The sequence below is a fragment of the Streptomyces sp. NPDC046909 genome, from assembly GCF_040644695.1.
In the GTDB taxonomy this organism is placed as follows: Bacteria; Actinomycetota; Actinomycetes; order Streptomycetales; family Streptomycetaceae; genus Streptomyces.
Genome location: NZ_JBEYXC010000002.1, coordinates 204,062 through 258,888, shown reverse-complemented (window position 1 = coordinate 258,888; position 54,827 = coordinate 204,062). Strand labels below are relative to the sequence as shown.

The window sequence follows — 54,827 nt, the reverse complement described above, 5'->3', positions numbered from 1 at the left end:
GCGCCCGCCACGGACGCCGCGCCCGACACCCTCCTCGGCAAGCGGTACGTCGACGCCGACGGCACCCTCGAACTCCTCTGCACCAGCCCGGGAGTCGGCGAACTCGCCTGCGACGGCGCCCCCATGACCCTCAAGGCGGCCAAACCCCTCCCGGCCTCCGACTGACGACCGACGACTGAAGACCGACGACTGATCCCCGAAGACTGGTCTCCGCAGACTGAAAGGCACGGCAGATGCTCAAGGACGACATGATCCTCATCAGCGTCGACGACCACATCATCGAGCCGCCCGACATGTTCGTGAACCACCTCCCCGAGCGCTACCGCAAGGACGCCCCGCAGCTCGTGCACCGCGAAGACGGCACCGACGTATGGCAGTTCAGGGGCGTCACCATCACCAACTCCGCCCTCAACGCGGTCGCCGGACGCCCCAAGGAGGAGTACGGCGTCGAACCGCAGGGCCTCGACGAGATCCGCCCCGGCTGCTACGACGTCCACGAACGCATCAAGGACATGAACGCGGGCGGCGTCCTCGCCCAGATGAACTTCCCGTCCTTCCCCGGCTTCGCGGCCCGCCTGTTCGCCACCGAGGACGCGGACTTCTCGCTCGCGCTGGTGCGGGCGTACAACGACTGGCACATCGACGAGTGGTGCGGCGCCTACCCGGGCCGGTTCATCCCCATGGCGCTGCCCGCGATCTGGGACGCCGAACTGTGCGCCGCCGAGGTCCGCCGGGTCGCCGCCAAGGGCTGTCACTCCCTGACCTTCACCGAGAACCCGGCCGTGCTCGGCTACCCGAGCTTCCACCACGAGTACTGGAACCCGCTGTGGCGGGCCCTGTCCGACACCAACACCGTGATGTCCGTGCACATCGGGTCGTCGGGCCGCCTCGCCATCCCGGCTCCCGACTCACCGCCGGACGTCATGATCACGCTCCAGCCGATGAACATCGTCTCGGCCGCCGCCGACCTGGTCTGGTCCCGCCCCGTCAAGGACTTCCCCGACCTGAAGATCGCCCTCTCGGAGGGCGGCACGGGCTGGATCCCGTACTTCCTGGAGCGCCTCGACCGCACCTACGAGATGCACTCGACATGGACCCTCCAGGACTTCGGCGGGAAGCTGCCGAGCGAGGTGTTCCGTGACCACTTCCTGACCTGCTTCATCACCGACAAGCTCGGCGTCCGGCTGCGCCACGACATCGGCATCGACAACATCTGCTGGGAGGGCGACTACCCGCACAGCGACTCCCTGTGGCCCGACGCGCCGGAGCAGCTGCACGACGTACTGGAGGCGTGCGACGTCCCGGACTCGGACACGGCGAAGATCACCCACGAGAACGCGATGCGCTGGTACTCCTTCGACCCCTTCGCCCACCTCCCGCGCGAGCAGGCCACGGTCGGCGCGCTGCGCAAGGCGGCCGAGGGGCACGACGTCAGCGTCCGCTCGCGCAGCCACCAGCTGATCGAGCCCGCTGAGAAGCTGGCCGCGTTCCGCTCCAAGGCCAAGGCGGCGGTCGCGGCGGCCGCCCAGTGACCGCACTCTTCGACCTCACGGGGCGCTCGGCGCTGGTGACGGGCGCCGCCGGGGGCATCGGGGCCGCGGTCGCGCACGCCCTCGCCCAGGCGGGCGCGGCCGTCCTCGTCACCGATGTTGACGGGACCGCCGCCGCGGCCGTCGCCGGGAAGATCACGGCCGCGGGCGGTACGGCGGACAGCGCGCCCTTGGACGTACGGGACCGGGGCGCGGCCGAGGCCGCCGTGAGCAGGGCGGCCTCGCCGGCCGACGGCACCCTGCACATCCTGGTCAACAACGCCGGCATCACCGCGCCCGCGATGTTCGCCGACCTCGACGAGGAGACGTTCCGCCGCCTCCTCGACATCCATGTCCTGGGCACCTTCACCTGCTCCCAGGCCGCGCTCCCGTTCCTGCCGCTCGACGGCACCGGACGCATCATCAACGTCACCTCGTCGGCGGGCCTCACCGGCACCCTCGGCCAGGTCAACTACTCCGCCGCCAAGGCTGCGATCATCGGCATGACCAAGTCCCTCGCCCGGGAACTGGCCCGCAAGCAGATCAAGGTCAACGCCCTGGCACCGCTGGCCGCGACCCCCATGACCGAGACCATCCGCACCCACGAGAAGTTCGCCGCCACCATGCTCGCCCGGATCCCGCTGGGCCGCTGGGCCGAGCCCGAGGAGGTCGCCGGCGCCTTCGTGTTCCTCGCCTCGGACGCGGCCTCCTTCGTCACCGGGCAGGTGCTGCCGGTGGACGGCGGACTGGTGATCTGATGCCCATCCCGACAAGCCCGAGCAGTCCGAAAGGCTGGGCCCCGCTGGCGGGCGTCACGGTCGTCGCCCTGGAACAGGCCGTCTCCGCCCCGCTGTGCACCCGGACCCTGTGCGACCTCGGGGCCCGGGTCATCAAGGTGGAGAACCCGGACGGCGGCGACTTCGCCCGCCACTACGACGACGTGGTCCACGGCATGGCCGCGCACTTCGTGTGGGCCAACCGCGGCAAGGAGTCGATCACTCTCGACCTCAAGTCCGAGGCCGGAATGGCGGTCCTGCACAGGCTCCTCGACCGCGCCGACGTCCTCGTCTCCAACCTCACCCCGGGCACCACGGCCAAGCTCGGCATCGCCCCCGAGGACCTCGCCGGCCGCCACCCCGACCTGATCGCGGTCGAGATCGACGGCTACGGCCAGGGCGGACCCCTCTCCCACAAGCGGGCCTACGACCTCCTCGTCCAGGCCGAGTCCGGCGCCTGCGCCATCACAGGGCGGCCCGGCGCCCCCGCGAAACCGGGACCACCCATGGCGGACGCCACGACCGGCCTGTACGCGGCGCTGTCCGTCGTGGCGCTGCTGCACGCGGGGGAGCGGCGCCCGGTCACGGTCAGCCTCTTCGACACCATGACCGAACTCATGGGCTACGCCCTCACCTACACCCTCCACTCGGGCGTCGACCAGGAACCCCGCGGCATGGGCTCCCCGGCCGTGGCACCGTACGGCGCCTACCCCACCGGCGACGACCGGACCGTCGTCCTCGGCACCACCAACGACCGCGAATGGCAGCGCCTGGCGCGGGAGTTGCTCGACCGCCCCGACCTCGCCGACGATGAACGCTTCCGGACCAACCCGGGCCGAGTGGCGCACCGGGAACTCCTCGACGCGGAGATCGGCGCCTGGTGCGCCCGCCACGACCTCGCGCACATCCAGCGGTGCGCGGACGCGGCGGGCATCGGCAACGCCCGCTACAACACACCGAGCGATGTCATCGCCCACCCGCACCTGGCGGCCCGCGACCGCTGGCGCCGGATCGACACCCCGGGCGGCCCGGTCCCGGCACTGCTGCCACCGCCGGTCATCGCCGGATACGACCCGCCGATGGGCGCGGTACCCGCCCTCGGTGAGCACACCGCGCGCATCCTGGCCGAACTCGGCCTCGGCGACGGGGAGTTCACCGAGTGACCGTCCTGCTGTCGAGCGACACCGGAGGCGTACGGACCCTGACCCTGAACCGGCCGCACCGCAAGAACGCCCTCGACCCCGAACTGTGGAGCGCCCTCCGCGACGCGCTCACCCGGGCACCGCACGACGGCGTACGCGCCCTCGTCCTCACCGGCGCCGGAGGAGCCTTCTGCTCGGGCGCCGACCTCAAGGCGGCGGACCCCAGAAGCCCCCTCGACAAACTCCGCGCCCTCAACGAAGTCGCCCTCCTGCTCCACGAGTTGCCGATCCCGACCATCGCCAAGGTCACCGGCGTCGCGGTCGGCGCGGGCTGGAACCTCGCGCTGGGCTGCGACCTGGTGGTGGCGACCCCGGAGTCCCGCTTCTCCCAGATCTTCACCCGCCGCGGCCTCTCCCCGGACTGCGGCGGCACCTGGCTGCTGCCCAAGCTCGCGGGCCTCCAACAGGCCAAACGGCTCGCCCTGTTGGGCGACATGATCGACGCGGAGGAGGCACGCTCGCTGCACCTCGTCACCTGGGTCGTGCCGGGCGAGGAGATCGACGCGTACGTCGCCGACCTCGCCGTCCGCCTGGCGGCCGGACCGCCCGTCGCCCTCGCCCAGACCAAGGCGCTCCTGAACGAGGGCGCCGACCACACCCTGCGCGAGGCGCTCGCCGGAGAGGCCCGCGCCCAGGCGGTCAACTTCGCCACGACCGACGTACCGGAGGCGTACGCCGCGTTCGCCGAGCGACGCGCACCACGCTTCACCGGCCGCTGGTACCGAGATTCGGAGGAACCGTCATGCGCGAAGCAGTGATCGTCGAGGCCGTCCGCACCCCGGTCGGCAAGCGCAACGGCGGCCTCGCGGGAGTACACGCGGCGGACCTCTCCGCCGTGGTCCTGCGGGCGCTGGAGGAGCGCACCGGCATCGACCCGTCCGTCGTGGACGACGTCGTCTGGGGCTGTGTGTCGCAGGTGGGGGACCAGTCCAGCAACATCGGCCGCTACGCGGTCCTGGCCGCAGACTGGCCCGAGTCGATCCCCGGCACGACGGTCAACCGGGCCTGCGGATCGAGTCAGCAGGCGCTCGACTTCGCCGCGCAGGCCGTCATGTCGGGACAGCAGGACGTCGTCGTGGCGGGCGGGGTCGAGGTCATGAGCCGGGTGCCGCTCGGCTCGGCGCGGGCGACGGGGATGCCGTACGGGCCCCAAGTCCTCGCCCGTTACCACGACTTCTCCTTCAACCAGGGGATCTCCGCCGAGAAGATCGCGGAGAAGTGGGGGTTCTCGCGGACCCGGCTGGACGAGTACGCGGTGCTGTCCCATGAACGGGCGGCGGCCGCGCAGGACGCGGGTGCCTTTGACGGGCAGACCGTGCCGGTGGCGGACGTGGTGGCCGACGAGGGCGTACGGCGGGGCAGTACCGTCGATCGGCTGGTGGCGCTGAAGCCCGCCTTCCGCGACGACGGGGTGATCCACGCCGGGAACTCCTCCCAGATCTCCGACGGGGCGGCGGCGCTCCTGGTGACGACACCGGAGAAGGCCCGGGAACTGGGCCTGACCCCGCTCGTCCGCTACCGCGCCGGGGCGGTCGTCGGCGCCGACCCGGTGCTGATGCTCACCGGCCCCATCCCCGCGACCGAGAAGGTGCTGCGCAAGGCCGGTGTCGGCCTCGCCGAGATCGGCGTCTTCGAGGTGAACGAGGCCTTCGCGCCGATCCCGCTCGCCTGGCTGGCCGAGACGGGCGCCGACCCGGCCCTGCTGAACCCGCTCGGCGGTGCCATCGCGCTCGGCCACCCGCTCGGCGCGTCCGGCGCGGTCCTCGCGACCCGCATGATCCACCACATGCGCGCCCACGGCATCCGCTACGGATTGCAGACCATGTGCGAGGGCGGCGGCACGGCCAACGCCACGGTTCTCGAACTCCTGGGGGTGTGATGCGACGCGTTGTCTTCGACGGCGACCACGAGGACTTCCGCACGCTGGTACGGGAGTTCGTGGCCAAGGAGGTGGTCCCGCGGTACACCGAGTGGGAGAAGGACGGCCGCCTTCCGCGATCGCTCTTCGAACAGCTCGGCGCCCTGGGTGTGTTGGGCATGGCGATACCGGAGGAGTACGGGGGAGCGGGCCGCGACGACTACCGCTACAACGTCGTGCTCCAGGAGGAGGCCGCCCGCGCGCTGGTGACCCTCGGCACCGTCCGCACCCAACTCGACGTCATCCTGCCGTACTTCCTCGCCTACGCCGATGACGCACAGCGCGCCCGCTGGTTCCCCGGTCTCGCGGCGGGGAAGCTGCTGACGGCCATCGCCATGACCGAGCCGGGAACGGGTTCGGACCTGGCCGGCATCCGCACGACGGCGGTGCGCGACGGGGAGACGTACGTCCTCAACGGGTCGAAGACCTTCATCACCGGCGGACTCCTCGCCGATCTGGTCATCGTCGTCGCCCGCACCTCCACCGAGCCCGACAACCGCCGGGCGGGCCTGACCCTGCTGGTCGTGGAGGACGGCATGCCCGGCTTCACCCGTGGCCGGGTCCTCGACAAGATGGGCATCAAGGTCCAGGACACCGTCGAGCTCGCCTTCGACGACGTGCGCGTCCCGGTGGCCAACCGGCTCGGGGAGGAGGGCGCGGCCTTCCGCTATCTCGGCCGCAACCTCCCGCAGGAGCGGATGACGGTCGCGGTCGGCTCGGTCGCGCAGGCGCGGGCCGCGCTGGACACGACGGTCGACTACGTCCGGGAGCGGCAGGTCTTCGGGAAGCCTGTCGCCTCTTTCCAGAACACGAAGTTCGAACTCGCCGCCGTCTCCGCTGAGATCGAGGCCGCCCAGGCCGTGCTGGACCGGGCGGTCCTCGAACTCGTCGCCGGGGAGCTGTCCGGAGCGGACGCGGCACGGGTGAAGCTGTTCTGCACCGAGACGCAGGCCCGGGCCGTGGACCGGTGCCTGCAACTCTTCGGCGGCTACGGCTATATGACGGAGTATCCGATCGCCCGGCTGTACGCCGACGCGCGGATCACCCGTATCTACGCCGGCACCAGCGAGGTCATGAAGGTCATCATCGCCAAGTCACTGGGACTGTGACCGTCACTGGGACTGTGACCCGTACGCCGTCGTCTCCGCCAGCTCGGCCGCGCTCTTCATCAGGTCCAGCACCATCGGCCCGAACGCCAGCAACTTCTCGTTGTCGCCCGCCCGTTGGAAGCCCTGTTCCAGGACCACGCCGAGCTTCCACTGGGCGAGGACGTCGTAGTAGTCCATGTCGTCGACCTGGCGGCCGGACACCTCGGAGTAGCGCTCGATGAGGGCTTCCCGGGACGGCATGCCGGTCAGGTCGACGTACAGGGCCGTGGCCGCCTCGGGGGCGCCGGTGTCCTCGGGCCAGCCGCGGAGCATCCAGGCGAGGTCGAGTTTGGGGTCGCCGACCGTGCCCATCTCCCAGTCGACGACGGCGGCGAGACGGGCGGGGGCGCCGTGGCGGTACATGACGTTGGCGAACTGGTAGTCGCCGTGCATCAGCCCGGGGACGTAGTCCAGCGGCTTGTGGGCGCGCAGCCAGGCCGCCGCGGTCTCGAAGCCGGGCAGCTCGCGGCCCTTCACGCGCTCCAAGTAGCGCGTCCAGCGGTCGACTTGGCGTTCGTGGAAGCCGTCGGGGCGGCCCAGGTCGGCCAGGCCCTTCGCCTTCCAGTCCACCCGGGAGAGCAGGGCCACGCCCTCGGTCATGGCGTACGCGAGCCCCGCCCGTGCCTCCAGGTCCGTGTCGAACGGGGCCGGCCAGCCCCGTCGTACGTTCATCGGGGACCAGCCGTCGACGAACTCCATGAGGTAGAAGGTGCGGCCCAGGACGTCCGGGTCCGTGCAGACCGCGAGCGCCTCGGTGTGCGGGACGTCCGTGCCGTTCAGCGCCTCGATGATCCGCCACTCCCGGAAGATGCCCTCGTCACGGGCGGCCGGGGCGGCGGCCGGCGGGATGCGCAGGGCGCAGTGGAGTTCGCCGCGGCGGATCTCGTAGATCTCGTTCTGGGCGCCGCCGGAGACGTAACTGTGCTCGATCGGTTCGCCCTTGCCGGGGAGCCCGGACTCGTCCAGCCACGCCGCCAGCCGCTCGACGTCGATCATCAGGCCTCCAGGAACTCGGCGTACTTGGCGCGCGCGGCCTCGACGCGCTGGGGGAGGTAGGCGCTGGGCCACAGGCCGTCGCTCGGCTTGTGGTCGCGCAGCACCTGGCGGGCGACCGTCACCTTGTGGACCTCGGTCGGTCCGTCGGCGATGCCCAGCACGCTCGCGCCGAGGAGCATCCGGAACAGCGGCATGTCGCCGCTGACCCCGAGGGCGCCGTGGACCTGGATCGCGCGGTGCGCGATGTCGTGCAGGACGCCGGGGAGGAGCACCTTGACCATCGCGATGTCCTTGCGGACCTTGCGGTAGTCGTTGAACTTGTCGATCTTCCACGCGGTGTGCAGCACGGCGAGCCGGAACTGCTGGAGCTGCGCCCACGAGTCGGCTATGTGTCCCTGCACGAACTGCTTGTCCGCGAGCACACCGCCCTGCGTGTGCCGGCTCAGGGCCCGCTCGCACATCATGTCGAAAGCCTTGCCCGCCAGCCCGATCGTCCGCATCGCGTGATGGATACGGCCGCCGCCGAGCCGGGTCTGGGCGATCACGAAGGCCTGCCCCTCGCCGCCGAGCAGCGCGTCCGCGGGGACCCGTACGCCCTCGTAGTGCACCAGCGCGTGCGTGCCCCGCTCCTGCGGTTCACCGGCGAGAGCGACGTTCCGCTCGATGACGATGCCGGGGGTGTCGGCCGGGACCAGGAACATCGACATGCTCTTGTACGGGTCGCCCTCGGGGTCCGTCACCGCCATCACGATGAAGAACGCGGCGGTCTTGGCGTTGGACGAGAAGTACTTCCAGCCGTCGATGACCCACTCGTCGCCGTCCCGCACCGCCCGGGTCGTGAACTCCTTGGGGTCGGCACCGGCTTGGGGCTCGGTCATCGAGTAGCAGGAGAAGATCTCGCCCTCCAGCAGCGGCCGCAGATAACGCTCCTTCTGCGCCGCCGTGCCGTAGTGGGCGAGGATCTCGGCGTTGCCCGTGTCGGGGGCCTGGCAGCCGAAGACGATCGGGGCCCAGGAGGCGCGGCCCAGGATCTCGTTGAGCAGACAGAGCTTGACCTGGCCGTGGCCCTCGCCGCCCAGTTCGGGGCCGAGGTGGGTCGCCCACAGGCCGTGGGCGCGCACTTCCTTCTTCAGGGGGTCCAGGACCCTGCGGAGGTTCTCGTCCGGCGGGGTGAACTGTAGGCCGTCCCACACGAGATCAAGGGGTTCGACCTCCTCCCGCACGAAGCGGTCCGCCCAGTCGAGCTGTGCCTGAAATTCGGGTTCGGTTTCGAAGTCCCACGACATTGTGTCTCCTTCCGGCGGCTGTCAGAATAGCGTTCTCATGAACGAGAACACAATTCCCCAGTCACGGAACAGCGTTACCGATCAGGGTGGTGTCGCCGACCGCATCGCGCAGCGTGCGCTGGCGAGTCGGGGAGCCCACTACGCGACCGAGGTGCGCGCGCTCCTCGACGCCGCCCTGGAGGTGATGCGCGCCCGCGGCACGGCCTCGCGCCCCCGCGTGGCGGACATCGTGGCGGCGGCCGGGCTGTCCAACGAGGCGTTCTACCGGCACTTCCGCTCCAAGGACGCCCTGGTCGCCGCGCTCATGGAGGACGGCGCCGAGCGGCTGTGCGGCTACCTCGCCCACCAGATGGCGAAGGAGCCCACGCCGCAGGGCAAGGTCCGTCGGTGGGTGGAGGGCGTGCTCTCCCAGGCGAGGGACGAGGACACCGCGGCCACGACCCTCGCCGTGATGTGGAACGCGGGCACGGTGGCCGAGGGCTTCCTCGCGGGGCCGCCGACCGCCGCCGGCCTGCTGGCGACGCTGCTGCGGGAGCCGTACGCCGAACTCGGCAGCGCCGACCCGGACTTGGACGCGTCCCTCGCCGCCCACGCCACCGTGGGCAGGCTCGCGGACCACCTGTGGCGACGGGACCGGCCGAGCGCGGCCGACGTCGACCACATCACGCGGTTTCTGCTCCGTACCGTCGATCAGGAGGTGGGCCGAATGAAGGGCACCGATCAGGAGGTGGGTCCGTGAAGGCCGCCGACCAGTTCCACATAGGGATCGTCGTCGACGACCTCGCCGCCGCGGCGGCAGAGCTGTCGGCCGTGTTCGGCTACGAGTGGTGTGCCGAGATGGGCGCCGCCGCCCAGGTGACCCTGCCGAGCGGCGACGCCGTCCTCGACCTGAGGAACCTGTACTCCACGACCACGCCCCGCCTGGAGCTCGTACGGAGCATCCCGGGGACGCTGTGGGAGCCGGGCCCGGGCGTCCACCACCTCGGCTACTGGTCCGACGACGTGGCCGCGGACTCCGCCGAGCTCGCACGGTACGGCTACGAGACGGAGGCCATCGGGAAACGGCCGGACGGGGCGCCGTACTGGGCCTTCCACCGCAGTGGCACCGGGCCGCGCGTGGAGCTGGTGAGCCGTGAACTCCAGCCGCTCCTTGAGCAGTTCTGGGGGAGCGAAGGGGTGGCGTCGTGACGACGGTGGGGATCGTGACCGGTGCGGGCCGGGGCATGGGGCTGGAGTGCGCGCGGCGGCTCACCGGCACGGTGGACCGGCTGCTCCTCGTCGACCTGGACGAGAAGACGGTGACCGAGGCGGCCGACGCGCTCGCGGGACAGGGAGCGGCGGTGGAGCCGTACGCCCTCGACATCACCGACCGCGAGGGGCTCGCGCGTCTCGCGGACCGCGCTTCCGGACTCGGCACGCTGCGTGCCGTCGCCCATGCCGCCGGCATCTCCCCGACCATGGCCGACTGGCGCCGCATCCTCACCGTCGACCTCGTCGGCACGGCCCTGCTGGCCGAGGCGCTGCGTCCGCTCGCGACCGCCGGGACGGCGATGGTGTGCTTCGCCTCGATGGCGGCCCACATCGGCATCGCGCAGCCGAACCCGGCGGCGGACGCGGCGCTGGCGGAACCGCTGGACGCGGGGCTCTTCGACCGCCTGCGCGACGCCCTCGGCCCGGCCGTCGAGGACCCGGGCGTCGCCTACTCCTGGGCCAAGCGCGGGGTCCACCGCCTCGTCCAGCGGGAGGCCATGCGCGTAGGACCCGTCGGTGCACGCGTGTGCTCGGTGTCGCCCGGGATCGTCGCCACCCCGCAGGGGCTCCAGGAGGCGGAGCACCACCCGTCGATGAAGGCGCTCGTCGACGGCTCGGCGCTGGGCCGCGAGGGCCGCCCCGAGGAACTCGCCTCCGTCGTGGCCTTCCTGCTCTCCGACGAGGCGTCGTTCCTGACGGGCGTGGACGTACTCGTGGACGGCGGGGTGGGCGCGGCCCTGGCTACGCGCCGGGCATGACGAAGCCCGTAACTATCACCGCGTGGGACTCGGCCGCCGCCTGCCGCAGCGGCCGGGCCTTCGCGTACGCGGGGGAGTCGTACCAGGCCCGCGCCGCCTCCACCGACTCGAATTCGAGGACGACGGTCTGGTCGCCGTGCCACTCGCCCTCCAGAACCTGCGGGGCGGTGTCGGCGGCGAGGACGGCGGCCCCGCTCTCGGCGAGCGAGGGCGCGGCGGCGCGGCCGTAAGCGGCCATGCCGGCCGGGTCCTTGATGGCCTCGGTGACGATGACGTACGCCTTCGGCATAGCTCTCCTCGAAGCTGGGCGTTCGAAGCTAGGTGTTCGAAGCTATGGGTCAGGTGAGGGTGATGGCGCGCTCGGGGCACATCCCGGCGGCGGAGCGCACGACGTCCTCGAACTCGGCGGGGACGTCGGGGGATTCGACCACGGCGTAGCCGTCGTCGCCGATGTCGAACACCTCGGGGCACAGCGAGCAGCACACGCCGTGCCCCCGGCAGCGGTCGTCGTCGACGGTGACCTTCATCAGGAGGCGCTCCACTCCAGGTCGAGATGGGTGAGCCCGCGCAGGATGAAGGTGGGGACGTAGGAGTAGCGGCGGGCGTCGGCCGGGCCGTGGGTGCGCTCGGCGATCCGGATGTCGGTCGTGCGGTCCAGGAGCCGTTCGACGGTCACCCGGGCCTCGGCGCGGGCCAGCGGGGCACCGGGGCAGGCGTGCACACCGCGTCCGAAGGCCATGTGGCGGCGGACGTTCGGCCGGGCGACGTCGAACGCGGCCGGGTTCTCGAACTGGCGCGGATCGCGGTTCGCGGCGCCGTTGAGGACCATCACCGTAGTGCCCGCCGGGATGTCGACCCCGCCGACCGTCGTCGGGACCTTCGACAGCCGGAAGTCGCCCTTGACCGGGCTCTCCGTGCGCAGCGTCTCCTCGATGAAGTTCGGGATGCGGTCGCGCTCGGCGCGCAACAGGCTTTGCAGTTCCGGCTGTTCGGCGATCAGCCGGAGGGCCGCGCTGAGCAGCCGGACCGTCGTCTCCTGGCCCGCCGCGAAGAGGTTGGCGGCCACCCGGACCACATCGGCGACCTCCGGCGTCGAGCCGTCCGGGAAGGCCGCGGTGGCCAGCCCCGTCAGGACGTCCGCGCGGGGTTCGCGGCGGCGCTCCTCGATGTACGTCGTGAAGCGGCCGTAGAGATAGTGCAGCGGGGAGTGGCCCATCGTGTCGTCGCCCGTGCTGCCGATCCCGGCTTCGTCCTGCGGCCGGCGCTGGAGCTTCGCCATGAACTCCTGGCGGTCCTCCTCAGGCACACCGAGCAGGTCGGCGATGACGAGCAGGGTGAAGGGACCGGCGAACCCGCCGATGAACTCCCCTTCGCCCGGGGCGAGATACGTGTCCAGGAGCCCGTCCGCGAGGTGCCACATGGACGCCTCGTTCTCCTTCAGGCGCTTCGGTGTGATCAGGCGCATCAGCAGGGCGCGGTGGTCCGTGTGGACCGGCGGGTCGAGGGTGGGCAGCTGGTCGCTCATCGGGAGCTCGTCGCGGTGCCGCTCGATCAGTCCGCTGATGTCGTCGCCCTCCAGCGGCACCGGGAAGCCCGGGAAGGGGCCGCTCACGGAGACACAGGCGGAGAAGGCGTCGGTGTCGTTGTAGACCTGGAGCGCCTCCTCGTACCCGGTCACCATCACCACGTCGTGATGGCTCTCGCGCTGCACCGGACACCGTCCGCGCAGCGCCTCGAAGTAGGGGTAGGGGTCCGCGACGAGCGCCTCGTCCCGGAAGAAGTCGATCGCCTCGAAGTCGTCCACGTCTGCTCGGCTCTCTGTCGGTCAGGGCCCTGACGTCGAGGGACGGTAGCACAATTCTCCATTTGCTGGAATCGTGGATGTACGTTTGCGAGAGTGGCGTTCTCATCTCTTCAGGCGTTCTCATTTCTTCACGGGAGGCTTCGATGCGTCACGGCCACTGGATCGGCGGCAAGCCCGAAGAGCCCGCGAACCAGGCCTACTTGCCCACCCTCGACCCCACGACCCGGCTCCCCGGCGACGAGGTGGCCGCGGGCTCCGCGCCCGACGTCGACCGCGCGGTCGCGGCGGCCGTGGCAGCCCAGCCGGCCTGGGCCCGCCGCTCCGCCGCGGACCGCTCCGAGGTGCTGCACGGCATCGCGGACGCCATGGAGGCCGGCGCCGACGAACTGATCGAACGGGAAAGGGCCTGCACCGGCAAGGTCCCGGGCCAGCTGCGGACGGAGGTCGAGATGTCGACCGCCTACTTCCGCTACTACGCCGGGATCCTCCGCGCCCACCAGGGCCGCACCATCGACCAGGGCGCCCACAGCCACACGTACACGAGGCTGGAACCGTACGGCGTCGTCGCCGTCATCACCCCCTGGAACCTGCCCCTGAACCAGGCCTGCCGCGCCCTCGCCCCCGCCCTGGCGGTCGGCAACGCCGTCGTCGCCAAGCCCTCGGAGTTCACCTCGGCCTCGACGCTCCACCTCGCCAGGCTGGCCACCGAGGCGGGCCTGCCCGACGGTCTGCTGAACGTCGTCACCGGCACCGGCCGCGACGTGGGCACCCCGCTGGCGCTCCACCCGGCGGTAGGGCGCATCGCGTTCACGGGCTCGGTGGCCACCGGCCGCCACCTCGCCACGGTCGCCGCCGACCGGATCGTCCCGCTCACCCTCGAACTCGGCGGCAAATCACCCCTGTTGGTGTTCGCCGACGCCGACCTCGACCGGGCGGTCGCCGCGGCGGTGACCGCGATCGGGTTCAACGCCGGACAGGTGTGCTCGGCCACGACCCGGCTGCTGGTGGAGGCGAGCGTGCACGACGAGGTCGTGGCCCGGGTCGCCGAGGCCGTCGAACTCCTCGAACCCGGCGTCGACTTCGGCCCGATGATCACCGAGGCCCAGTACGAGAAGGTGCTGGCCCACTTCGAGACCGCCCGCGCCCAGGGCGCCGTACCGGTGACGGGCGGGAGCGCGTACGACCACGGCCTCTACATCCGGCCGACCGTCTACGCGGACGTGGACCCGGCCCTGCGGATCGCCCGCGAGGAGGTCTTCGGCCCCGTCCTGGTGACCATGCCCTTCGCCGACGAGGCCGAGGCGCTGACGCTCGCCAACGACACCGAGTACGGCCTGGTCGCCGCTGTCTGGAGCGGGGACGTGGCCCGCGGCCTGCGGCTGGCCGAGCGCATCGACGCCGGTCAAGTCGCGATCAACGGCGGCCCGTTGACCATCGAGACCCCCTTCGGGGGCTACAAGCGGAGCGGTTACGGCCGGGAGAAGGGCATCGACGCCCTCCATGAGTACGCCCGGACGAAGACCGTCAGCCTCTCCATCGCACAGTTCTAGGGAGACCCATGGAAGAGACCGAGGCGCTGAGCGCCGCCCGCGGCATGCGCCGCACGATGCTCGGCGACGCGTACGTCAACGGCGCCACCGCTGACCCCGACCCCGTGGCCGTCGAGTTCCAGGACTACCTCACGGCGACGGCGTGGGGCGTCTGGGCCCGGGGCGGCGCGCTGAGCCCGCGCGACCGCAGCCTCCTCGTCCTGGCGATGACCGCCGCGCTCGGCCGTATGGAGGAGTTCCGCATCCATGCGGAGAGCGCGCCGCGCGCCGGGGTGAGCGACGCCGAGGTCGACGAGCTGCTGTTCCAGATCGCGGCGTACGCCGGGGTCCCGGCGGGCAGCGCCGCCCGCCGGACCGTGACGGCCGTACGGAGGGAGCGGTGACCGTCGGCTTCGTGGGCCTCGGCAACATGGGCAGCGTGCTGGCCGCGAACCTCGTGGCCACCGGACACGAGGTGGTGACCCACGACGCCCTCGGCCCGGGACGCGCACCCGAAGGCACGGCCTACGCCCCCGACCTGGCCGAAGTCGCCGCCAGGGCCGACGTGTTGGTGCTCAGCCTCCCCGACGGCACCGCGTCGCAGCAGGTCGCCCGCGCCATCGTCGCCGCCGCCGACCGCCGGGTCCGCCGGATCGTCGACACCTCCACCATCGGCGTGACCGCCGCCCGGTCCGTGGCCGAACTGCTCGCGGAGGAGAAGATCGGCTACGTCGACGCCCCGGTCTCGGGCGGAGTCGCCGGAGCGCGGGCCCGCACCCTCACCGTCATGTACGCGGGCACCGACGAGGACTGCGTCCAGGTCGAAGCGGTCCTGGCCGGGCTGAGCGACCGCCGCCATCGCGTCGGCGCCCGCCCCGGCATGGCCCAGGCGCTCAAGCTCGCCAACAACTTCCTGTCCGCCACGACCCTCGCCGCCACCAGTGAAGCCGTCGCCTTCGCACGCGCGGCCGGCCTCGACATGGCCACCGTGCTCGACGTCCTGAACGGATCGAGCGGCCGCAGCGCCGCCACCGAGGACAAGTTCCCCCGCCACGTCCTCACCGGCCACTACGCCGCCGGCTTCACCAACTCCCTGATGAACAAGGACGTACAGCTGTATCTGCGCGAGGCGGGGGCGGGGGCGGGAGCGGGCGAGGGCGCGGGCCCGATCGGGGCCGCGGTCGGGGCGCTGTGGGAGCGGTTCGCGCAGGTCGAGCCCGGTGTCGACTTCACCCGGATCTACCCGTACGTGGAGGGTTCTTGACGCTCCGACGCGGGCGAGAATAGCATTCTCATACGGAGAGACTGAGATTATCGTTCCTCCGTACAGCCGACTGGAGGACCAGACCCCATGGCGCACTTCAAGAAGCCCGAAGCGGGCAGCTGGACCGAGCACCTCAAGATCGGTACGGAGCCGGTCAGTTACGAGGACTCGATCTCGCCCGAGCACTACGAACGCGAACGGGACGCCATCTTCCGGAGGACCTGGCTGAACGTCGGCCGCGTCGAGCAACTCCCCAAGCGGGGCAGCTTCTTCACCAAGGAGCTGGACGCGGCCCGCACCTCGGTCATCGTCGCGCGCGGCACGGACGACGAGGTGCGCGCCTTCCACAACGTGTGCCGCCACCGCGGCAACAAGCTCGTCTGGAACGACTTCCCGCGCGAGGAGACCAGCGGGGTCTGCCGCCAGTTCACCTGCAAGTACCACGCCTGGCGCTACGACCTGGAGGGCAAGCTCGCCTTCGTCCAGCAGGAGCAGGAGTTCTTCGACCTCGACAAGTCGCAGTACGGCCTCAAGCAGGTGCAGACGGAGGTGTGGGAGGGGTTCATCTTCGTGAACCTCGACCCCGACAACGCCACCCCGCTACGGGAGTTCCTGGGCGAGTTCGCCCACGGCATCGAGGGCTACCCCTTCCACAAGATGACGCAGGCCCACAAGTACCGGGCCGAGATCGGCGCCAACTGGAAGCTGTTCATCGACGCTTTCGCCGAGTTCTACCACGCGCCGATCCTGCACGCCGGGCAGTACGTCTCCGACGAGGCCCGCAAGATCCAGAAGTACGGCTACGAGGCCCTGCACTACGACATCGACGGCCCGCACAGCATGGTCTCCTCCTGGGGCGGCATCGCCCCGCCGCACGACCGCGCGATGGTCAAGCCCATCGAAGGCGCCCTGCGCAGCGGCCTGTTCGGCCCGTGGGAGCCCCCGGACATCGGCGTGGAGACAGCGGACCTCCCCCCGGCCATCAACCCGACCCGCGACAAGCGCTGGGGCATGGACTCCTTCGTCTTCTTCCCCAACTTCATGCTGCTGATCTGGCGGCCCAACTGGGTGCTCACCTACCACTACTGGCCCACCGCCTACAACAGCCACATCTTCGAGGCCACTTGCTACTTCGTCCCGCCGGAGAACGCCTTCCAGCGCCTCCAGCAGGAGTTGGCCGTCGTCTCGTTCAAGGAGTACGGCCTCCAGGACGGCAACACCCTCGAAGCGACCCAGACGATGCTCGAATCGCGCGCGGTGCGGGAGTTCCCGCTCAACGACCAGGAAGTCCTGCTCCGCCATCTGCACCAGACCGCCCGCCAGTACGTCCGCGACCACGAGCAGCGCACGGCCTAGGAGGACCCGAGCATGACCACCGTCTTTCCCCCCGAGTTCGCCGCCCTGGAGCCCTACGCCGACTGGGCGGTGCCGACCGAGAAGGCCCGCTACGCCAAGCGGATCGCCAGCACGATGGACGAGCTCGACGCCTTCTACGCCACGGCGTTCCCGCTCCTCAAGGACGGCACGGAGTACCTCCAGAACGTCACCATGGACGACATCTCCGAACCGGACAAGCATCTGCTGTGGCTGTTCTGCGCGCTGGTCACCGTCGCCTTCTCGGTGGAGGCCTGGCGCCAGCCGAGGGTCCCCGACACGGGCCCCGCCAGCATCGACGCGGTCGTCGAACCGGCCGTCTGATGCCCCGCGCCCGCACCCCGCAGCTACCCGTCCACCTCCGCGCCGCCCGCATGCTCGACGTGGACAAGGGCGAACTCGTCGAGCCGGGCGACCTGTTGATCGAGGGCGACCGCATCACGGCGATCGCCCCGACGACGGTCCCCGAGGACGCGGTGGAGATCGACCTCGGCGACCTCACTCTGCTGCCCGGCCTGATGGACATGGAGGTCAACCTCCTCCTCGGCGGCCCGGACCACCGCAGCCCGCTGAACCCGGTCCAGGACGACCCCGCCGTACGCACCCTCCGAGCGGTGGCCAACGCCCGCCGCACCCTCCGCTCGGGCTTCACGACCGTGCGCAACCTGGGCCTGTTCGTCCAGACGGGCGGCCTGCTCCTGGACGTGGCGCTGAAGAAGGCGATCGACCTCGGCTGGATCGAGGGCCCGAGGGTGGTCCCCGCAGGCCACGCGATCACTCCCACAGGCGGCCACCTGGACCCGACCATGTTCCAGGCCTTCGCCCCGCACATCATGCCCCTGACCGTCGAGGAGGGCATCGCCAACGGCGTCGACGAGGTCCGCAAAGCCGTCCGCTACCAGATCAAGCACGGCGCACAGCTCATCAAGGTCTGCGCCTCCAACGGCGTCATGTCCCACACAGGCCCGGCCGGCGCCCAGCAGTACTCCGACGAGGAACTGCGGGCGATATCCGACGAAGCCCACCGCGCGGGCCTCAAGGTGGCGGCCCACTGCATGGGCGACCGCGCGATCCGCGCCGCCCTGGACGCCGGCATCGACTGCATCGAACACGGCTTCCTGGCGAGCGACGAGGTCCTCGACCTCATGGTGGAGCGGGGCACGTTCCTGGTGGCCACGACGTACATCGCCGACGGCATGGACGTCTCGAAGGCGGCCCCGGAACTCCAGGCCAAGGCCGCCGACGTCTTCCCCCGCGCCAAGGCGACGATCAGCAGGGCCATCGAGCGCGGGGTCCGGATCGCCTGCGGCACGGACGCCCCGGCGGTACCGCACGGCAGGGGAGCAAAGGAGCTGCTGGCGCTGGTGGACCGGGGCATGACCCCGCTGGGGGCCATCCGCGCGGCGACGACGACAGCGGCAGACCTCATAGACGCGGACGACAGAGGCCGCTTGGAGCCGGGCCTCCTGGCCGACGTGATCGCGGTCCCGGGTGCCCCCCTGACGGACATAGGCGTGACCGAGGACGTCCGGTTCGTGATGAAGGGCGGCCAGGTGTACCGGCACGAGGACGCGACGAGCTGAGGTTCACGGGGCGCCGATAGTCTGCCGGGCGTGTTCGAATACCACGGGTGGATCAGCGTCCGCGAGACCGCCGATACGGATGACGACGACGGCCGGCTCCACGAGATCGTCGACGGCATCGCGGCCCGCATCCGGGAGATCGACAGCCCGTACCTGCTCGACCTGAGGTGGATGAACGGAGAGCCGTTCATCCACCTCGGCGGTTTCTGCAACCACCGAGACTCGGAGATCCCGGCGTTCTTCCGCGAGGTAGGACGGCGGGCTCCGGGCTCCTACGGTCTCCTGCACCTGTGCGACGACGAGGACCCGGGCCACGGGAACGAGGTCCGGGTCCTACGCCTGGTCCGTGGCCGCGTGGCCGAGGACACGGAGACGCGGCTCTCGCCCTGCATCCCTGTGCTGGAGGACCCGTTCACACCTTCCGCGTGATGCCGCCGTCCACCCGGACGATCGCCCCGGTCGTGAAACTCGACGCCGCGCTCGCGAAGTGCAGGGCCAGCGGCGCCACGTCGTCCGGTTGCCCGAGCCGCCCCAACGGCACGAACGACGCGTCGAAACCCTCCGCCTCCCACTCCTTGTGCGCTCCGGTGCGGACCGGCCCCGGCAGGATCGCGTTGACCCGGACCTTGGGGGCGTAGGCCTCCGCGAGGCCGACGGTGAGGGCGTTGAGGCCTGCCTTGGCGCAGGCGTAGGGGAGTTCGTGGACGCTGGCCAGGAGGGAGCCGGCCGTGCCGATGTTGATGATGGACCCGCCCCCGTGGTCCGCCATGTGTTTCGCGGCCAGGACCGCGAGGCGGAACGGCCCCTTCAGATTCACGGCCAGCGTCTTGTCGTACAGTTCCTCGCTCACCGCGTCGAGGCTCTCGTACAACGGCGACATGCCCGCGTTGTTGACCAGCACATCGAGACGGCCGAACTCCTCCACCGTCTCGGCGACCAACCGCTCGCAGTCGCCCCACTGCCCGACATGGCAGGCGACGCCCACCGCCCGCCGCCCGGTCGATGCCCGTACCTCCTCGGCCGCCGCCCGGCACGCCTCCACCTTGCGTGAGGCGACGACGACATCGGCGCCGGCCTCCGCGAGGGTCTGCACGATGGCCCGGCCGATGCCGCGCGAACCGCCGGTGACCACGGCCACCTTGCCCGTCAGGTCATGAAGCTCGGCGAAGGACGTCATGGGCGTTCAGCCTTTCCGTGTCGTGGGCGTCAGCAGCTGGCGCCGCAGGAGCTTTCCGGTGGGGGTGTACGGGAGTTCGTCACGGAAGACGACGACGTCCGGTGTCTTGGAACTCCGTAGATGGCCTCGAACCCAGGCACGCAACGCCTCGGCGTCGACACTCGCCCCCGCATGCGTGACCACGAACGCGGCGATCCGCTCGCCCCACTCCTCGTCCGGCACCCCCACGACCGCCGCCTCACGCACGGCGGCGTGCCGCAGCAGCACGTCCTCCACCTCGGCCGGGGCCACGTTCTCTCCGCCGCGGATGATGGTGTCGTCGGCGCGTCCCTCGATGAACAGATAGCCGTCGGCGTCGAAGTGGGCGAGGTCGCGGGTGTGGAACCAGCCGTCGGCGTCCAGGGACGCGGTATCCAAGGAGGCGGCATCCCCCTTGTACTCGCCGGACACCTGAGGCCCGCGCACCCACAACTCGCCGACCGCACCAGCGGGTTGAGCCACTCCCGCCGCGTCCCGGATCTCCGCCTCCACCCCCGGCACCATCCGCCCCGCCGACCGCAGCCGCGCCCGCACCAGCGGATCGTCGGACGACAGCGCGGCCCGATGGTCCTCGGGCCCCAGCAGCGCGATGGTCGAACTGGTCTCGGTGAGCCCGTAGGCGTTCGTGAACCCGGTGTCGCGAAAGGCTCGCAGCGCCGCCTCCAGCACCGGACGCGGCATCCGGGCCCCGCCGTACGCCAGCGACCGCAGCGTCGGCACCTCCGCCGCCCGTCCGTCCAGATGCTCCACGACCCGGGCCAGCATCGTCGGCACGACCATCGCCGACGTGACGCCCTCCGTACGCACGAGCCCCAGCCAGGCCTCGGGTTCGAACGAACCGAGATGCACCATGCGCCGACCGGCGTAGAGATTGCTGAGCACCGAGCCGACGCCCGCCACGTGATACGGCGGCACGCTCATCAGCACGGCGTCACCCGGATCCGCCGACCCGAACTCCACGGTCTGCAAGATGTAGCTGCTCAGATGGCGATGCCGTAGAACCGCCGCCTTGGGGGCGGCAGTTGTGCCGCTCGTGAACAGCAGTACGGCCGGGTCGTCCGCGTCCGCCTCCAGCCCCACCGCCGGTTCCGCCGCCGAGCCCTCCGCGAGCAGGGCCTCCGGCGTCCGCACCTCGCACCCCGCGAACGCCTCCGCGAGCAGCGTCTCGTCGGCGACCACCAGCGGCCTCTCGGTGTGCTTCAGCAGCCCGGCCAACGCCTCTGCCGACAAGCGGTAGTTCACCGGTACCAACGGCACTCCGGCCAGCGCCGCTCCGAACAACAGGACAGGAAACGCAGGGCCGTTGACCCCCGCGAACACCAACTCCCGGGCCCCGGAACTGTGTACGACGGCCGCGACACCGGCCGCGGCCCGCCGCAGCTCCGCACAGGTCGTACCGGCGTCGCGCGGGCCGACCGCCACCCGGTCCGGATCGCCGGACGCGGCCATGTCGAGCAACATCGCGATGTTCAAGACGAGGTCTTCCTTTCTCGACGGGCGCGAACGCTATTCTACGTACAGGGAAACCTCATTCTCCAGGGAGTGTCCGTGGATTTCGAACTCAGCGAGCAGCAGGAGGACATCCGGGCGGGCGTCCGCGAGCTGGCCGCCTCCTTCGGACCCGAGTACTGGGCCGAGCAGGACGAGCGCGCGGAGTTCCCGTGGAGCTTCTACAACGCGTTCGCGAAGGCGGGCTGGCTAGGCATCGCCGTGCCCGAGGAGTACGGCGGGGGAGGACTCGGCGTCCTGGAGGCCTCGCTGCTGCTCGAAGAGGTGGCGGCCTCAGGCGCCGGCATGAACGGTTGCAGCACCATGCACCTGACCATCTTCGGCCTCAACGTCCTCGCCAAGCACGGCAGCGAGGAACTCCGCCGCGAGATCCTGCCGCACGCCGCCTCCGGCGACCTGCACGTCTGCTTCGGCGTCACCGAACCCGACGCCGGCACCGACACCACCAGCATCTCCACGTTCGCCCGCCGCGACGGCGACCACTACGTCATCGACGGCCGCAAGATCTGGATCACCAAGGCGGGCGACTCCCAGAAGATGGTCCTCCTCGCCCGCACCACCCCGCGCGACGAGGTCGACAAGCCGACGCAGGGCATCTCCGTCTTCCTCGTCGACGTCGACCGCACAGCAATGGACATCCGGCCCATCCCCAAGATGGGCCGCAACGCCGTGGCGTCCAACCAGATCTTCATCGACGGACTACGGGTCCCGGCCGGCGCGCGCATCGGCGAGGAGGGCGAAGGCTTCCGCTATCTCCTCGACGGCCTCAACCCCGAGCGCATCCTGCTCGCCCACGAAGCCCTCGGCCTCGGCCGGGCGGCACTGGACGCGGCCACCCGCTACGCCCGCGACCGCGTCGTCTTCGGCCGCCCGATCGGCCAGAACCAGGGCATCGCCTTCCCGCTCGCCGAGGCCCGCACCCGGCTCGACGCCGCCCGCCTGATGGCCCGCAACGCCGCCTGGCGCTACGACCGCGGCCTGAAGTGCGGACGCGAGGCCAACATGGCCAAGTTCCTGTGCGCCGACGCGGGCTTCCAGGCCGCCGACCGTGCCGTACAGACCCTCGGCGGCATGGGGTACGCCCGCGAGTACCACGTCGAACGGTACTTCCGGGAGTCCCGGCTGCTGCGGCTCGCGCCGGTCAGCCAGGAGATGGTCCTCAACTATGTGTCCCAGCACGTGCTGGGGCTGCCCAGGTCGTACTGAGGTACCGAGGTACCGAGTACTGACCGGACAGCCCCCGGTGCCGCAACCGCCTCAGCCCTTGCGGGCGTTGATCTCCTCGGTGAGCTGCGGGACGACGTCGAAGAGGTCGCCGACCACGCCGTAGTCGACGAGGTCGAAGATCGGGGCCTCGGCGTCCTTGTTGACCGCCACGATCGTCTTCGAGGTCTGCATGCCCGCGCGGTGCTGGATCGCGCCGGAGATGCCGTTGGCGATGTACAGCTGCGGCGACACGGACTTGCCGGTCTGGCCGACCTGGTTGGTGTGCGGGTACCAGCCGGCGTCCACCGCGGCACGCGAGGCACCGACAGCCGCGCCCAGCGCATCGGCCAGTGCCTCCACGGCAGTGAAGTCGGCGTTGACGCCACGGCCGCCGGAGACCACGATCGCGGCCTCGGTCAGCTCCGGACGCCCGGTCGACTCACGCGGGTTACGGCCGGTCACCTTCGTGCCGGTGGCGAGCGAACCGAACGTCACCCCCAGCTCCGAGACCGCGCCGGCGGCGGGGGTGGCCTCCACGGCGGCCGAGTTCGGCTTCACCGTGATGACCGGAGTGCCCTTGACGACACGGGACTTGGTGGAGAAGGAAGCGGCGAACACCGATTGCGTGGCCACCGGACCGTCCTCGCCCGCTTCCAGGTCCACGGCGTCGGTGATGATGCCCGACCCGATCCGCAGCGCCAGACGCGCGGCGATCTCCTTCCCCTCCGCGGACGACGGCACGAGCACCGCGACGGGGGAGACCTCGGCCACCGCCGCCTGCAACGCGTCGACCTTCGGGACGACCAGGTAGTCGGCGTACTCGGCGGCGTCATGCGTGAGCACCCGCACCGCCCCGTGCGCGGCCAGCACGGACGCCGTGTCCGCGGCCCCCGCACCCAGCGCCACGGCCACCGGCTCGCCTATCCGGCGGGCGAGGGTCAGCAGCTCCAACGTGGGCTTGCGGACGGAACCGTCCACATGATCGACGTAGACCAGAACTTCAGACATGAGACAGCGACTCCCGACGATTCAGATGAACTTCTGGGCGGCGAGGAACGCGGCGAGCTGCTTGCCGCCCTCGCCCTCGTCCTTGACGATCGTTCCGGCGGTGCGCGCCGGACGCGCGGTGGCGGAGTCGACGGCCGTGTACGCGCCGTCCAGACCCACTTCCTCGGCCTCGATGTCGAGATCGGAGAGGTCCCAGGACTCCACGGGCTTCTTCTTGGCGGCCATGATCCCCTTGAAGGACGGGTAACGCGCCTCGCCCGACTGGTCGGTGACGGACACGACGGCCGGAAGGGAGGCCTCCAGCTGCTCCGAAGCTGCATCCCCGTCCCGGCGGCCCTTCACGACACCGTCCTCGACGGACACCTCGGACAGCAGTGTCACCTGCGGCACCCCCAGCCGCTCGGCGACCAGCGCCGGAACCACGCCCGCCGTGCCGTCCGTCGACGCCATCCCGGAGATGACCAGGTCGAACCCGGCCTTCTCGATCGCCTTCGCCAGCACCAGCGACGTACCGATCGCGTCCGTGCCGTGCAGGTCGTCGTCCTCGACGTGGATTGCCTTGTCCGCACCCATCGACAGCGCCTTGCGCAACGCGTCCTTGGCGTCCTCCGGACCGACCGTCAGTACGGTGACCTCGACGTCGTCCGCCTCGTCGGCGATCTGGAGGGCCTGCTCGACGGCGTACTCGTCCAACTCGGAGAGCAGTCCGTCCACATCGTCACGGTCGACGGTCAGGTCGTCCGCGAAGTGCCGGTCGCCGGTGGCGTCCGGCACGTACTTCACGGTCACAACTATCTTGAGACTCACGGGAATTGCTCCTCTGCACGTCAGGCTGGTACGTCAGGCTGGTACGGAAGACTTCACTGACCGCTGCGCCGCAGCCGCACGCGGTACGAGTAGTGCTCGGGCAGGAAGTGACTGATCGCCAGCTCGACGAGGTGTCCGTCGGCCGACTGGTAGACCCGGTCGACGCGCAGCAGCGCGCGGCCCGGTGCGCAGCCGAGGTGTCCGGCCAGTTCGGGGGTGGCCTCCGCGACCGTGATGCTCTGCTCGGCCTCGGCGATCGGCTGGGGGAGCCGGCGGTCGAGCAGTCCGATGACGGTGAAGGCGCTGGGGGTGCCGGGCTCGGTGAGTTCGGGGACCGACTTCAGCAACTGGCCCACGGCGGGCGGCAGGAAGACGGCCGTGTGGCAGAACACGGTGTCCTCGTGGAGCCGCAGGAAGGCCAGTGTGTGCACCCGGTCGGTGTGCAGACCGAGCCGGCCCGCCGCGTCGACGTCGACCCGCCGGTGCAGCGGGGTGACGAGGTCCATGCGGGTGTCGATGGACAGCCCCATGAGGTCGTCCACCGAGCCGAACTGGCGCAGATACTGCTCGTCGCGCGGCGTGGCGAAGGTGCCGCGCCCCGGCACCCGGCTCACCAGCCCCTCCGCGACCAGATCCTGGAAGGCCCGGCGTACCGTCTGCCGGCTGATCCCGTGCCGCTCGGCCAGCTCGGCCTCCGTCGGCAGCCGCACCCCGTCGGGGTAGTCGTGGCGCAGGATCGCGGTCCGCAGTTCACGGGCGAGCCGCACGTAGGTGCTCTCGCGCTGTGGCTGTGCCGGCATCGGGACTCCCCGCGGTCAGACGACGCCGTCGGCGCGCAGCGCCTCGATGGCGGCGCGGGTACGGCCGAGCCCGGCGAGGATCGCGTCCGTGTGCTCGCCCACCGCCGGTACGGGGTCCATCCGCGCGGGCAGCCCCGCGAGGTCGGCCGGCGGCAGCAGCGCCTGCACGGTGGCGCCCGGCACGCCCACCTCGCGCCAGCGGCCGCGCGCGGCCAGCACCGGGTGGTCCAGGAACCCCGCGATGTCGTTGACCCCGGCACAGGCGATGCCGATGTCCTCCAGGTCCTTGAGGATCTCCTCGGCGTCGGACCGGGCACACCGCTCGGCGACGACCGCGTTGACCTCGTCGCGATGGGCGACCCGGTCCGAACCGGTGGCGAAGCGCGGGTCGGTGGTCAGCGCCGGATCGCCGAGGAACTCCGCGCACAGGACCGCCCATTCGCGCTCGTTCTGGATCGAGAACAGCACCTGTCTGCCGTCCGCGGCCGTGAAGGTGCCGTAGGGCGCGATCGTGGCGTGCTGGGTGCCCAGGCGTGGCGGCTGGGTGCCGCCGTACCGCGTGTAGTTGGCGGGCTGGCCCATCCACTCGGCCAGTGCCTCGAACAGGGAGACCTCCACCGGATGGGCCTCGCCGGTCGTGGCGCGGGTGTACAGGGCGGTGAGGACCCCGCTGTAGGCGTACATCCCGGCGGCGATGTCGGCGACCGAGATCCCGACCCGTGCCGTCTCCTCCGGGGTTCCGGTCAGGGAGACCAGCCCCGTCTGGCACTGCACCAGCAGGTCGTACGACTTGCGGTCGGCCCACGGACCGTCGGTGCCGTATCCGGAGATCGTGCACGGGATCAGGCGTGGCCAGCGCTCGGTGAGGGTGTCGGTGGCGAGCCCGAGGCGGTCGACGGCTCCCGGGGCGAGGTTGTGCATGAAGACGTCGGCGCCGTCGAGGAGTTCGCGCAGGATCTCCAGTCCGCGCGGGTCCTTCAGGTCCAGCGTGAGGGATTCCTTCGAGCGGTTCAGCCAGACGAAATAGCTGGAGTGGCCGTGCACGGTGGTGTCGTACCGCCGTGCGAAGTCGCCGCCGCCCGGGCGCTCCACCTTGATGACGCGGGCGCCCAGGTCGGCCAGCTGCCGGGTGGCGTAGGGAGCGGCCACCGCCTGCTCCAGGCTGACGACCGTGATCCCTGACAGAGGAAGCTTCGGCACGCTCATACGGCCCATTTGTACGGCCAAATCAAAACCACTGTCAAAGTGATCCAGGTCATCTCGGCATGCTCAGGACTGCCGGCTCGGATGGCACAGCACCATCACGGCCCGGGCGACGAGTTCGCCTGCGCCGCCGAGTTCCTGGCGGTAGCGGTCCGTGATCTCCCGTACGGTCTCCACGAACTCGGGGTCCACGGCGCGGGCGCGCGCGGGGGGAGGGAGTTCCTGTGCCATGGCGCGGCGACGGGCCAGGAGGGTGATGATCTCCTCGTCGAGGCGCTCTATCTGGGTCAGTGACAGGTCCGCCGTCAGGTCGGCGGTGTTGTTCGTCGTCACAAGGAACTCCGTTCTCCCGCGGGTGATGCGACAGGCCTCATCGCAATTGGTCCTTCAACACCTTGCCCGTGGCGCCGATCGGCAACTCCTCCCGGAACTCCACGGTTCGGGGCACCTTGAATCCGGCCATGCGCTCCCGGCTCCAGGCGATCAGCTCCTCCTCCGACACTGGCCGGTGCCGTACGACGAAGGCCTTGCCGACCTGACCCATCCGCTCGTCGGGCACGCCGATCACCGCGGCCTGGGCCACGGCCGGGTGCTGGAGCAGGAAACCCTCGATCTCGGCCGGGTAGGCGTTGAAGCCGCCGACCACGAACATGTCCTTCTTGCGGCCGACGATCCGCAGCCGCCCGTCGGCGTCGAGCGTGCCCAGGTCGCCGGTGCGCAGCCAGCCGTCCGGGTCGATCGCCTCGGCGGTCGCGGCCGGGTCGTCGAGGTAGCCGAGCATGACGCTGTAGCCGCGCACCAGTACCTCGCCGTCGTCGGCGACCCGGATCTCCAGGCCGTCGCACGGCAGGCCGACGGTCGTGGCGATGTCCTCGAAGGAGTCCCCGGGCCGGGAGGCGGTGACCGTGCCCGCCTCCGTGAGGCCGTACCCGGTCATGATGGTCCGGAAGGGCAGCTCACTCCTGATCCGGCGGATGAGCTCCACCGGGATGTCCGCCGAGCCGGTCACCGCCGCCCGCAGCGAGGACAGGTCCCGCCCGCCCTTCGCCTGCGCCTGGAGCAGGGAGTGGTACAGCGTGGGCGGACCCGGCAGCATCGTCACCCGCTCACGCTCGACGAGGTCCAGTACGTGGTCCACGTCGAAGACCGGCACCGGCAGGACCATCGCGCCCCGGATCAGGGAGGCGATACAGCCCGCCTTCCAGCCGAACATGTGGAAGAACGGATTGACGATCAGATAGCGGTCGCCCTCCCGCAGATCCGCCAGATCGCACCACTCCGCGAACAGCCGCAGGTTCTGCGCGTGGCTCATCAGGACGCCCTTGGGCCTGCCGGTGGTCCCCGAGGTGAAGATGATGTCGGAGAGGTCCGACCCGCGCACATCGCACTCGTACGGCGATCCGCTCGCCAGGAAGTCCGACTTCAGGTCGATCACCGGAACGCCGGGCGGCCCCGCGAACTCCAGGCCCAGGAAGCCCTGTTGGACGAGCAGCGCCTTTGCTCCACCCCGTACGACGATGTCGTGCGCCTCGTCCGCCTTGAACCGGGTGTTGACCGGGACCAGCACCCCGCCGGCGGCCAGCAGTCCGAAGCCCGCGATCAGCCACTCGGCGGAGTTGGGCGCCCAGATCGCCACCCGGTCGCCCTTCTCGACCCCCAGCGCCTTGAACGCGCCCGCCGCCTTCCGTACCCGCTCGGCGAGTTCGGCGAAGGTGAGCCGCAGCGGCCCGTCGACGACCGCCTCGGCAGTCCCGAAGCGGTCGGCGGCGCTGAGCACCATCCGGGGGACCGACTCCCAGGTCATACGGGGACCGGCCGCGGTCATGCCGGGATCAGCCGCGCCAGATTGCCGCCCATGATCTTGGCCTGGTCGGTCTCGGCGAGCCCCTGGATGGCGTTGACGTACGAGGTCGGCTGGGCCAGGCCCTCGGGGTGCGGATAGTCCGAGCCGAAGAGGATGCGGTCGACGCCGATGAGGTCGACGAGTCCGCCGAGGTCCTCCTCGTAGAACGGGCTGACGTGGATGCTGTTCTTGACGGCCTGGACCGGGTCGCCGAGGAACTCGTTCGGCATCTTCTTGTAGACGTCGGCGAGTTGATCGAGCAGCGGCGCCACCCAGGAGGAGCCGTTCTCGATGAGGGCGATCTTCAGCTCGGGGAAGCGGAACAGCGCGCCGTGGCACACCCACGCGGCCACCGCGTCCTGGATCGGCCGCCACTCCGACACCGTACGGAAGGCGTTCGGCTTGAACGGCAGCATCTCGTTGAGGCCGCCCTCCCAGTCGCTGGTGTACTTCGCGTAGCCGCTGTCGGAGGAGTGCATCGCGACCAGCACGCCGGTCTCCACGACCCGCTTCCAGAACGGGTCGAACTCCGCCAGCGCGAACGAGCGCGAGCCGCCGTAGCCCGGCACCGGGGCGGGGCGGATGAGGACGGCCTTCGCGCCGCGCTCCACCGCCCAGTTGAGCTCCGCGATCGCCTTCTCGACGATCGGCAGCGTGATGACGGGCGTGGTGAAGATCCGGTCCTTGTAGTTGAACGACCAGGTCTCGTACAGCCATTCGTTGAGCGAGTGGATCACCGCGTGGATCAACTCCGGATGATGTCGCATGCGTTCCTCGATGAGGCTCGCGAGCGTCGGGAACATCAGCGTCCGCTGGACCCCGAGTTCGTCCAACAGCTCAAGGCGCGGCCCCGGTTCACGGAACGCCGGGATCGAGCGCATCGGGTCACCGAAGATCTCCCGACGGGACTTGCCGTCGGGGTTGCCGAACTTGAAGTAGTCCTCCATCGCGCCGGGCCGGGCGACGACCTCGAAGGTCGGGTTCGGGATGTACTCGCTGATCTGGCCCAGGATCGCGATCTTCGTACGGCCGTTGACCTGCACGTACTGGATCGCGCCCTCGTACTCCTTGGGGAGGTGCCTGGTCAGCGCCTCCTCGGTCTCGTACAGGTGGTTGTCCGCGTCGAAGAGCGGATACGGCAGCGCACGCGACGTCATGAGACCCTCCTTGGCGAATTGCGAGAATCATATTCTCATCACGTGCGTACGGCAATGTCCTGCCGGAGCCGGAACTTCTGCACCTTGCCGCTCGGGGTCCTCGGGAAGTCGGTCACGCCGTGCAGTTCCTCGGGCCACTTCTGCCTGGCCAGACCGGAGTTGTCGAGGTGGGCGCGCATCGCGTCGAGGGTGGGGAGGGGGTGTTCCGGCAGCATCCGCAGGAACGCGGCGGCGTGTTCACCGAGCCGTGCGTCGGGGGCGGCGACCACCACGGCTTCCGCGACACCGGGCAGGGAGAGGAGGACTTCCTCCACCTCCAGGGCGCTGATGTTCTCGCCGCCGCGGATGATGATGTCGGACTTGCGGCCGGTGATGGTGAGGTAGCCGTCCTCGTCCAGGACCCCGATGTCACCGGTGTGGTACCAGCCCTCGTCGTCGAAGACCCGCTCGGTGAGGGCGGGATCGGTGTAGCCGAGGCACAAGTCGGGGCCGCGGCTGAGGATTTCGCCGTCCTCGGCCAGACGTATCTCGATGCCGGGCCGCGCGTTCCCGTCCGTGTACAGGCGTTTGGCCTCGGGCGCGTCGTAGCGGGACGAGGTGATCGAGGGGTGCTCGGTGCTGCCGTACGCCCGGAAGACCTGGATACCGAGGCCGGCCAGCCGGGTCGTGACCGCCACCGGGACCGACGCACCGCCCAGCCCCGCGTACCGCATGTGCCGCAGATGGCCCGGCGTGAAGTCCGGGTGGTCGAGCAGGCTCGTGACGTAGTAGGGGGCGCCGCCGCCGATGTGGAGATCGTGACGGGTCATCAACTCCAGGGCCCGGCCCGGGTCCCATACGTCGGTGAGGTTGACCGGCGAACCTTCCAGGACCGGGATCAGGAAGGCGTTCACCATGCCGATGAAGTGGCCGACCGGGGCGGCGGTGAGCTGGTGGCCGCGGTCGGGCGGGTAACTCGCCGTGAGCTGGTGGGTCTCGTGGCCGAGGGTCTGGTGGCTGTGGACCACGCCCTTCGGGTCGCGGGTCGTGCCCGAGGTGAAGGCGATGAGGGTGGGGCCGGCCGGGTCGGCGGGGAGGGTGCCGGGGAGTGGGGTGTCGCTCAGCAGGTCGTCGAAGTCACGTCCCACCACGCCCACGACCGGTACGTCCGCGCACAGGTCGGCCCGGAACTCCAGTCGGCCGAACCGCTCGGCGGCCACGAACACCTTCGGCCGCACCACGTCGAGGATGTAGCCGACCTCCTTGCGCCCGTAGAAGTGGACGATCGGCACCACGGCCGCCCCGAGGAACGCCGAGGCCCAGAACACCGCGGCGGCCTCCATCCAGTTGGGCAACTGGAAGGCGACCGTGTCGCCCGCCCCCACGCCCCGCTCGCGCAACCCGCCCGCCAGCCGGCGCGCGATCCGCTCGACGTCCCGGAAGGTCCCGGACCAGGGGCGGACGGCCGAGTGCACCTGGAACTCGGCGTCGGGCGCGGCGGCGAGGCCCCGTGCGAGCAGCTCCCCGATCGTGTCCTGCGTCCACCACCCCTCCGACTCATAGCGTTTGGCCAACTCTGGGGGGATCCTTCGCATGTGGCTGCTACCTCCCGTACTGCGAAGCGGCTCCGATCAGCGGCGCATACGCTATTCTCGGATTTGGAGAATGCCAATATCCCTCGGGGGTAATCGCGTGATCGACCTCGAACTGGACGACGGCCTCGCCGTCCTCACGATCGACCGCCCGCACGCCCGCAACGCCATCTCCCTCGACACCATGGGCGAGTTGGACAAGGCGCTCGACGCGGCGGAGGGGGCGCGGGCGCTGGTGATCAGGGGCGCCGGGGAGAGGGCGTTCGTCTCCGGGGGCGACCTCAAGGAACTCGCCGCGATCCGCACCGAGGACGAGGCGGCCGCGATGGCCCGGCGGATGCGGGGCGTCTGCGACCGGATCGCCGCCTTCCCCGGCCCCGTCGTCGCCGCGCTCAACGGACACGCCCTGGGCGGCGGCGCCGAGGTCGCCGTGGCCGCCGACATCAGGGTGGCCGCCGACGACATCAGGATCGGCTTCAACCAGGTGACCCTGGAGATCATGCCCGCGTGGGGCGGCGCGGAGCGGCTCGCGGCGCTGGTGGGACGGGGGAGGGCCCTGCTGCTCGCGGGCGCCGGAACGGTACTGGACGCGGCGGAGGCCCAGCGCGTCGGCCTCGTCGACCAGGTGTTTCCGCGGGCCTCCTTCGAGAAGGGCTGGCGTGCGCTGGCCCGGTCCCTGGCGACCGTCCCGGCGGGGGAGATCAAGCGTGTGGTCTCCGGCGGGACCTCGGCCGAGGAGGCGGTGCGGGCCTTCGCACGCCTGTGGGTGGCCGACGCGCACTGGGCGGCGGCGGACCGGGTGCTGGCCCGCGGGAGCCGGAGATGACGCTGCGGTTCGTCTTCCACTACCCCGAGGCGAACGGCCCCGACGGTGACGTGCTGGACGCGGGCCCGCTGCCCGAGGTGGCCGCAGCGGCGGAACGGGCCGGATTCGCCGCCCTCTCACTGAGCGAGCACCCGGTCCCGGGCGCCCGTTGGCTGACCTCGGGCGGGCATCAGACCCTCGACCCCTTCATCGCCCTCGCCTTCGCGGCCGCCGCGACAGAACGGCTGCGGCTGCTGACGTACCTCGCGGTCGCCCCGTACCGGAACCCGTTCGTCCTGGCCAAGGCGGCGGCGACGCTGGACAAGCTGTCGGCCGGGCGGCTGATCCTGGGGCTGGGCGCCGGCTACCAGAAGAGCGAGTTCCACGCCCTCGGCGTCGACTTCGACGAACGCAACGCCCTGTTCGAGGAGGTCCTGGACGTCCTGCCGCTGCACTGGAGCGGGGAGCCCTTCACCTACCAGGGCCGCCACTTCAGCGCGCGGGACGTGATCGCCCGGCCTCGTCCCGTCCAGGACCCGATCCCCATCTGGATCGGCGGCAACTCGAAGGTGAGCCGCCGGAGGGTCGCCGAGCGGGCGCAGGGGTGGATGCCGATGTCGGGGAGCGCGGGGCTGAGCGCGACGGCGCGGACTCCGATGCTCGGGTCGGTGGCAGAACTGGCGGAGCAGATAGCGGAGTTGAGGGAGTCGGCGGACGGGCGCCGGGTGGACGTGGCGCACTCGTACCAGCAGGCGGGTACGGCCGAACCCGACCGCCACCGGGAGAAGTTCGCCGAGCTTGAGGACGTCGGCGTCACCTGGGTCGTGGTGTCGTGCCCCGCGCGGTCGGCGGCGGCGACGCTGGAGTTCCTCGAAGACTTCGGTGCGATGTATCTGACCTGAAGGAAGAGGGCGTCGGCGTGGGGTGGTTCGAGGAGCGGGCGGGCCTGGAGGGGACCGTCGCGATCGTCACCGGCGGGGCGGGCGGATTGGGGGAGGCCATCACACACGACCTGGCCGCCAACGGCGTACGGGTGGCGGTGCTGGACGTGGACGGTACGGCGGTCGAGGCGCTGCGCAGGTCCCTCGGCGCGGGTGGCGCGGGTGGCGCGGGTGGCGAGGGCGGCGAGGGCGGCGAGGGCGGCGAGGGCGGTGTAGGCGGTGTGGGCACGGACGCGATCGTGCGCCAGGGCGACGCCCGCGACCCCGACACCCTGACCGCGCTGTTCACGGCGGTCGACGAACGCTGGGGCCGCCTGGACACCCTGGTCAACGTGGTCGGCGGCACCTTCCGCGCGCCCTTCACCGAGACCACCCCGAAGGGCTGGGACGCCCTCCTGCGCACCAACCTCCTCCACGTCCTGCACGCCTGCTCCCTCGCGGCACCGCGTATGCGCGCCGGCGGCAGCATCATCAACCTGACCACCATCGAGGCCCACCGCGCGGCCCCCGGCTTCGCCGTCTACGCGGCGGCCAAGGCCGCGGTGGAACACTTCGCCCGCACCCTGGCCGTAGAACTCGCCCCGTCCGGCATCCGGGTGAACAACATCGCCCCGGACTGCACCCCCACCCCGAACATGCACAAATTCACGACCGCCCCCGGCACTCCCGACACCCCGTTGTCCACCCCGGCCGCCATCCGCACCGCGATCCCCATGGCCCGCCTCGGCACGGTCACCGACATCTCCAACGCCGCCGTCTTCCTCGCCTCGTCCCTCTCCTCCTACATCACCGGCACCACCCTCCACCCCGACGGCGGCACCCACGCCTCGTCGGGCTGGTTCAACTGGCCGGGGTCGGGATGGGCGAACCATGTGCCGGGGGACTTGCTGAAGGAGTACGGCTCGGACGACTGACCCCCGCCGCGGAAGGGTTTGCTCCGTTCCCGGTGACGCAACCATCCGGACATGAGTGTCAGGGTGGTGCGGGACGATCGCCGAGGGTTCCTGCTGCGCCGGACCTTGCGACGGAGCGGGACGCTGCTCGGCGGGGCCATGCTGACGGTCGGCTATCTGATGTACATCCCGACGGCGGCCCTTCTGCTGGGTGTCATCGTCTCGCTCTTCAACGGCGGCAGCTGGGACCTGTGCATCGCGTTCCTCCTCGGCCTCGCCCTTGTCGTGGTCGGCTGCGCGGGTGGTCTGCGCCTGGTTCGGGGCCGTCGGGACATGGTGCTGTTCCTCCGACGGTTCCGGCACGGTGAGGCGATCGACGCCGTGACCTCGGCGGTACGGAGGATCGGCCGCACGTGGCGGGTCGTCACCCTGGACGACGCGACGATCGAAGCGGTGGGTGTGGCACCGGGCCTGCGGGTGTCGACCGACGCCGCGACCCGGGTCGGAGCCTTCGTGGCATGGCTCGACCGGACAGGCACGCGTGTGGCGCCGGCAGTGAGCAAAGTGACGAACACGGTCGTCACGGTCTCGCTGCTCGGCATGTTCGGCCTGGCGGGTCTCGTGTACCTGCGCAGCGACTCGCCCGGCGACGCCATGGCCACCCTGGTCGACTATCCGCACACTCCCGAATCGGTGGCGGCCGGTGCGCTCCTCCTCGTGTTCCTGGGAACCCTCGCCGTGGCCGGGATCTCCCTGCTCGCCTTCTCCAGCGTGATGATCTCTCTCATGCCGTTCATCGGTGTCCAGGCGCTGTACAGCGAGGTGTTGCGATTCGTACGGGCAGCCGAGGAGGGGAAGACGGCACGGGTCCGCCACGCACGCGAGATCGCCGAGGTCTCCGACTCGCTCTCCGACCTGGCCCGGCTGCCGATCAGCCCCAAACTCATCGTCGTCACCGTCGATTCCGCGGTGTGGCGGCAGACCGTGACCGGTCTGGCGAGCGTGTCCTCCGCACCGCTCATCGATGTCTCCCGCCCGACCGAGCATCTCCTCTGGGAGGTGGAGGAGATGCTCCGCGCCCATGGTCCGCGCTGTGTCTTCGTGGGCCACCTGGACCGGCTGCGACGCTTCACCGGCCAGGGCGTCACCGGCTCCGTGGAGATCCTCGCCGTACCGGCCCACTCGCTCGTCGGGCGACTGGAACGCCTGCTCGACGGACGAGAAGTACTCGCCTACACCACGGACCGGCGGGGCCGAAAGCGCCTCGCCAAAGCGCTCTTCGCCCGCTTCGAGAGCCTGCCCCGGAGCCCGGCCGCATCCCGCGAGGACCGCCGGGAGGCCCTGCTCCAGTGCGCGGCCGTGGCGGCGTTCGCGGCTGTGCTGGTCTGCACGGTCGTCTTCCTGCGGAGCTTGCGATGAAAGACCGACTCACCGAGGACCGACAGCGGCCACGCCGAGGCGCATCCGCACGTAGTCACCATCACCCGGCCCGGACCGCCGGTGCCCATCGGTTCGCCAACCGTGCCGCGCATAGAAGCCCTGGGCCCGAGTGTTGCGCTCCCACGCCTCCAGCACGCCCGCCGACAGAGACGTGTCCCGAAGGCGCCGTACGAACGCGGCGTGCAGCAGTCCGCCGATCCCTTGTCCCCAGAACCCCGGCTGGACATGGATCTGGTACAGCTGGCCGACCGCGGTGGCGTCCACATCGGTGTCGTGCGGCGGCCCCATCGCCAGAACTCCCACCAACGCGTCCCCTTGTACGGCGCACAGGACGGTCTTGGTGTCGCTGCGGACGGCACGCAGCCACATCTCGCGCCGCTCGGCGAAAGCCTCGGGCGAGGTGAGCTCCGGCTCCGACCAACCGCCCGCCTCGTAGTACGCGGTGCGTGCCCGCGTGTGCAGACCGGTGATGTGGTCCAGGTCGTCGAGGGTCGCGGGACGCAGCGAAGTGGTCATGCGTGTACGACGCACCCACCTCGCCGCCCAGTTCCCGCGTTCCCGCCTCAGGTGTTCCGCCCCCCGTTCACCCCGATCACCTGCCCCGTGATGTACCCCGCCTCCTCCGACACCAGGAAGGAACACGCCGCCGCGATGTCCTCCGGGCGCCCCGGTCGTCGTACCGGAGTCAGTTCGGCGTGGTGGTCCACCGAGCCGCCCAGGAGGCCTCGTTGCTCGGAGTCGCGGAGCATCGGGGTGTCGACGAAGCCGGGTGGGATGGTGTTGACCGTGATGCCCGCCGGGCCGAGTTCGAGGGCGAGGGACTTGGTGAGGCCGATGAGGCCGGCCTTGGAGGCGACGTAGTGGGTCATGTACTGCTGGCCGGACTGGGCGCTGGAGGAGGAGATGTTGACGATGCGGCCCCAGCCCGCGGACTTCATGTCGGGGACGACGGCCTGGCAGAAGTAGAAGGGGCCGTTGAGGTTGACGGCCATGATGCGGTTCCAGGACTCGTCGGTGATCTTCAGGAAGCCCTGGGCCGCGGACACTCCGGCGTTGTTGACCAGGACCAGGACCGGGCCGCCCAGGGTTTCGCGGATACGTCGTACCGCGTCGTCGACCTGTGCGCGGTCCGATACGTCGACCCCGCCGAAGGCCTCCGCCGCGTACCCCTTCTGGCGTGCCTCCTCGGCCACCCGCTCCGCCGCCTCGGCGTTGAGGTCGAGGACGGCCGTCGCGAAACCGTCCTCCGCGAGCCGCAGCGCGATGGCCCGCCCGATACCCGAACCGCCGCCCGTCACCAGCGCCGTACGCCGCTCGCCGGTCATGCCACCAACTCCTCGCCCGCCAGGGACGTGCGGTGCATCAGACGGGAGGAGCCCTCGCCGTAGGGCAGCGCGCGGTGCAGCATTCCCGTGTTGTCCCAGATGACGAGGTCGCCCTGGCGCCAGCGGTGGCGGACCACGAACCGCGGCTGGGTCGCGCGGTCCAGGAGGTCGTCCAGGAGGGCACGGCCCTCGGTACGTGGTCGGCCTACTATCTCGCCCGCCGTCGCCCCGATCAGCAGCGACTTGCGGCCACCCGGCCGGGTCCAGACGAGCGGCTGTTCGCGGGACGGGTTGCGGTCCCAGGCGGCGCGTTCCTTCGGTGACGGATTCGGCGTCACCAGCAGCTGCGACGCCGCGAAACTGTGCACGACCCGCAGGCCTTCGAGTTCCGACTGCTCCGTCTTCGACATCGCCTCGTACGCCGCGAACGTGTTGGCGAACTCCGTGTCGCCGCCACCGTCGTCCGAGATCTGGCGAGCCGTCAGAAGCGTCGCCTTGTTGGGTACTTCGTCCGTCGTACCGTCGATGTGCCAGTGAAAGGTGCCCTCGCGGTAGGCGGCCAGCGGGCTCTTCGACGGGTCGCGGGTGATGCGCTGGATGTCGGGGTGGGTCGGGTGGCCGCCCAGGGGAAGTGGTACGAGCCGGCCGAGCAGCTTGCTGAAGGCCACCAGGTCGTCGTCGCTGATGTGCGCCTGCCGGTAGATGACGACTCCGCGCCGCTCCAGGGCCGTCCGGCATTCCTCGGCGACCGCCTTGTCGACCAGCCTGCTCCCGGACAGGCCGGTGATCTCGACACCCGTCGTCGGGGTGATCTCGGTGACGGTGACTGTCATGGACGTCCCTTTCTGTGACGGTCTGTCACGGTGACTCTCTGTGAAGGTATGTGACGGCGACTCAGGTCACCGCGCCCGCGGCCTTGAGCGCGAGGATGCGGTCCCAGTCCAGGCCCAGTTCCAGGAGGATCTCCTCGGTCTGCGCCGCGAACTCCGGTGCCGGGCCCTGCGGGTGCGGTGCCTCGACGTCGAACTGCACTGGGCTGGCGGCCAGTTCGAGCTCCCCGGCCCGTACGACGTACTCGTTCGCGCGCACCTGCGCGTCACCGCCCACCTGGAGCGAGTCCTGCACCGGTGCCCACGGCCCGGCCAGCGTCGCGAAGCGCTCGGACCACTCGGCGAGGGTGCGACCCGCGATCACCTCGCGCAGGATCTTGACCGCCTCCTCCGTGTTCGCGGCCAGGTCGGCGGCGGTGGCGAAGCGCGGGTCCTCGGCCAGTTCGGGGCGGTCGACGTGGCGGCACACATCGGCCCAGAACTTGGCGGGCTGCATCATCACGAAGGAGAGATAGCGGTCGTCGGCGGTGCGGTAGAGCCCGGAGAGCGGGTTGGTGGGGGAGCCGTGCCCGCCCAACGGCGGTGCGACCATGGGGCGGTCGAGGTGGAGGGAGAGGGCGAGGCCGTGGCCCATCGCCCAGACGCCGCTGCCCAGCAGCGAGACGTCCACGACCGGCGCCTCGCCCGTGCGCTCGCGCTGGAGCAGGGCCGCCGCGATGCCCCCGGCGAGGTTCGTGCCGGAGATGGTGTCCCCGTAGGCGGGCCCCGGCGGCGGGATCATGCCCTCGACGCCGGGCGGGGTCAGGCTCGCCGCCGTACCGGCACGTGCCCAGAAGGCGGTCATGTCGTAACCGCCCTTCTCCGCCTCTCGGCCGCGCGGTCCGAGGGCGCTGCCCCGGGCGTAGACGATCCGCGGGTTCACCTCACGGATGTCGGCCACGTCGATGCCGAACTTCCGCCGCGCCGACGGCAGGAAGCTGGTCAGGAACACGTCCGAGCGGCGGGCCAGGCCGTACAGCACCTCCCGGCCCTCCGGGCGTGCCATGTCGAGGCCGATGCTGCGCTTGCCCCGATTGGCGTGCTCGACATTGGGGTTGGGGTCGCCCTCGATCCTGAACGTGCCGGTCTGGCGCAGGCCGCGCTGGGGATCGCCGTTGACGGCGTGCTCCACCTTGACGACGTCCGCGCCCCAGTCGGCCAGCACGGCACCGGCTGACGGCACGAAGCCGTACATCGCGACTTCCAGCACCCGTATGCCGCTCAGCGGCCCGGCGCTCATACGACCACCGCTCCGAAGGTCTTGCGCTCCATGAACTCCTCCAGACCGTCCACACCCTTCTCCCGGCCGACGCCCGACTGCTTGTAGCCGCCGAACGGCGTGTCGGAGAAGAAGTAGTTGCCGCCGTTGATGCTGAACGTGCCGGTGCGGATCCGCCGGGCCAGCGCGAGAGCCCGCTCCTCGTCGGCGCTGTGCACCGCCCCGGACAGGCCGTACACCGAGTCGTTGGCGATCCGGACCGCGTGGTCCTCGTCGTCGTACGGGATGAGGGCGAGGACCGGTCCGAAGACCTCCTCCTGCGCCAGCTCGCTCGCCGGGTCGACCCCGGTGAGCAGGGTCGGCGTGTAGAAGAAGCCCGGGTCCACCCGCTTGCCGCCGGTCACCAGCGTCGCGCCCGCCTCGACGGCCCGCCGGACCATGCCGTCGACCTTGTCGCGCTGCCGCTCGCTGATCAGCGGGCCCATGTACGTCCTGGGGTGCGCGGGATCGCCGTAGCGCACCCGCTCCAGCGCGGCCGCGACCTGCTCGGCGATCGCGTCGTGGTGCTCGTGGGGCACCAGCATCCGCGAGGTGATCGCACAACTCTGGCCCGCGTGCAGGCAGATCATGTACGCCGCGTACCGCGAGGCCGCCGCGAAGTCGGCGTCGTCGAGGACGATCAGCGCCGACTTGCCGCCGAGTTCGAGGAAGACCCGCTTCACCGTGCCGCTCGCGGCGGCCATGATGCGGCGGCCGGTCGCGGTGGAGCCGGTGAAGCTGACCATGTCGACGCCGGGGTGGGTGGTGAGCAGTTCGCCGGTCGCCGCGTCGGACGACGTCAGTACGTTGACCACGCCGGCCGGGATGTCCGTGTGCTCCGCGATCAGCTCGCCGAGGGCGAGGGTGATCAGCGGGGTGTCGGGCGCGCCCTTGAGGACGACCGTGCAGCCCGCGGCAAGCGCCGGAGCGAGCTTCGCCAGGGCGAGTTGGGTGGGGTAGTTGTACGGGACGATCGCGGCGAGGACCCCGCCGGCCTCCTTCTCCACCCAGCGGCGGTGCCGCTGCCCCAGGTACTCGACCACCCCGAGGTCCTCGGTCAGCGGGTGGGTCCTGAGGAGGTCCGCGTAGTAGCGGACCAGGCCCACCGGCTCGTCGAGCTGCTGGCTGTGTGTGAGCATGCGCGGCGCGCCGACCTCGGCGATCGTCAACTCCCGCAGCTCCTCCAGGTGTTCGGTGAGCGCGGTGTGGAGCTGGTCGAGGCAGTGGACGCGGAACGCGGTGTCGGTGGACCAGCCCGTGGTGTCGAACGCGCGGCGGGCGGCCGCCACGGCGGCCTCGGTCTGCTCGGCCGAGGCGTCGGGAGCGTGGCCCAGCACATCGCCGGTGGAGGGGTCGAGCGTGGCGAACGTCCGGTCGGCCGCGACGAGCCGTCCGTCGATGAGCAGCCGCCTGTTCGGGGGTGGCATTGCGTCCCCTTCCCGCTGGAAGCTGGAAATGGCATTCTCGGATTGGGAGAACACTAGCGTGGCCCGTCTTCCGCGTCACGACCTCGGTCTGGATCAGTCGCCACTGTCACGGGCTGACATAAAGTCGCCACACGGGCCTTCCGGGCGCCACGCATTTGAAAGTAGTGTTCTCGCATTCGGAAGGGAGATTCTTGTGACCCGGGACGGAACATGACGCGCGTCGGGCTCATAGGGGCCGGTCGCATGGGTCGGCCCATGGTGCGCAGGCTCGCCGAGGCCGGACACGAGGTACGGGTACTGGGCCGCACGCCAGAATCCCGTGCCGCGCTGGCCCAGGAACCCGCACGGGTGGTCGGCCGCGTCGCCGAGGCCGGCGAAGGCGCCGACGTCGTACTCCTCTGCGTCCACACGGACGAACAGGTGCGCCAAGTCTGCCTGGACAGCGCCCTGTTGGCCGCCATGCCGAGCGGCGCCGTCCTCGTCGTCCACACCACCGGCAGCCCGCACACCGTCGAGGCGATCGCGGCCCGCGGCATCGACGTGGTCGACGCCCCCGTCAGCGGCGGCCCGCACGACATCGCCGCCGGTCACCTCACGCTCTTCGTGGGCGGCGCCGACGACACCGTCGCCCGCGTCCGCCCCGTCCTGCGCGCCTACGGCGACCCGGTGCTGCACGTCGGCCCGCTCGGCACCGGCCAGCGCGTGAAGCTCGTCAACAACACCGTCTTCGCGGCCCAGATCGGCCTCCTCGCCCAAGCCGCCCGCCTCGGCACCGAGTTGGGCGTCGACGAGGGACCGCTCCTGGACGCCCTCACCCACGGCAGCGCGTCGAGCCGCGCGCTCGCCGGAGTCGTACGCCGCGGCTCGGTCGCCGCATTCGCCCGCTCCACGGCCGAGTTCCTCGGCAAGGACCTCGCCGTGGTCCGCGCGGTCGCCGCCGAACTGGGCGCCGATCTCGGCGTACTGGCCCAGGTGCTCGACGCGGCGACGCCCGCGAGCGCCCCCTGAACCGACTGACCGACAACGTAAGGACACCACCCATGGGACGAGTTGAGGGCAAGGTCGCGTTCATCACCGGCGCCGCCCGCGGCCAGGGCCGCAGCCACGCCGTACGCCTCGCCGAGGAGGGCGCCGACATCATCGCGGTGGACCGGTGCCGCGACTACGAGACCGTCGGCTACCCGATGGCCACCCCCGAGGACCTCAAGGAGACGGTCCGTCTGGTCGAGGGACACGGCCGCCGTATCATCGCCCTCCAGGCCGACGTACGGGACGTGGCTCAGTTGAGGGAGGCACTGGAGACCGGGATCGCCGAACTCGGCGGCCTGGACATCGTCGTGGCGCAGGCCGGCATCGCCCCGCTGCGCGGCGAACCCAAGCTCCAGGCCTGGTGCGACGCGATCGACGTCGACCTGATCGGCAGCATCAACGCCATCCAGGTCGCCCTGCCGCATCTGCGCGAGGGCGCCTCCGTCATCGCGACCGGATCCACCGCCGCCCTCATGGAGCACGGCATCGTGGAGACCCCCGGATCGAACCCGGGCGGCGCCGGCTACGCCTACGCCAAGCGCGCCCTGTCGGAGTACGTCCACGAACTCGCCCGCAATCTCGCCCCGTTGAAGCAACGGGCCAACGTCATCCACCCCACCAACGTGGACACCCGGATGCTCCAGAGCGAGCCCATGTACAAATCCTTCCGCCCCGACCTCGAACACCCCACGCGCGAGGACGCCGAGCCCGTGTTCTCCGTGCAGCAGGCCATGCCGATCCCGTACGTCGAACCCATCGACATCAGCAACGCCGTGGTGTTCCTCGCCTCCGACGAGGCCCGCTACATCACCGGCGTCCAACTCCGCGTCGACGCCGGCGGATACCTCAAGTGGTACGACTGGCGCCGCTGAAACCCCGCAAGCAGCAGGAAACAGCAGGAAACAGCAGGAAACAGGGAGGCAAGCCGTGAAGGTCCGCGTCGATCCGGAGCGCTGCCAGGGCCACACGCTCTGCTGGATGACCGCTCCCAAGGCGTTCCAGCTGGACGAGGTCGATGGTCACTCCTCGGCCGTCAGCGAGGACGTACCGGCCGATCAGGAAGAGGACGTGCGGGAAGCCGCGCACTCGTGCCCGGAACGGGCCATCCAGATCTTCTGAAGGGAAAGGCCCCATGAGCGAGGCCGACGGCACCGAGAACGAGGCCGTGAGCGGCGACGACCGCAAGAAGCACCGGGTGCACTTCGACCGGCACACCCCCGAGTACCGCCATCGGTTCGAGGACATCACCCACGAACTGCACGCCAAGTGCCCCATCGCCTGGACCGACGCCCACGACGGCCACTGGGTCGCCAGCGGCAACCGCGAGGTCTTCGAACTGGCCCGGTCCGCCGAGTTCCTCTCCAACGACCACGACGTCAAAGGGGAGCGGCGCGGCTACAAGGGCATCACCATCCCCTCGCCGCCCCGTGCGCGTGAAATACAGGGCGGCTTCCTGGAGATGGACCCGCCGGAGCAGCGCCACTACCGGCAGACCCTCAACCCCTACCTGTCCCCGGCCGCGGTCGGCCGCTGGGTGCCCTTCGTCGACGAGGTGGTGCGCGCCTGCCTCGACGAGAGGATCGAGGAAGGCACGATCGACTTCGTCGACGACCTCGCCAACATCGTCCCGGCCGTCCTCACCCTGGCGATGATGGGCATCCCCCTCAAGGACTGGACCGTCTACAACGAACCGGCCCACGCCTCGGTCTACACCCCGCCCGACTCGCCCGACATGCCACGCGTCGCCGAGATGAGCCGCAACATGGGGATCGGCCTCTACATGGCCATCCAGGAGATCCGCCAGAACCCCCGACCGGGACTGATCGACGCGCTGGTGCACGCCGACATCAACGGAAAGACCCCGCCCGACGAGGAACTCACCGGCGTCCTGGCCCTGTTGATCGGCGGCGGCTTCGACACCACGACCGCCCTCACCGCACACGCCCTGGAGTGGCTCGGCGAGCACCCCGAGGACCGCGACCGCCTCAGCCGCCACCGCGACGCCCTCCTGGACTCCGCCACCGAGGAGTTCCTGCGCTACTACGCCCCCGCCCCCGGGGACGGCCGTACGATCTCCGCCGACTGCGAGATCGCGGGACAGCGCTTCGAGGAGGGCGAACGCCTCTGGCTGTCCTGGGCGATGGCCAACCGCGACCCCGCCGTCTTCCCCGACCCCGACCGCGTCGACCTCGAACGCAAGGGCAACCGGCACAGCAGCTTCGGCCTCGGCATCCACCGCTGCATCGGCTCCAACGTCGCCCGTACGGTGTTCAAGCGCATGGTCACCGCCGTCATGGACCGCATGCCCGACTACCGCTGCGACCCCGACGGCACCGTCCACTACGAGACCATCGGCATCATCCAGGGCATGCGCCACCTCCCGGCCGCCTTCACCCCGGGCAAGCGCCTCGGACCCCCGCTGGAGGAGACCCTGGAGATCCTCCAGAAGGCCTGCGACGAACAGCGCCTCGCCGAGCCGGTCACGGTCCGCTCGGCCAGGGCGAAGATCGACCGCTGAAGAGATCGACCGCTGAGAGATCGACCGCTGAGAGGGAGGAGACCCACGTGGCCGGACCCCCGGGACGCCCGCTGCCCCAACTCACCGACCAGAACGCGTTCTTCTGGACCTCGGGGGCGGACGGACGCCTGCGCGTCCAGGAGTGCGCCTCGTGCAGCGCCCTGATCCACCCGCCCCAACCCGTGTGCCGCCACTGCCGCGGCCACGACCTGGGCGTACGGACCGTCTCCGGCCGCGCCACCCTCATCGGCTTCACCGTCAACCACCGCTTCGGTCTGCCCGGCCTCCCCGCCCCGTACGTCGTCGCCCAGGTCGCCCTGGAGGAGGACGACCGCGTCCGGCTCACCACCAACGCGGTCGAGTGCGACCCGGACGCCCTGGTCCTCGGCATGCGCATGGAGGTCGTCTTCGAGCAGGCCGGAGAGGTGTGGCTGCCGCTCTTCCGCCCGGCGGCCGAACAGGGCGAGCCGGCACCACTGCCCAAGGACGAACTCGCCCCGCCCGTACGCCCGATGACCACCACCGAGAAGTTCGAGGACAAGGTCGCCCTCACCGGCATCGGCAGCTCCCGGCTCGGCCGCCGCCTGATGGTCCCGCCCCTCTCCCTCACCGTCGAGGCCTGCGAACAGGCCGTCGCCGACGCCGGGCTCACCCTCGACGACATCGACGGCCTGGCCACCTACCCCGGCGCGGGCCCCTTCGGCGGCTTCGCCGAGGGCGGCATCACCGCCCTGGAGTCCGCCCTCGGCCTCCGCCCCACGTGGCACAACGGCGGCGGCGAGACCTTCGGCCCCGGTGGCTCCCTCATCGCCGCGATGCTCGCCGTGGCCGGCGGACTCGCCCGGCACGTCCTCTGCTTCCGCACCCTGTGGGAGGCGTCCTACGGCGAACTGATCAAACAGGGGCGGCTGCGACCCCCGAGCAGCCCCGACGCCGGCTGGCTCAAGCCCTACGGCGCCACCTCCGCCGCCCACACCCTCGCCCAGAACGCCCAGCGCCACTTCCACAAGTACGGCACCACCCGCGAGACCCTCGGCTGGATCGCCCTCAACCAGCGCGCCAACGCCGCACTCAACCCCACCGCGATCTACCGCGACCCCATGACCATGGACGACTACCTCCGAGCCCGGCCCATCACCACCCCGTTCGGGCTCTACGACTGTGACGTCCCCTGCGACGGAGCGGTCGCCGTCGTCGTCTCCCACGTCGACACCGCCCGGGACCTCGCCCGGCCGCCCGTCCTCGTCGAGGCCGTCGGCACGCAGATCACCGAGCGCCTCGAATGGGACCAGAGCACCCTCACCCACGAACCCCAGGTCATCGGCCAGTCCGCCCACCTGTGGACCCGCACCTCGCTGCGCCCCGACGACGTCGACGTCGCCGAGCTCTACGACGGCTTCACCTTCAACTGCCTGTCCTGGATAGAGGCGTTGGGCTTCTGCGGCATCGGCGAGGCGAAGGACTTCCTGGACGGAGGAAAGAACATCGCCCGCGACGGCGTACTGCCCCTCAACACCCACGGCGGCCAGCTCTCCCACGGCCGCACCCACGGCATGGGACTCGTCCAGGAGGCGATCGTCCAACTCCGCGGCGAGGCCGGACCGCGCCAAGTGCCCGGCGCCCGCGTCGCCGTGGTCAGCTCCGGCGGGCTCACCCCCAGCGGAGTCCTTCTCCTCAGGACGGACACGTGAACCACGGCTCCCTCGACATCGACGGCATCCCCCTGTCGTACCGGGCGAGTTGGGCCCCGCAGCCACGCGCGGTCGTCCTCGCCCTGCACGGCGGCGGCACCGACTCGACGTACTTCGACTGCCCGAACCGCCCCGAACTCTCCCTGCTGCGCACCGGCTTGCCGCTCGGCTTCACCGTGATCGCCCTGGACCGGCCGGGATACGGCGCCTCGCTCACCCACCAGGACAAGCTCACCGACCCCGACCGCCGGGTCGAGCTCATGTACGCCACCCTCGACCGGCTGCTCGCCTCCCGCCCCCACGGCGCCGGCGTGTTCCTCATGGCCCACTCCGCGGGCAGCGAACTGGCCATCCGCATGGCGGCCGAGGAGCGGGGGCAGGCCCTGCTGGGCCTGGAGATCGCGGGCACCGGACGGGACCACCACCCCCGCTTCTCCGCCCGCTGGGCGGAACACGGCGAGCTGGGCATCCGGCGACCCGCGCGCCGCCGGATGCGGGACCTGCTCTGGGGTCCGAGCCACCTGTACCCCCCGGACGTCTTCGGCGGAACCGCGATCGGCGCCGCCTCGCCCGCCTACGAGTTCGAGGCGCGCGCCTGGGTACGGGAGTTCCCCGAACTGGCCGCGCGGGTGCGGATCCCCGTGGGCTACACCCTGGGCGACCACGAAGCGGTCTGGAACTCCGGCCCCGGCGCCCTGGCCGAGATCGCGGCCCTGTTCACCGCCGCACCCAGGGTCCTGACCTACGAACAGCTGGACAGCGGACACAACTTGAGCCTCGGGAACTCGGCACGGGCCTACCACCTGAGAGTCCTCTCCTTCGCCGAGGAGTGCGCGGTGACGCGGGAGCACGCGCACGCCGACTCCTCGCGGGGAAGGGCGGGTTGAGGGACATGGACGACATCGCACTGCTGCTGGTCCGCCTCGTGCTGGGCGTCGTCATGATCGCCCACGGCCTCAACCACTGGCGCGGCGGCGGCCGTATCGAGGGCACCGCCCGCTGGTTCACCGGCCTGGGCCTCAGGAACGGCACCCTCCAGGCCTGGCTGAGCGTCCTCACCGAACTCGGCGCCGGAGCACTGCTGCTGCTCGGCCTGTTCACCCCGCTGGCCTGCGCGGCCGTCGTCTCGGTGATGCTGGTCGCGGGCCTGCTCGCCCACCGCCGCAACGGCTTCTTCGTCTTCAAGGAGGGCTACGAGTACGTCCTCACCCTCGCCGTCGTCGCCCTGGCACTGGCCGTACTGGGACCGGGCGGCGTCTCCGTGGACGAGGCGAGCGGCATCGACGTCACCGGCTGGGCGGGCGGCGCCCTCGCCCTCGGCGCCGCCGTGCTGGCCACGGCCGGACTCCTCGCCGTCTTCTGGCGCCCGCAACCACCCGAGCAGGAGGCACGCTGATGCGAGTCGGATTCATCGGCCTGGGCAGCCAGGGCGCCCCCATGGCCCGCAGGATCGTGGACGCGGGCTTCGAACTGACCCTCTGGGCACGCCGCCCCGCCACCCTCCTCCCCTTCGACGACACCCCCGCCAAGCGCGCCGGGTCGCCCGCCGAACTGGCCTCGGTCAGCGACCTGGTCTGCGTGTGCGTCGTCGACGACGCCGACGTCGAGGAGGTCCTCACCGGCACCTCCGGCGTCCTGAGCGGCCTGCGCCGGGGCGGGGTCGTCGCCGTGCACAGCACCGTCCACCCCGACACCTGCCGCCGCCTCGCCGACCGCGCCCGCACCCACGGGGTCACCCTGATCGACGCCCCCGTGAGCGGCGGCGGACCGGCCGCCGCCGAGGGCCGGCTGGTGGTGATGGCCGGGGGAGAGCAGGGCACCGTCGCCTACTGCCGGCCGGTCTTCGAGACCTACGCCGATCCGGTCGTCCACATGGGCCCGCTGGGCACGGGCCAGGTGGCCAAGCTCCTCAACAACCTCCTGTTCACCGCCAACCTCGCCACCGCCGCGAGCACGCTGGCACTGGGCCGGGACCTGGCCGTCGACCCCGCCGCCCTGGCCCGCGTCGTCTCCCACGGCAGCGGCAGGAGCTTCGCCCTGGACCGGGTCACCTCGGCGGGCGGCACCCTCGACCGCATCGCCGCCCACGCCGGACCGCTGCTCCGCAAGGACGTCCGCCTGGTGAAGGGCGTCGCTACGGCGGCGGGCGCCGCGCCGGGCGTCGTCACGACGGCAGCGGAGGAGGCGCTGACACTGATGAACCAGCCGCGCTGAAACCCGGTGGTGAACGCCGCGGCCCCCTGACTAGGCTCGCGGCGACCCGACCACCCACGCACGGAGAGCGCCCCCACCATGACCAGCCCCCGCCCCACGACGACCCTCTGGCGCCCCACCGGCCCCGTCGAGCTGGATCTGGTCCGCGAGCTCAACTGGCGTGCCTGGCCGCCCCGGCTGCCCGAGCAGCCGATCTTCTACCCCGTCCTGAACGAGGACTACGCCGTGAAGATCGCCCGGGACTGGAACGTCAAGCACGACGGCGCCGGCTACGTGACCCGCTTCGAGGTCGACTCCGAGTTCCTGAGCCGCTACCCCGTCCAGCGGGCGGGCGGCGAGACGATCCTGGAGCTGTGGGTGCCGGCCGAGGAGCTGGAGGAGTTCAACGCGCACATCGTCGGCGAGATCCAGGTCGTCCACGAGTTCCGCTGACCGTGCCCCCTAGGGGCGGGCCAAGTGGCGCATGGTCAGCGCCAGTTGGAGCCGGAACCGGCCCTGCGGGGTGCGCACCGGCCAGCCCAGCAGATGCTCGGCGTGGACCAGACGGTCCTGGAGCGTCGAGTGGTGCACGTTGACCTCCGTGGCGGCCGCCCGCAGACTCGCCGTCGAGGCGACGGCGTGCAGCGTGGCGAGCAGCCAGGGCGTCGTAGCGGCCGCTGACTCCAGTGCGAGGACGTCGGGCGGCGGTTCGGCCCCCGGCGCCACGAGGTCCGCGAGGAGTGCCGTACCACCCAACTCCTCGGCATGGACGATCCGTTGACCGGGGTCCTGGGCGGTGCCCTCCGCGGTGAACCGCAGCGCCGTACGGGCGGCGGCCCAGGACCCCGGAAGGTCGAGCACGGACACGGAAGGACCGACTCCGAGCCGCCCGGTGGGCAGTTCGGCCTCCCGCCGGCCCGGAACGATCCGGGGCGGCCCTTCGACGGCGGCCACCGCACGAGAGGGCAGCGCCGGGTCCAGACCCAGCCGCCGAGCCGCGTGCAACCGGGCGGGCTCGGGGGCCGTGGCATCCAGCAGCGTCTCCACCAGCGCCGGATCGTCGACGGGGGCCCGTCCCCGGGTACGGTCGAGCACCAGCCGCACGGCCCCGGCGGCCCGCTCAAGAATCACCGCGTCCACCACGCTGGGCCCCGCCGCACCTGGTGCCGCGATCCCGGGGCCCGTGACACCGGCGTCCGCCACACCGAGTGCGGCCACGCCGGGGCCGACCATTCCGAGGTCCGCCACACCGGGTGCCGCCACTCGCGGTCCTGCCATCCCGGTGCCCGCCATACCAGGTGGGGTCGTTCCAGGATTTGCCGCCCCGCGCTCCAGCCACAGCGCGGGCGCCCCGTCGGGTGTCAGTGCCGCCCACGGCCAGGCCGGATCCGGCGGCACATCCGACTCGCGGCGCGTGCCGTCGGGCTCCACCCGCACCTGCACCCGCCGGTCCACGTCGACGAGCCGCGCGGGCACCCCCGCGAGTACGGCCGCCCCGCGCACCAGCGCCTCCAGGCCGGCCCGTGACTCGGCCAGCCGGTCGAAGTAGGCGATGACCCGGACGGCGGCACCGGCGTCCGGGTCCAGGGCGGTCAGGCGCCCCGCCAGCTCTTTCATGGGTCCATGGTGCGGCATGCCGGACCCGACCGGGGAGTCCTTGGTTCCACATCGGACGCCGGCCGCCGTCCCGCCGAAGTGATCAAGCGCTCAGAAGCCGCCGCAGCCAGTCCAGATGCGCCGCCCGCGTCCGCTGCGACAGCGCCGCCTGCGGAGCGAAACCGTCGAAGCCGTGGAAGCCGCCCGGCCAGACATGGAGCTCGGCGACCCCGCCCGCCTGCCAGATCCGGGAGGCGTAGGCGACGACCTCGTCGCGGAAGGTCTCCGCCGAACCCACGTCCAGGAAGGCCGGGGGCAGGCCCGACAGGTCGTCGGCGCGGGCCGGGGCGGCGTACGCCGGTACGTCCGGGCCGCCGCGCCGCTCGCCGAGCAGCGCCGTCCAGCCGGTCTCGTTCGCCGTACGGTCCCAGACGCCGAGGCCCGCCATCTGGTGCGAGGACGGGGTGTCGTTGCGGTCGTCCAGCATGGGGCACATCAGCACCTGGCCGAGCGGCCGCGGCCCTCCGCGGTCCCGGGTGAGCAGGGCCAGCGCCGCGCACAGGCCGCCGCCCGCGCTGGCGCCCGCGAGGACGATCCGCTCGGGGTCGGCACCGAGCTCCTCCGCGTGCTCCGCCGTCCACACCAGACCGGCGTACACGTCCTCGATCTGCGCGGGATACGGATCCTCCGGAGCCAGCCGGTACTCCACCGACACCACGACCGCGTCCAGTTCCTTCGCCCAGGCCAGGGGCACATCCACGCCCACCCGGTTGGTGCCGAGGACCATGCCGCCGCCGTGCACGTGGTAGACGACCGGGCGCGGACCCGCGGTCGAAGGCGTCGTGGGGCGGCAGATCAGCAGCGATATCTCGGGCGCGTCCTGCGGCCCCGGCACCGACCGGTCCTCGACCTCGAAGAAGCCGTCGAAGGTCAGATCCAGCTCGGCCAGCATCTGGATGCCCGGTCCCTTACGGATCTGCTCGATGTCCTCCAGGGTCATCCCCGGGGAGATGAACTCCTTGATCAGCTCCAGGGCTCCGGCAAGCTCCGGGTCGAACGGCGGTGGCACCAGGCTCATGTCGTCTCCTCACGCGAGAACGCGGCGGCTCGTGCGGACATGATTCGCGCCCTGCCCGCCGTCCGGGGCGCCGCCGTCCGGCGGAACCTGCCCGCCGTCCGGCGGGTGGCACCGGCGTGACCTGCGAGCTTGCCATGTCCTGACTTTTTGTTCACCTCCCTGAGGTGGCAGGATTCCCCGCCTGAGACCACCCTGTGAGGCCCCCACCCGTACCAGGAGCACCACGTGAACGTCTCCCTCTCCGTCTGGCTGCTGACGGTCGCCGCCCTGTGCGCGCTCATCGCCGTCGACTTCTTCATCGGCCGCAAACCCCACGACGTGTCGATCAAGGAAGCCGGTGTCTGGACGATCGTCTGGGTCACGCTGGCCTGTCTCTTCGGCATCGGCCTGCTCGTCTTCAGCGGCGGCGGACCGGCCGGAGAGTTCTTCGCGGGATTCATCACCGAGAAGTCGCTGAGCGTCGACAACCTCTTCGTCTTCGTCCTGATCATGGCGAAGTTCTCGGTGCCCTCGCAGTACCAGCAGCGCGTCCTGATGGTCGGCGTACTGATCGCCCTGGTGCTGCGCGCCGGGTTCATCGCGGCCGGCGCGGCGATCATCTCGACGTTCTCCTGGGTGTTCTACCTCTTCGGCGCCTTCCTGATCTGGACCGCTTGGAAGCTGATCCAGGACGCCCGCAAGGAGGAGCACGAGGAGGAGTACCAGGAGAACAAGCTCCTCAAGACGGTCGAGAAGCGCTTCGGGGTCGCCGACCGCTACCACGGCACCAAGCTGTGGATCGAGGAGAACGGCAAGCGGGTCATGACCCCGATGCTGGTCGTCATGCTCGCGATCGGCTCCACCGACGTGCTGTTCGCCCTCGACTCCATCCCCGCGATCTACGGACTCACCGACGACCCGTACATCGTCTTCACGGCGAACGCGTTCGCGCTCATGGGGCTGCGCCAGCTGTACTTCCTCATCGGCGGCCTGCTGAAGCGGCTCGTGCACCTCAGCTACGGGCTGTCGATCATCCTCGGCTTCATCGGCGTCAAACTGCTGCTGCACGCCCTGCACGAGTCCGGCGTCCATGTCCCGGAGATCAGCATCCCCTTCTCGCTCGGCTTCATCGTGCTCGTCCTCGCGGTGACGACCTTCACGAGCCTGAGAGCCACCAGGAAGGCGGAGGAGGAGCGCGTCTCCCAGCCATAGTCCTCGACTTACGTCTGCCGTCGACTCACGTCCTTGACTTGGAGAGCACTCGAAGTTCTAGCGTCGTCAGCGTCGGTGAACCCCCGGACGAACGGAGACCACCATGAAGGTGGGCGTGCACATCAACCGGTTCGACCACCCCGGGGGAGGTGCCGCGCTCGCCGCCGAACTCGCCGCCGCGGGCACCGCCGCCGAGGCCGCGGGTCTGAGCTGGCTGTCGGTCATGGACCACTACTTCCAGATGGAGTTCAACGACCGGGCCGAGGACCCCATGCTGGAGGCCTACACGACCCTCGGCTATCTCGCGGGCCGCACCTCGACGGTCCAGCTCGGCGCGCTGGTCACCGGCGTGAGCTACCGCCACCCCGGGCTCCTCGCCAAGATCGCCACCACCCTCGACGTGCTCTCCGGCGGCCGCGCCACCCTCGGGATCGGCGCGGCCTGGTACGGGCGGGAGCACGAGGGACTCGGCGTGCCGTTCCCGCCGGTCGCCGAGCGCTTCGAGCGGCTGGAGGAGACCCTGCGGATCTGTCTCCAGATGTGGGACCCGGAAGCGAACGGCCCGTTCGAGGGCAAGCACTACCGGCTCGCCGAGACGCTGAACGTCCCGGCCCCGGTCAGCGACCCGCGCCCCGAGATCATGATCGGCGGCGGTGGCGAGAAGAAGACGCTCCGGCTGGTCGCCCGCTACGGCGACGCCTGCAACCTCTTCACCACCACCCCGGAGGAGGTCGCGCACAAGCTCGACGTCCTGCGCGGCCACTGCGACACCGAGGGCCGCGACTACGACACGATCCGCAAGACGGTCGCCTACTCCGGCGAACCGCTCGCCACGGGCGACCTCGACGCCTTCACCGCGGACATCACCGGCTACACCAAGCTCGGCATCGACACCGTGATCCTCTCCCCGCGCACGGGGGAGCCGGCGGCGTTCATCGAGCGGTTCGCGGCGCCGGCCGTTCAGCGGCTGGCGGGACTCGACTGAGGGACGGCGGGGCGGCTGCGGGAGACGACGCGCACACCGCTGTCGTCGATCACCCGGACCTGAAGGGAACCGCAGCCGCACCGCGTCCACACCGTGCGACCCGCCCCGGTGGAGTGCCGGGACACCACCTGGAAGGGCTCGGCACCGTCCGGCCATCCGCAGTGCGGGCAGACGGTGCCGACCGGGGTCGTGCCGGTCGTGCCGGTCGTGCTGGTCATGGGAACTCCTCGTACGTCGTGGGCTGGTTGACCGTCGCGACACATCCACAGTGCGGCGAGACATCCGTACACGTCCAGGTTGACTTTCCGGACCGCACCTTGAAGCGTGGACTTCATGATTGACCTGCGCCGGCTTCACGTCCTGCGAGCGGTCGCCCACTACGGCACGGTCACCGCGGCCGCCCGCGCCCTGCACTTCACCCCGTCCGCCGCCTCCCAGCAGATCCGCCAGCTGGCCCGCGACCTCGGCGTCGACCTCCTCGAACCACAGGGGAGAGGGGTACGCCTCACTCCGGCCGCCGAGAGTCTGCTCGCGCACGCCGACGCCATCCAGGCCCGCTGGGAACTGGCCGAACTCGATCTGCGAGCCGAACAGGGCGCGCCGGGCGGGCCGTTGCGGGTGAGCGGCTACCCGGTGGCGATCACGGTGCTGCTGGCGCCTATGGCGGTCCGGTTGCGCGAGCGGTATCCACGGCTGGCCGTGCACATCCAGGAGGCCGATGTGCCGGCGAGCTTCGACCTGCTCTTCGAGGGCGAGGTCGACCTGGCGATCGTCGAGGCCACCCCGTACAACCCGCCGCTGAGCGACGCCCGCTTCGACCAGCAGCCGCTCCTGGACGACCCGTTCGACCTCGTCGTACCCCTCGATCATCCGCTGGCCGGGCGCGAGCGGGTGGATCTGTCGGAGGCGGCGCACGAGGACTGGATCGCTCCGATGCCGGAGAGTCCGTGCCGGACGCACATCATGTCCGCGTGCGGGGAGGCCGGGTTCAGCCCCGCGGTGGTCCACCAGGCCGTGGACTGGAACGTCACGGCCCACCTCGTCGCCCACCGGCTCGGTGTCGCCCTGATCCCGCGGCTGGCCCAGCTGACCCCGCACCTGCCGATCACCCGGGTCGGCTGCACGGGCAACGCCCACCGCAAGTTCCTCACCTGCACCCGGCGGGGCGGCCATGAACGCCCCGCGGTCGAGGCCGCGTTGACGCAGCTGCGGGAGCTGGCGCCGGACGCGGTGGCGTGACGCGCAGTCGGCGGGCATGCGAAAGGGGCCGGAGCTCCCGGAGCCCCGGCCCCTCGCCGTGAAGTGGTGATCAGGCGGCAGCGGCCTCACCGGCGTGGGCGTGCACGCGGGCCACGACCTCGGTCAGCTGCTCGGCGACCTCGGCGTCGTCGGCCGGGTGGGTCTCGGCGAAGCGGACCACGGAGCCGGGGATGGAGAGCTTGACGTCCTCCAGGACCTTGGCACCGGCGATGCCGAGGGCCTTGCGGGTCTCGTCCTGCGCCCACACGCCGCCGAACTGGCCGAACGCGGTGCCGACCACGGCGGCCGGCTTGCCGCCGAAGGCGCCGGCGCCGTACGGGCGGGACAGCCAGTCGATGGCGTTCTTCAGCACGGCCGGGATGGTGCCGTTGTACTCGGGGACGAAGAGCAGGAAGCCGTCGGCGGCCTGGGCGGCCTCACGCAGCTTGGCGGCCTGGGCCGGGACGTTGCCCTCGACGTCGATGTCCTCGTTGTAGAACGGGATCTCGGCCAGGCCCTCGAAGAGCTCGACGGACGCACCCTCGGGCGCGAACTTGACGGCCGCCTCGGCGAGCTGGCGGTTGTGCGAACCGGCGCGAAGGCTGCCGACGAGCGCAAGGATACGAACAGACATGCGAACTCCAAGAATGCTGAAACACTGCCGACATAAACCGGACCGAGGTCCGTTTAACGTTCTAGCATCCTAACCGGACCGCGGTCCAGTTTTGTTCCGCATGCTTTACGCTGTCTTCATGTCCGCCTCCCTGCCGCCCTTTCCGAGGCCGGAAGATCCCTCGGGCGAGGCCGAGTTGTTGCAGCTCGGCACCCCCGAGGACGAGCCGTGCCTGCGCGCCGACGCCGCGCGGAACCGGGCCCGGCTGCTGGAGGCCGCCGCCCTTCTGATCGCCGAGCACGGCGCGGCCGGGGTCACCATGGAGGCGGTGGCCGCCGCGGCGAAGGTCGGCAAGGGCACTGTCTTCCGCCGCTTCGGCGACCGCACCGGACTGCTGATGGCGCTCCTTGACCACTCCTCGCGGAAGCTCCAGGAGGACTTCCTCAGCGGCCCGCCGCCCCTGGGGCCCGGCGCCCCGCCCGTGGAGCGGCTGCGGGCGTTCGGTGTGGCGGTGCTGTACCGCTGGGCCGAGCAGCTGGAGCTCCAGCTGGCCGCCCAGTCGGAGCCCGCCCGCCGCTTCTCGCATCCCTCGCACCGCGCGCTCACGATGCACGTCTCGATCCTGCTGCGCCAGGTCGTGCCCGACGCCGACTGCGATCTGCTGGCGCGGACGCTGATGGCGTACCTCGACCCCGCCCTGGTCCATCACCTGACCAGGGAGTGCGGCATGCCGATGGAACGCCTCGAAGCCGGCTGGACCGACCTGGTCACCCGCCTGACAGGCACCGCCCCGGCCACGTGAGGGGCACCGCCCCGGGCTGCGTGCCGGGTGCCGCCCCGGGCTGCGTGACAGACGTCGCCCCGCTTGCCGTGACAGCCTTGGCCCCGGCCGCGTGAGAGGTGCCGCCCCGGGCTGCGTGACAGACGTCGCCCCGCTTGCCGTGACAGCCTTGGCCCCGGCCGCGTGAGAGGTGCCGCCCCGGGCTGCGTGACAGACG

The 54,827-nt window shown here is 70.9% G+C and carries 59 protein-coding genes (1 of these 59 cut by a window edge); 35 read left to right on the top strand and 24 right to left on the bottom strand.

The features are described 5' to 3' along the window. From ABZ928_RS05360 to ABZ928_RS05330, 7 genes are all read left to right on the top strand, one after another. A protein-coding gene (locus ABZ928_RS05360; protein WP_361515166.1) for a hypothetical protein crosses the window boundary here: on the top strand, nt 1–165 show its 3' portion. 153 nt of this gene lie to the left of the window's left edge; 165 of the gene's 318 nt are visible here — the last part of the coding sequence; its start codon lies off the left edge, out of view; the stop codon is at nt 163–165. A 68-nt stretch (nt 166–233) separates the two neighbouring features. Then, nucleotides 234–1,532, top strand: a complete 1,299-nt coding sequence (locus ABZ928_RS05355) for an amidohydrolase family protein (protein WP_361515165.1) — start codon at nt 234–236, stop codon at nt 1,530–1,532. Continuing rightward, nucleotides 1,529–2,287, top strand: coding sequence for an SDR family NAD(P)-dependent oxidoreductase (locus tag ABZ928_RS05350; RefSeq protein ID WP_361515164.1), 759 nt, complete (start codon nt 1,529–1,531; stop codon nt 2,285–2,287). Before ABZ928_RS05355 ends, ABZ928_RS05350 begins: the two co-directional genes overlap by 4 nt. Continuing rightward, the gene (locus tag ABZ928_RS05345; RefSeq protein WP_361515163.1) at nt 2,287–3,468 is read left to right on the top strand and encodes a CaiB/BaiF CoA-transferase family protein; all 1,182 of its coding nucleotides are present in this window, start codon (nt 2,287–2,289) and stop codon (nt 3,466–3,468) included. The genes ABZ928_RS05350 and ABZ928_RS05345 overlap by 1 nt, the downstream gene beginning before the upstream one ends. Continuing rightward, nucleotides 3,465–4,265, top strand: a complete 801-nt coding sequence (locus ABZ928_RS05340) for an enoyl-CoA hydratase (RefSeq protein WP_361515162.1) — start codon at nt 3,465–3,467, stop codon at nt 4,263–4,265. The genes ABZ928_RS05345 and ABZ928_RS05340 overlap by 4 nt, the downstream gene beginning before the upstream one ends. Further along, on the top strand, nt 4,250–5,386 hold the full coding sequence (locus ABZ928_RS05335; RefSeq protein ID WP_361515161.1) for an acetyl-CoA C-acyltransferase: 1,137 nt from the start codon (nt 4,250–4,252) through the stop codon (nt 5,384–5,386). The genes ABZ928_RS05340 and ABZ928_RS05335 overlap by 16 nt, the downstream gene beginning before the upstream one ends. Continuing rightward, nucleotides 5,386–6,534, top strand: a complete 1,149-nt coding sequence (locus ABZ928_RS05330) for an acyl-CoA dehydrogenase family protein (protein ID WP_361515160.1) — start codon at nt 5,386–5,388, stop codon at nt 6,532–6,534. The genes ABZ928_RS05335 and ABZ928_RS05330 overlap by 1 nt, the downstream gene beginning before the upstream one ends. 3 nt (nt 6,535–6,537) lie before the next feature. Here ABZ928_RS05330 and ABZ928_RS05325 read toward each other — a convergent pair whose 3' ends face one another. Next, the gene (locus ABZ928_RS05325; RefSeq protein ID WP_361515159.1) at nt 6,538–7,569 is read right to left on the bottom strand and encodes a phosphotransferase family protein; all 1,032 of its coding nucleotides are present in this window, start codon (nt 7,567–7,569) and stop codon (nt 6,538–6,540) included. Then, nucleotides 7,569–8,855 (bottom strand): acyl-CoA dehydrogenase family protein, encoded by a 1,287-nt coding sequence (locus tag ABZ928_RS05320; RefSeq protein WP_361515158.1) that lies wholly within the window; start codon nt 8,853–8,855, stop codon nt 7,569–7,571. The genes ABZ928_RS05325 and ABZ928_RS05320 overlap by 1 nt, the downstream gene beginning before the upstream one ends. 37 nt (nt 8,856–8,892) lie before the next feature. Here ABZ928_RS05320 and ABZ928_RS05315 point away from each other — a divergent pair, with 37 nt between their 5' ends. From ABZ928_RS05315 to ABZ928_RS05305, 3 genes are read left to right on the top strand one after another with little or no spacing between them, the layout of a single operon-like run. Further along, entirely contained in the window at nt 8,893–9,594 is a 702-nt protein-coding gene (locus ABZ928_RS05315) for a helix-turn-helix domain-containing protein (RefSeq protein WP_361515157.1), read from the top strand. After that, nucleotides 9,591–10,043: a VOC family protein gene (locus ABZ928_RS05310; protein WP_361515156.1), complete on the top strand. Its 453-nt coding sequence runs from the start codon at nt 9,591–9,593 to the stop codon at nt 10,041–10,043. Before ABZ928_RS05315 ends, ABZ928_RS05310 begins: the two co-directional genes overlap by 4 nt. Then, nucleotides 10,040–10,864, top strand: a complete 825-nt coding sequence (locus ABZ928_RS05305) for an SDR family oxidoreductase (protein ID WP_361515155.1) — start codon at nt 10,040–10,042, stop codon at nt 10,862–10,864. Before ABZ928_RS05310 ends, ABZ928_RS05305 begins: the two co-directional genes overlap by 4 nt. Here ABZ928_RS05305 and ABZ928_RS05300 read toward each other — a convergent pair. From ABZ928_RS05300 to ABZ928_RS05290, 3 genes are read right to left on the bottom strand one after another with little or no spacing between them, the layout of a single operon-like run. Further along, complete coding sequence (locus tag ABZ928_RS05300) at nt 10,848–11,153, bottom strand: DUF1330 domain-containing protein (RefSeq protein WP_361515154.1); 306 nt, start codon at nt 11,151–11,153, stop codon at nt 10,848–10,850. The genes ABZ928_RS05305 and ABZ928_RS05300 overlap by 17 nt on opposite strands. Nucleotides 11,154–11,202: 49 nt before the next feature. After that, on the bottom strand, nt 11,203–11,391 hold the full coding sequence (locus ABZ928_RS05295; RefSeq protein ID WP_361515153.1) for a ferredoxin: 189 nt from the start codon (nt 11,389–11,391) through the stop codon (nt 11,203–11,205). Then, a complete protein-coding gene (locus tag ABZ928_RS05290; protein WP_361515152.1) occupies nt 11,391–12,668 on the bottom strand; it encodes a cytochrome P450 in 1,278 nt (425 codons plus the stop codon). The genes ABZ928_RS05295 and ABZ928_RS05290 overlap by 1 nt, the downstream gene beginning before the upstream one ends. Nucleotides 12,669–12,811: 143 nt before the next feature. On the opposite strand from ABZ928_RS05290, the gene ABZ928_RS05285 reads away from it, so the two are divergent. The 7 genes from ABZ928_RS05285 to ABZ928_RS05255 all read left to right on the top strand — a co-directional run bounded on the left by ABZ928_RS05285 (nt 12,812) and on the right by ABZ928_RS05255 (nt 18,847). Beyond that, nucleotides 12,812–14,218, top strand: a complete 1,407-nt coding sequence (locus ABZ928_RS05285) for an aldehyde dehydrogenase family protein (RefSeq protein ID WP_361515151.1) — start codon at nt 12,812–12,814, stop codon at nt 14,216–14,218. A gap of 8 nt (nt 14,219–14,226) precedes the next feature. After that, a complete protein-coding gene (locus ABZ928_RS05280; protein WP_361515150.1) occupies nt 14,227–14,601 on the top strand; it encodes a carboxymuconolactone decarboxylase family protein in 375 nt (124 codons plus the stop codon). Continuing rightward, the gene (locus tag ABZ928_RS05275) at nt 14,598–15,461 is read left to right on the top strand and encodes an NAD(P)-dependent oxidoreductase (RefSeq protein ID WP_361515149.1); all 864 of its coding nucleotides are present in this window, start codon (nt 14,598–14,600) and stop codon (nt 15,459–15,461) included. The genes ABZ928_RS05280 and ABZ928_RS05275 overlap by 4 nt, the downstream gene beginning before the upstream one ends. Nucleotides 15,462–15,548: 87 nt before the next feature. Continuing rightward, nucleotides 15,549–16,817 (top strand): aromatic ring-hydroxylating dioxygenase subunit alpha, encoded by a 1,269-nt coding sequence (locus ABZ928_RS05270; RefSeq protein WP_361515148.1) that lies wholly within the window; start codon nt 15,549–15,551, stop codon nt 16,815–16,817. 12 nt (nt 16,818–16,829) lie between these two features. Beyond that, the gene (locus tag ABZ928_RS05265; RefSeq protein ID WP_361515147.1) at nt 16,830–17,159 is read left to right on the top strand and encodes a hypothetical protein; all 330 of its coding nucleotides are present in this window, start codon (nt 16,830–16,832) and stop codon (nt 17,157–17,159) included. Next, nucleotides 17,159–18,418, top strand: a complete 1,260-nt coding sequence (locus ABZ928_RS05260) for an amidohydrolase family protein (protein ID WP_361515146.1) — start codon at nt 17,159–17,161, stop codon at nt 18,416–18,418. Before ABZ928_RS05265 ends, ABZ928_RS05260 begins: the two co-directional genes overlap by 1 nt. Before the next feature lie 30 nt (nt 18,419–18,448). Beyond that, entirely contained in the window at nt 18,449–18,847 is a 399-nt protein-coding gene (locus ABZ928_RS05255; protein ID WP_361515145.1) for an Imm7 family immunity protein, read from the top strand. Here ABZ928_RS05255 and ABZ928_RS05250 read toward each other — a convergent pair. Together ABZ928_RS05250 and ABZ928_RS05245 are read right to left on the bottom strand one after the other, a co-directional pair. Further along, entirely contained in the window at nt 18,831–19,595 is a 765-nt protein-coding gene (locus ABZ928_RS05250; RefSeq protein WP_361515144.1) for an SDR family oxidoreductase, read from the bottom strand. The genes ABZ928_RS05255 and ABZ928_RS05250 overlap by 17 nt on opposite strands. Nucleotides 19,596–19,601: 6 nt before the next feature. Next, nucleotides 19,602–21,107: an AMP-binding protein gene (locus ABZ928_RS05245; protein WP_361515143.1), complete on the bottom strand. Its 1,506-nt coding sequence runs from the start codon at nt 21,105–21,107 to the stop codon at nt 19,602–19,604. Between the two features lie 75 nt (nt 21,108–21,182). Between ABZ928_RS05245 and ABZ928_RS05240 the strand changes: the two genes are divergently transcribed. Next, entirely contained in the window at nt 21,183–22,349 is a 1,167-nt protein-coding gene (locus tag ABZ928_RS05240) for an acyl-CoA dehydrogenase family protein (protein ID WP_361515142.1), read from the top strand. Between the two features lie 51 nt (nt 22,350–22,400). Here the strand turns inward: ABZ928_RS05240 and ABZ928_RS05235 are convergent, their stop codons facing one another. The 8 genes from ABZ928_RS05235 to ABZ928_RS05200 form a co-directional block, all read right to left on the bottom strand. Next, on the bottom strand, nt 22,401–23,357 hold the full coding sequence (locus ABZ928_RS05235; protein WP_361515141.1) for an electron transfer flavoprotein subunit alpha/FixB family protein: 957 nt from the start codon (nt 23,355–23,357) through the stop codon (nt 22,401–22,403). Between the two features lie 21 nt (nt 23,358–23,378). Further along, nucleotides 23,379–24,164: an electron transfer flavoprotein subunit beta/FixA family protein gene (locus ABZ928_RS05230; RefSeq protein WP_361515140.1), complete on the bottom strand. Its 786-nt coding sequence runs from the start codon at nt 24,162–24,164 to the stop codon at nt 23,379–23,381. Between the two features lie 53 nt (nt 24,165–24,217). Further along, complete coding sequence (locus tag ABZ928_RS05225) at nt 24,218–24,964, bottom strand: GntR family transcriptional regulator (RefSeq protein WP_361515139.1); 747 nt, start codon at nt 24,962–24,964, stop codon at nt 24,218–24,220. 15 nt (nt 24,965–24,979) lie between these two features. Next, complete coding sequence (locus ABZ928_RS05220; protein WP_361515138.1) at nt 24,980–26,170, bottom strand: CaiB/BaiF CoA-transferase family protein; 1,191 nt, start codon at nt 26,168–26,170, stop codon at nt 24,980–24,982. A gap of 63 nt (nt 26,171–26,233) precedes the next feature. Then, on the bottom strand, nt 26,234–26,500 hold the full coding sequence (locus tag ABZ928_RS05215; RefSeq protein WP_361515137.1) for a hypothetical protein: 267 nt from the start codon (nt 26,498–26,500) through the stop codon (nt 26,234–26,236). A 37-nt stretch (nt 26,501–26,537) separates the two neighbouring features. Beyond that, nucleotides 26,538–27,971, bottom strand: coding sequence for a FadD3 family acyl-CoA ligase (locus tag ABZ928_RS05210; RefSeq protein WP_361516127.1), 1,434 nt, complete (start codon nt 27,969–27,971; stop codon nt 26,538–26,540). A 17-nt stretch (nt 27,972–27,988) separates the two neighbouring features. Then, on the bottom strand, nt 27,989–29,167 hold the full coding sequence (locus tag ABZ928_RS05205; protein WP_361515136.1) for an amidohydrolase family protein: 1,179 nt from the start codon (nt 29,165–29,167) through the stop codon (nt 27,989–27,991). A gap of 38 nt (nt 29,168–29,205) precedes the next feature. Then, complete coding sequence (locus ABZ928_RS05200) at nt 29,206–30,720, bottom strand: AMP-binding protein (RefSeq protein ID WP_361515135.1); 1,515 nt, start codon at nt 30,718–30,720, stop codon at nt 29,206–29,208. A 118-nt stretch (nt 30,721–30,838) separates the two neighbouring features. On the opposite strand from ABZ928_RS05200, the gene ABZ928_RS05195 reads away from it, so the two are divergent. Genes ABZ928_RS05195 through ABZ928_RS05180 form a run of 4 tightly spaced genes read left to right on the top strand, consistent with a single transcriptional unit; the run spans nt 30,839 to nt 34,796 of the window. After that, entirely contained in the window at nt 30,839–31,564 is a 726-nt protein-coding gene (locus ABZ928_RS05195; RefSeq protein WP_361515134.1) for an enoyl-CoA hydratase/isomerase family protein, read from the top strand. Continuing rightward, a complete protein-coding gene (locus tag ABZ928_RS05190; RefSeq protein ID WP_361515133.1) occupies nt 31,561–32,445 on the top strand; it encodes an LLM class F420-dependent oxidoreductase in 885 nt (294 codons plus the stop codon). Before ABZ928_RS05195 ends, ABZ928_RS05190 begins: the two co-directional genes overlap by 4 nt. A gap of 17 nt (nt 32,446–32,462) precedes the next feature. Beyond that, nucleotides 32,463–33,398: an SDR family oxidoreductase gene (locus tag ABZ928_RS05185; protein ID WP_361515132.1), complete on the top strand. Its 936-nt coding sequence runs from the start codon at nt 32,463–32,465 to the stop codon at nt 33,396–33,398. 51 nt (nt 33,399–33,449) lie between these two features. Then, on the top strand, nt 33,450–34,796 hold the full coding sequence (locus ABZ928_RS05180) for a hypothetical protein (RefSeq protein WP_361515131.1): 1,347 nt from the start codon (nt 33,450–33,452) through the stop codon (nt 34,794–34,796). A gap of 9 nt (nt 34,797–34,805) precedes the next feature. On the opposite strand, the gene ABZ928_RS05175 is transcribed toward ABZ928_RS05180, so the two are convergent. The 5 genes from ABZ928_RS05175 to ABZ928_RS05155 form a co-directional block, all read right to left on the bottom strand. Next, entirely contained in the window at nt 34,806–35,333 is a 528-nt protein-coding gene (locus tag ABZ928_RS05175) for a GNAT family N-acetyltransferase (RefSeq protein ID WP_361515130.1), read from the bottom strand. Nucleotides 35,334–35,380: 47 nt separating this feature from the next. After that, nucleotides 35,381–36,142: an SDR family NAD(P)-dependent oxidoreductase gene (locus ABZ928_RS05170; RefSeq protein ID WP_361515129.1), complete on the bottom strand. Its 762-nt coding sequence runs from the start codon at nt 36,140–36,142 to the stop codon at nt 35,381–35,383. Continuing rightward, complete coding sequence (locus ABZ928_RS05165; protein ID WP_361515128.1) at nt 36,139–36,975, bottom strand: TauD/TfdA family dioxygenase; 837 nt, start codon at nt 36,973–36,975, stop codon at nt 36,139–36,141. Before ABZ928_RS05165 ends, ABZ928_RS05170 begins: the two co-directional genes overlap by 4 nt. Before the next feature lie 61 nt (nt 36,976–37,036). Then, nucleotides 37,037–38,251: a CoA transferase gene (locus tag ABZ928_RS05160; RefSeq protein WP_361515127.1), complete on the bottom strand. Its 1,215-nt coding sequence runs from the start codon at nt 38,249–38,251 to the stop codon at nt 37,037–37,039. Continuing rightward, entirely contained in the window at nt 38,248–39,696 is a 1,449-nt protein-coding gene (locus ABZ928_RS05155) for an aldehyde dehydrogenase family protein (protein ID WP_361515126.1), read from the bottom strand. The genes ABZ928_RS05160 and ABZ928_RS05155 overlap by 4 nt, the downstream gene beginning before the upstream one ends. Nucleotides 39,697–39,906: 210 nt before the next feature. Between ABZ928_RS05155 and ABZ928_RS05150 the strand changes: the two genes are divergently transcribed. The 9 genes from ABZ928_RS05150 (at nt 39,907) to ABZ928_RS05110 (ending at nt 47,580) form a co-directional block, all read left to right on the top strand. Beyond that, nucleotides 39,907–40,704 carry an NAD(P)-dependent oxidoreductase gene (locus ABZ928_RS05150; protein WP_361515125.1) on the top strand — a complete coding sequence of 266 codons (798 nt, stop codon included), beginning with the start codon at nt 39,907–39,909 and terminating at the stop codon, nt 40,702–40,704. Between the two features lie 32 nt (nt 40,705–40,736). Next, nucleotides 40,737–41,597 (top strand): mycofactocin-coupled SDR family oxidoreductase, encoded by an 861-nt coding sequence (locus ABZ928_RS05145; protein WP_361515124.1) that lies wholly within the window; start codon nt 40,737–40,739, stop codon nt 41,595–41,597. Between the two features lie 55 nt (nt 41,598–41,652). Beyond that, a complete protein-coding gene (locus tag ABZ928_RS05140) occupies nt 41,653–41,844 on the top strand; it encodes a ferredoxin (protein WP_266819722.1) in 192 nt (63 codons plus the stop codon). Nucleotides 41,845–41,857: 13 nt separating this feature from the next. Continuing rightward, nucleotides 41,858–43,243 carry a cytochrome P450 gene (locus ABZ928_RS05135; protein WP_361515123.1) on the top strand — a complete coding sequence of 462 codons (1,386 nt, stop codon included), beginning with the start codon at nt 41,858–41,860 and terminating at the stop codon, nt 43,241–43,243. 47 nt (nt 43,244–43,290) lie between these two features. After that, entirely contained in the window at nt 43,291–44,934 is a 1,644-nt protein-coding gene (locus tag ABZ928_RS05130; RefSeq protein ID WP_361515122.1) for an OB-fold domain-containing protein, read from the top strand. Further along, entirely contained in the window at nt 44,931–45,821 is an 891-nt protein-coding gene (locus tag ABZ928_RS05125; protein WP_361515121.1) for an alpha/beta hydrolase, read from the top strand. The genes ABZ928_RS05130 and ABZ928_RS05125 overlap by 4 nt, the downstream gene beginning before the upstream one ends. A 5-nt stretch (nt 45,822–45,826) precedes the next feature. Then, entirely contained in the window at nt 45,827–46,330 is a 504-nt protein-coding gene (locus ABZ928_RS05120) for a DoxX family protein (protein WP_361515120.1), read from the top strand. Next, nucleotides 46,330–47,148 carry an NAD(P)-dependent oxidoreductase gene (locus tag ABZ928_RS05115; RefSeq protein WP_361515119.1) on the top strand — a complete coding sequence of 273 codons (819 nt, stop codon included), beginning with the start codon at nt 46,330–46,332 and terminating at the stop codon, nt 47,146–47,148. The genes ABZ928_RS05120 and ABZ928_RS05115 overlap by 1 nt, the downstream gene beginning before the upstream one ends. A gap of 78 nt (nt 47,149–47,226) precedes the next feature. Beyond that, nucleotides 47,227–47,580 carry a hypothetical protein gene (locus tag ABZ928_RS05110; protein WP_361515118.1) on the top strand — a complete coding sequence of 118 codons (354 nt, stop codon included), beginning with the start codon at nt 47,227–47,229 and terminating at the stop codon, nt 47,578–47,580. A gap of 9 nt (nt 47,581–47,589) precedes the next feature. Here the strand turns inward: ABZ928_RS05110 and ABZ928_RS05105 are convergent, their stop codons facing one another. Together ABZ928_RS05105 and ABZ928_RS05100 are read right to left on the bottom strand one after the other, a co-directional pair. Then, nucleotides 47,590–48,744, bottom strand: a complete 1,155-nt coding sequence (locus tag ABZ928_RS05105; RefSeq protein ID WP_361515117.1) for a helix-turn-helix domain-containing protein — start codon at nt 48,742–48,744, stop codon at nt 47,590–47,592. 82 nt (nt 48,745–48,826) lie between these two features. Beyond that, complete coding sequence (locus ABZ928_RS05100; RefSeq protein ID WP_361515116.1) at nt 48,827–49,801, bottom strand: alpha/beta hydrolase; 975 nt, start codon at nt 49,799–49,801, stop codon at nt 48,827–48,829. A gap of 225 nt (nt 49,802–50,026) precedes the next feature. On the opposite strand from ABZ928_RS05100, the gene ABZ928_RS05095 reads away from it, so the two are divergent. Both ABZ928_RS05095 and ABZ928_RS05090 read left to right on the top strand, forming a co-directional pair. Further along, nucleotides 50,027–50,992 carry a TerC family protein gene (locus ABZ928_RS05095; protein ID WP_361515115.1) on the top strand — a complete coding sequence of 322 codons (966 nt, stop codon included), beginning with the start codon at nt 50,027–50,029 and terminating at the stop codon, nt 50,990–50,992. A gap of 103 nt (nt 50,993–51,095) precedes the next feature. Beyond that, nucleotides 51,096–51,977, top strand: coding sequence for an LLM class F420-dependent oxidoreductase (locus tag ABZ928_RS05090; protein ID WP_361515114.1), 882 nt, complete (start codon nt 51,096–51,098; stop codon nt 51,975–51,977). Here ABZ928_RS05090 and ABZ928_RS05085 read toward each other — a convergent pair. Continuing rightward, nucleotides 51,953–52,195: a hypothetical protein gene (locus ABZ928_RS05085; RefSeq protein ID WP_361515113.1), complete on the bottom strand. Its 243-nt coding sequence runs from the start codon at nt 52,193–52,195 to the stop codon at nt 51,953–51,955. The genes ABZ928_RS05090 and ABZ928_RS05085 overlap by 25 nt on opposite strands. 115 nt (nt 52,196–52,310) lie before the next feature. Between ABZ928_RS05085 and ABZ928_RS05080 the strand changes: the two genes are divergently transcribed. Then, nucleotides 52,311–53,216 (top strand): LysR family transcriptional regulator, encoded by a 906-nt coding sequence (locus ABZ928_RS05080; protein ID WP_361515112.1) that lies wholly within the window; start codon nt 52,311–52,313, stop codon nt 53,214–53,216. Between the two features lie 70 nt (nt 53,217–53,286). On the opposite strand, the gene ABZ928_RS05075 is transcribed toward ABZ928_RS05080, so the two are convergent. Beyond that, nucleotides 53,287–53,850, bottom strand: coding sequence for an NAD(P)H-dependent oxidoreductase (locus ABZ928_RS05075; protein ID WP_361515111.1), 564 nt, complete (start codon nt 53,848–53,850; stop codon nt 53,287–53,289). Between the two features lie 100 nt (nt 53,851–53,950). Between ABZ928_RS05075 and ABZ928_RS05070 the strand changes: the two genes are divergently transcribed. Beyond that, complete coding sequence (locus tag ABZ928_RS05070) at nt 53,951–54,631, top strand: TetR family transcriptional regulator (RefSeq protein WP_361515110.1); 681 nt, start codon at nt 53,951–53,953, stop codon at nt 54,629–54,631. Nucleotides 54,632–54,827: the final 196 nt, after the last annotated feature.

What these genes read in the sequence shown, in the direction of transcription:
- ABZ928_RS05355 (WP_361515165.1), top strand. Translation starts at nt 234, where the DNA reads ATGCTCAAGGACGACATGATCCTCATCAGCGTCGACGACCACATCATC.
- ABZ928_RS05345 (WP_361515163.1), top strand. Translation starts at nt 2,287, where the DNA reads ATGCCCATCCCGACAAGCCCGAGCAGTCCGAAAGGCTGGGCCCCGCTG.
- ABZ928_RS05335 (WP_361515161.1), top strand. Translation starts at nt 4,250, where the DNA reads ATGCGCGAAGCAGTGATCGTCGAGGCCGTCCGCACCCCGGTCGGCAAG.
- ABZ928_RS05330 (WP_361515160.1), top strand. Translation starts at nt 5,386, where the DNA reads ATGCGACGCGTTGTCTTCGACGGCGACCACGAGGACTTCCGCACGCTG.
- ABZ928_RS05325 (WP_361515159.1), bottom strand. Translation starts at nt 7,569, where the DNA reads ATGATCGACGTCGAGCGGCTGGCGGCGTGGCTGGACGAGTCCGGGCTC.
- ABZ928_RS05320 (WP_361515158.1), bottom strand. Translation starts at nt 8,855, where the DNA reads ATGTCGTGGGACTTCGAAACCGAACCCGAATTTCAGGCACAGCTCGAC.
- ABZ928_RS05315 (WP_361515157.1), top strand. Translation starts at nt 8,893, where the DNA reads ATGAACGAGAACACAATTCCCCAGTCACGGAACAGCGTTACCGATCAG.
- ABZ928_RS05300 (WP_361515154.1), bottom strand. Translation starts at nt 11,153, where the DNA reads ATGCCGAAGGCGTACGTCATCGTCACCGAGGCCATCAAGGACCCGGCC.
- ABZ928_RS05295 (WP_361515153.1), bottom strand. Translation starts at nt 11,391, where the DNA reads ATGAAGGTCACCGTCGACGACGACCGCTGCCGGGGGCACGGCGTGTGC.
- ABZ928_RS05285 (WP_361515151.1), top strand. Translation starts at nt 12,812, where the DNA reads ATGCGTCACGGCCACTGGATCGGCGGCAAGCCCGAAGAGCCCGCGAAC.
- ABZ928_RS05280 (WP_361515150.1), top strand. Translation starts at nt 14,227, where the DNA reads ATGGAAGAGACCGAGGCGCTGAGCGCCGCCCGCGGCATGCGCCGCACG.
- ABZ928_RS05270 (WP_361515148.1), top strand. Translation starts at nt 15,549, where the DNA reads ATGGCGCACTTCAAGAAGCCCGAAGCGGGCAGCTGGACCGAGCACCTC.
- ABZ928_RS05265 (WP_361515147.1), top strand. Translation starts at nt 16,830, where the DNA reads ATGACCACCGTCTTTCCCCCCGAGTTCGCCGCCCTGGAGCCCTACGCC.
- ABZ928_RS05260 (WP_361515146.1), top strand. Translation starts at nt 17,159, where the DNA reads ATGCCCCGCGCCCGCACCCCGCAGCTACCCGTCCACCTCCGCGCCGCC.
- ABZ928_RS05250 (WP_361515144.1), bottom strand. Translation starts at nt 19,595, where the DNA reads ATGACGTCCTTCGCCGAGCTTCATGACCTGACGGGCAAGGTGGCCGTG.
- ABZ928_RS05235 (WP_361515141.1), bottom strand. Translation starts at nt 23,357, where the DNA reads ATGTCTGAAGTTCTGGTCTACGTCGATCATGTGGACGGTTCCGTCCGC.
- ABZ928_RS05225 (WP_361515139.1), bottom strand. Translation starts at nt 24,964, where the DNA reads ATGCCGGCACAGCCACAGCGCGAGAGCACCTACGTGCGGCTCGCCCGT.
- ABZ928_RS05220 (WP_361515138.1), bottom strand. Translation starts at nt 26,170, where the DNA reads ATGAGCGTGCCGAAGCTTCCTCTGTCAGGGATCACGGTCGTCAGCCTG.
- ABZ928_RS05210 (WP_361516127.1), bottom strand. Translation starts at nt 27,971, where the DNA reads ATGACCTGGGAGTCGGTCCCCCGGATGGTGCTCAGCGCCGCCGACCGC.
- ABZ928_RS05205 (WP_361515136.1), bottom strand. Translation starts at nt 29,167, where the DNA reads ATGACGTCGCGTGCGCTGCCGTATCCGCTCTTCGACGCGGACAACCAC.
- ABZ928_RS05190 (WP_361515133.1), top strand. Translation starts at nt 31,561, where the DNA reads ATGACGCTGCGGTTCGTCTTCCACTACCCCGAGGCGAACGGCCCCGAC.
- ABZ928_RS05180 (WP_361515131.1), top strand. Translation starts at nt 33,450, where the DNA reads ATGAGTGTCAGGGTGGTGCGGGACGATCGCCGAGGGTTCCTGCTGCGC.
- ABZ928_RS05175 (WP_361515130.1), bottom strand. Translation starts at nt 35,333, where the DNA reads ATGACCACTTCGCTGCGTCCCGCGACCCTCGACGACCTGGACCACATC.
- ABZ928_RS05170 (WP_361515129.1), bottom strand. Translation starts at nt 36,142, where the DNA reads ATGACCGGCGAGCGGCGTACGGCGCTGGTGACGGGCGGCGGTTCGGGT.
- ABZ928_RS05165 (WP_361515128.1), bottom strand. Translation starts at nt 36,975, where the DNA reads ATGACAGTCACCGTCACCGAGATCACCCCGACGACGGGTGTCGAGATC.
- ABZ928_RS05160 (WP_361515127.1), bottom strand. Translation starts at nt 38,251, where the DNA reads ATGAGCGCCGGGCCGCTGAGCGGCATACGGGTGCTGGAAGTCGCGATG.
- ABZ928_RS05155 (WP_361515126.1), bottom strand. Translation starts at nt 39,696, where the DNA reads ATGCCACCCCCGAACAGGCGGCTGCTCATCGACGGACGGCTCGTCGCG.
- ABZ928_RS05150 (WP_361515125.1), top strand. Translation starts at nt 39,907, where the DNA reads ATGACGCGCGTCGGGCTCATAGGGGCCGGTCGCATGGGTCGGCCCATG.
- ABZ928_RS05145 (WP_361515124.1), top strand. Translation starts at nt 40,737, where the DNA reads ATGGGACGAGTTGAGGGCAAGGTCGCGTTCATCACCGGCGCCGCCCGC.
- ABZ928_RS05135 (WP_361515123.1), top strand. Translation starts at nt 41,858, where the DNA reads ATGAGCGAGGCCGACGGCACCGAGAACGAGGCCGTGAGCGGCGACGAC.
- ABZ928_RS05120 (WP_361515120.1), top strand. Translation starts at nt 45,827, where the DNA reads ATGGACGACATCGCACTGCTGCTGGTCCGCCTCGTGCTGGGCGTCGTC.
- ABZ928_RS05115 (WP_361515119.1), top strand. Translation starts at nt 46,330, where the DNA reads ATGCGAGTCGGATTCATCGGCCTGGGCAGCCAGGGCGCCCCCATGGCC.
- ABZ928_RS05110 (WP_361515118.1), top strand. Translation starts at nt 47,227, where the DNA reads ATGACCAGCCCCCGCCCCACGACGACCCTCTGGCGCCCCACCGGCCCC.
- ABZ928_RS05105 (WP_361515117.1), bottom strand. Translation starts at nt 48,744, where the DNA reads ATGAAAGAGCTGGCGGGGCGCCTGACCGCCCTGGACCCGGACGCCGGT.
- ABZ928_RS05100 (WP_361515116.1), bottom strand. Translation starts at nt 49,801, where the DNA reads ATGAGCCTGGTGCCACCGCCGTTCGACCCGGAGCTTGCCGGAGCCCTG.
- ABZ928_RS05090 (WP_361515114.1), top strand. Translation starts at nt 51,096, where the DNA reads ATGAAGGTGGGCGTGCACATCAACCGGTTCGACCACCCCGGGGGAGGT.
- ABZ928_RS05085 (WP_361515113.1), bottom strand. Translation starts at nt 52,195, where the DNA reads ATGACCAGCACGACCGGCACGACCGGCACGACCCCGGTCGGCACCGTC.
- ABZ928_RS05080 (WP_361515112.1), top strand. Translation starts at nt 52,311, where the DNA reads ATGATTGACCTGCGCCGGCTTCACGTCCTGCGAGCGGTCGCCCACTAC.
- ABZ928_RS05075 (WP_361515111.1), bottom strand. Translation starts at nt 53,850, where the DNA reads ATGTCTGTTCGTATCCTTGCGCTCGTCGGCAGCCTTCGCGCCGGTTCG.
- ABZ928_RS05070 (WP_361515110.1), top strand. Translation starts at nt 53,951, where the DNA reads ATGCTTTACGCTGTCTTCATGTCCGCCTCCCTGCCGCCCTTTCCGAGG.